The organism is Pantoea sp. X85 (assembly GCF_029623675.1).
Lineage (GTDB): Bacteria > Pseudomonadota > Gammaproteobacteria > Enterobacterales > Enterobacteriaceae > Pantoea > Pantoea leporis.
Map to the genome: position 1 here is coordinate 230687 of NZ_CP121109.1, position 57671 is coordinate 288357.

Annotated in this window: 43 protein-coding genes (2 of these 43 running past the window's edge); 17 read left to right on the forward strand and 26 right to left on the reverse strand. The window is 56.0% G+C overall.

Annotated elements, in window-relative coordinates:
• Window positions 1-2828, forward strand: the 3' portion of a protein-coding gene (locus tag P6287_RS20675; RefSeq protein ID WP_277975266.1) for an autotransporter outer membrane beta-barrel domain-containing protein. Its footprint begins 469 nt before the window's first position; 2828 of the gene's 3297 nt are visible here — the last part of the coding sequence; its start codon lies beyond the left edge, outside the window; it ends in the stop codon at window positions 2826-2828.
• 73 nt (window positions 2829-2901) lie between these two features.
• Here P6287_RS20675 and glgX read toward each other — a convergent pair whose 3' ends face one another.
• From glgX to P6287_RS20705, 6 genes are all read right to left on the reverse strand, one after another.
• Window positions 2902-4974, reverse strand: coding sequence for a glycogen debranching protein GlgX (gene glgX / locus P6287_RS20680; RefSeq protein WP_277975267.1), 2073 nt, complete (start codon window positions 4972-4974; stop codon window positions 2902-2904).
• Window positions 4975-5009: 35 nt separating this feature from the next.
• Window positions 5010-7496: a malto-oligosyltrehalose synthase gene (treY, locus tag P6287_RS20685; protein WP_277975268.1), complete on the reverse strand. Its 2487-nt coding sequence runs from the start codon at window positions 7494-7496 to the stop codon at window positions 5010-5012.
• Window positions 7493-9277 carry a malto-oligosyltrehalose trehalohydrolase gene (gene treZ, locus P6287_RS20690; protein WP_192412794.1) on the reverse strand — a complete coding sequence of 595 codons (1785 nt, stop codon included), beginning with the start codon at window positions 9275-9277 and terminating at the stop codon, window positions 7493-7495. Before treZ ends, treY begins: the two co-directional genes overlap by 4 nt.
• Before the next feature lie 743 nt (window positions 9278-10020).
• Window positions 10021-11460 (reverse strand): glycine betaine/L-proline transporter ProP, encoded by a 1440-nt coding sequence (gene proP, locus P6287_RS20695; RefSeq protein WP_101761326.1) that lies wholly within the window; start codon window positions 11458-11460, stop codon window positions 10021-10023.
• Between the two features lie 200 nt (window positions 11461-11660).
• Entirely contained in the window at window positions 11661-12551 is an 891-nt protein-coding gene (locus tag P6287_RS20700; protein ID WP_277975269.1) for an oxidoreductase, read from the reverse strand.
• 60 nt (window positions 12552-12611) lie between these two features.
• Window positions 12612-13361, reverse strand: a complete 750-nt coding sequence (locus P6287_RS20705; protein ID WP_277975338.1) for a DeoR/GlpR family DNA-binding transcription regulator — start codon at window positions 13359-13361, stop codon at window positions 12612-12614.
• 128 nt (window positions 13362-13489) lie between these two features.
• On the opposite strand from P6287_RS20705, the gene P6287_RS20710 reads away from it, so the two are divergent.
• The gene (locus P6287_RS20710) at window positions 13490-13849 is read left to right on the forward strand and encodes an NUDIX hydrolase (RefSeq protein ID WP_277975270.1); all 360 of its coding nucleotides are present in this window, start codon (window positions 13490-13492) and stop codon (window positions 13847-13849) included.
• Between the two features lie 47 nt (window positions 13850-13896).
• Here the strand turns inward: P6287_RS20710 and P6287_RS20715 are convergent, their stop codons facing one another.
• Genes P6287_RS20715 through P6287_RS20730 form a run of 4 tightly spaced genes read right to left on the reverse strand, consistent with a single transcriptional unit; the run spans window position 13897 to window position 18732 of the window.
• Entirely contained in the window at window positions 13897-14676 is a 780-nt protein-coding gene (locus P6287_RS20715; RefSeq protein ID WP_277975271.1) for an SDR family oxidoreductase, read from the reverse strand.
• 10 nt (window positions 14677-14686) lie between these two features.
• Window positions 14687-15766: a M24 family metallopeptidase gene (locus tag P6287_RS20720; protein WP_277975272.1), complete on the reverse strand. Its 1080-nt coding sequence runs from the start codon at window positions 15764-15766 to the stop codon at window positions 14687-14689.
• Window positions 15759-17402, reverse strand: coding sequence for a GMC family oxidoreductase N-terminal domain-containing protein (locus P6287_RS20725; protein WP_277975273.1), 1644 nt, complete (start codon window positions 17400-17402; stop codon window positions 15759-15761). Before P6287_RS20725 ends, P6287_RS20720 begins: the two co-directional genes overlap by 8 nt.
• Before the next feature lie 10 nt (window positions 17403-17412).
• A complete protein-coding gene (locus tag P6287_RS20730; protein ID WP_277975274.1) occupies window positions 17413-18732 on the reverse strand; it encodes an MFS transporter in 1320 nt (439 codons plus the stop codon).
• Between the two features lie 152 nt (window positions 18733-18884).
• Here P6287_RS20730 and P6287_RS20735 point away from each other — a divergent pair, with 152 nt between their 5' ends.
• Window positions 18885-20057 (forward strand): ROK family protein, encoded by a 1173-nt coding sequence (locus P6287_RS20735; protein WP_277975275.1) that lies wholly within the window; start codon window positions 18885-18887, stop codon window positions 20055-20057.
• Window positions 20058-20096: 39 nt separating this feature from the next.
• Here the strand turns inward: P6287_RS20735 and P6287_RS20740 are convergent, their stop codons facing one another.
• Window positions 20097-20843, reverse strand: coding sequence for an SDR family oxidoreductase (locus tag P6287_RS20740; RefSeq protein WP_110867182.1), 747 nt, complete (start codon window positions 20841-20843; stop codon window positions 20097-20099).
• Between the two features lie 147 nt (window positions 20844-20990).
• On the opposite strand from P6287_RS20740, the gene P6287_RS20745 reads away from it, so the two are divergent.
• On the forward strand, window positions 20991-21896 hold the full coding sequence (locus P6287_RS20745) for a LysR family transcriptional regulator (RefSeq protein ID WP_277975276.1): 906 nt from the start codon (window positions 20991-20993) through the stop codon (window positions 21894-21896).
• 35 nt (window positions 21897-21931) lie between these two features.
• Here P6287_RS20745 and P6287_RS20750 read toward each other — a convergent pair whose 3' ends face one another.
• The 4 genes from P6287_RS20750 to P6287_RS20765 all read right to left on the reverse strand — a co-directional run bounded on the left by P6287_RS20750 (window position 21932) and on the right by P6287_RS20765 (window position 26625).
• Window positions 21932-22828: an SDR family oxidoreductase gene (locus P6287_RS20750; RefSeq protein ID WP_101761337.1), complete on the reverse strand. Its 897-nt coding sequence runs from the start codon at window positions 22826-22828 to the stop codon at window positions 21932-21934.
• A gap of 248 nt (window positions 22829-23076) precedes the next feature.
• Window positions 23077-23229 (reverse strand): KGG domain-containing protein, encoded by a 153-nt coding sequence (locus P6287_RS20755; RefSeq protein ID WP_101761338.1) that lies wholly within the window; start codon window positions 23227-23229, stop codon window positions 23077-23079.
• Window positions 23230-23345: 116 nt separating this feature from the next.
• A complete protein-coding gene (locus tag P6287_RS20760; protein WP_277975339.1) occupies window positions 23346-24455 on the reverse strand; it encodes an ABC transporter substrate-binding protein in 1110 nt (369 codons plus the stop codon).
• A 40-nt stretch (window positions 24456-24495) separates the two neighbouring features.
• Window positions 24496-26625, reverse strand: a complete 2130-nt coding sequence (locus P6287_RS20765; RefSeq protein WP_277975277.1) for a TonB-dependent siderophore receptor — start codon at window positions 26623-26625, stop codon at window positions 24496-24498.
• Between the two features lie 196 nt (window positions 26626-26821).
• Here P6287_RS20765 and P6287_RS20770 point away from each other — a divergent pair, with 196 nt between their 5' ends.
• Window positions 26822-27709: a MurR/RpiR family transcriptional regulator gene (locus tag P6287_RS20770; protein ID WP_277975278.1), complete on the forward strand. Its 888-nt coding sequence runs from the start codon at window positions 26822-26824 to the stop codon at window positions 27707-27709.
• Between the two features lie 2 nt (window positions 27710-27711).
• On the opposite strand, the gene P6287_RS20775 is transcribed toward P6287_RS20770, so the two are convergent.
• On the reverse strand, window positions 27712-28629 hold the full coding sequence (locus P6287_RS20775) for a DMT family transporter (protein WP_277975279.1): 918 nt from the start codon (window positions 28627-28629) through the stop codon (window positions 27712-27714).
• A 169-nt stretch (window positions 28630-28798) separates the two neighbouring features.
• Between P6287_RS20775 and P6287_RS20780 the strand changes: the two genes are divergently transcribed.
• Window positions 28799-29713 carry an alpha/beta hydrolase gene (locus P6287_RS20780; protein ID WP_277975280.1) on the forward strand — a complete coding sequence of 305 codons (915 nt, stop codon included), beginning with the start codon at window positions 28799-28801 and terminating at the stop codon, window positions 29711-29713.
• Between the two features lie 39 nt (window positions 29714-29752).
• Here the strand turns inward: P6287_RS20780 and P6287_RS20785 are convergent, their stop codons facing one another.
• Complete coding sequence (locus P6287_RS20785) at window positions 29753-31924, reverse strand: TonB-dependent siderophore receptor (RefSeq protein ID WP_277975340.1); 2172 nt, start codon at window positions 31922-31924, stop codon at window positions 29753-29755.
• A gap of 659 nt (window positions 31925-32583) precedes the next feature.
• On the opposite strand from P6287_RS20785, the gene P6287_RS20790 reads away from it, so the two are divergent.
• From P6287_RS20790 to P6287_RS20805, 4 genes are read left to right on the forward strand one after another with little or no spacing between them, the layout of a single operon-like run.
• Entirely contained in the window at window positions 32584-33480 is an 897-nt protein-coding gene (locus P6287_RS20790; protein WP_277975281.1) for an ABC transporter substrate-binding protein, read from the forward strand.
• Window positions 33477-34400: an amino acid ABC transporter permease gene (locus P6287_RS20795; RefSeq protein ID WP_101761346.1), complete on the forward strand. Its 924-nt coding sequence runs from the start codon at window positions 33477-33479 to the stop codon at window positions 34398-34400. The genes P6287_RS20790 and P6287_RS20795 overlap by 4 nt, the downstream gene beginning before the upstream one ends.
• Window positions 34393-35154 (forward strand): amino acid ABC transporter ATP-binding protein, encoded by a 762-nt coding sequence (locus tag P6287_RS20800; protein ID WP_101761347.1) that lies wholly within the window; start codon window positions 34393-34395, stop codon window positions 35152-35154. The genes P6287_RS20795 and P6287_RS20800 overlap by 8 nt, the downstream gene beginning before the upstream one ends.
• Window positions 35155-35188: 34 nt before the next feature.
• Window positions 35189-37474, forward strand: a complete 2286-nt coding sequence (locus P6287_RS20805) for a molybdopterin-dependent oxidoreductase (RefSeq protein ID WP_277975282.1) — start codon at window positions 35189-35191, stop codon at window positions 37472-37474.
• A 419-nt stretch (window positions 37475-37893) separates the two neighbouring features.
• Here P6287_RS20805 and P6287_RS20810 read toward each other — a convergent pair whose 3' ends face one another.
• Complete coding sequence (locus P6287_RS20810) at window positions 37894-41604, reverse strand: FAD-dependent oxidoreductase (protein WP_277975283.1); 3711 nt, start codon at window positions 41602-41604, stop codon at window positions 37894-37896.
• Window positions 41605-41933: 329 nt separating this feature from the next.
• Here P6287_RS20810 and P6287_RS20815 point away from each other — a divergent pair, with 329 nt between their 5' ends.
• The gene (locus P6287_RS20815) at window positions 41934-42056 is read left to right on the forward strand and encodes a hypothetical protein (RefSeq protein WP_255421536.1); all 123 of its coding nucleotides are present in this window, start codon (window positions 41934-41936) and stop codon (window positions 42054-42056) included.
• Window positions 42057-42170: 114 nt separating this feature from the next.
• Window positions 42171-42395 carry a hypothetical protein gene (locus P6287_RS20820; RefSeq protein ID WP_007890034.1) on the forward strand — a complete coding sequence of 75 codons (225 nt, stop codon included), beginning with the start codon at window positions 42171-42173 and terminating at the stop codon, window positions 42393-42395.
• Here the strand turns inward: P6287_RS20820 and P6287_RS20825 are convergent.
• Genes P6287_RS20825 through P6287_RS20835 form a run of 3 tightly spaced genes read right to left on the reverse strand, consistent with a single transcriptional unit; the run spans window position 42392 to window position 45389 of the window.
• Complete coding sequence (locus P6287_RS20825) at window positions 42392-43705, reverse strand: MmgE/PrpD family protein (protein ID WP_277975284.1); 1314 nt, start codon at window positions 43703-43705, stop codon at window positions 42392-42394. The genes P6287_RS20820 and P6287_RS20825 overlap by 4 nt on opposite strands.
• On the reverse strand, window positions 43705-44847 hold the full coding sequence (locus P6287_RS20830) for an amidohydrolase (RefSeq protein WP_210080228.1): 1143 nt from the start codon (window positions 44845-44847) through the stop codon (window positions 43705-43707). The genes P6287_RS20825 and P6287_RS20830 overlap by 1 nt, the downstream gene beginning before the upstream one ends.
• Window positions 44844-45389, reverse strand: coding sequence for a GNAT family N-acetyltransferase (locus tag P6287_RS20835; protein WP_101761773.1), 546 nt, complete (start codon window positions 45387-45389; stop codon window positions 44844-44846). Before P6287_RS20835 ends, P6287_RS20830 begins: the two co-directional genes overlap by 4 nt.
• 334 nt (window positions 45390-45723) lie before the next feature.
• On the opposite strand from P6287_RS20835, the gene P6287_RS20840 reads away from it, so the two are divergent.
• From P6287_RS20840 to P6287_RS20850, 3 genes are read left to right on the forward strand one after another with little or no spacing between them, the layout of a single operon-like run.
• Window positions 45724-46794: an iron-containing alcohol dehydrogenase family protein gene (locus tag P6287_RS20840; RefSeq protein ID WP_277975285.1), complete on the forward strand. Its 1071-nt coding sequence runs from the start codon at window positions 45724-45726 to the stop codon at window positions 46792-46794.
• 33 nt (window positions 46795-46827) lie between these two features.
• Window positions 46828-48129 (forward strand): LLM class flavin-dependent oxidoreductase, encoded by a 1302-nt coding sequence (locus P6287_RS20845; protein WP_277975286.1) that lies wholly within the window; start codon window positions 46828-46830, stop codon window positions 48127-48129.
• A gap of 18 nt (window positions 48130-48147) precedes the next feature.
• Window positions 48148-49347: an aminotransferase class I/II-fold pyridoxal phosphate-dependent enzyme gene (locus P6287_RS20850; RefSeq protein ID WP_277975287.1), complete on the forward strand. Its 1200-nt coding sequence runs from the start codon at window positions 48148-48150 to the stop codon at window positions 49345-49347.
• 207 nt (window positions 49348-49554) lie between these two features.
• Here the strand turns inward: P6287_RS20850 and P6287_RS20855 are convergent, their stop codons facing one another.
• Window positions 49555-49956 (reverse strand): H-NS family nucleoid-associated regulatory protein, encoded by a 402-nt coding sequence (locus tag P6287_RS20855; RefSeq protein ID WP_101761355.1) that lies wholly within the window; start codon window positions 49954-49956, stop codon window positions 49555-49557.
• Window positions 49957-50484: 528 nt separating this feature from the next.
• Here P6287_RS20855 and fhuE point away from each other — a divergent pair.
• Entirely contained in the window at window positions 50485-52680 is a 2196-nt protein-coding gene (gene fhuE / locus P6287_RS20860) for a ferric-rhodotorulic acid/ferric-coprogen receptor FhuE (protein WP_277975288.1), read from the forward strand.
• A gap of 120 nt (window positions 52681-52800) precedes the next feature.
• Here fhuE and P6287_RS20865 read toward each other — a convergent pair whose 3' ends face one another.
• A complete protein-coding gene (locus P6287_RS20865) occupies window positions 52801-53949 on the reverse strand; it encodes an acyl-CoA dehydrogenase family protein (protein WP_277975289.1) in 1149 nt (382 codons plus the stop codon).
• A gap of 200 nt (window positions 53950-54149) precedes the next feature.
• On the opposite strand from P6287_RS20865, the gene P6287_RS20870 reads away from it, so the two are divergent.
• Window positions 54150-55208, forward strand: a complete 1059-nt coding sequence (locus P6287_RS20870) for an ABC transporter substrate-binding protein (RefSeq protein ID WP_277975290.1) — start codon at window positions 54150-54152, stop codon at window positions 55206-55208.
• A gap of 66 nt (window positions 55209-55274) precedes the next feature.
• Here the strand turns inward: P6287_RS20870 and P6287_RS20875 are convergent, their stop codons facing one another.
• The 3 genes from P6287_RS20875 to P6287_RS20885 all read right to left on the reverse strand — a co-directional run.
• Window positions 55275-56324 (reverse strand): pyridoxal-phosphate dependent enzyme, encoded by a 1050-nt coding sequence (locus tag P6287_RS20875; protein WP_277975291.1) that lies wholly within the window; start codon window positions 56322-56324, stop codon window positions 55275-55277.
• Between the two features lie 111 nt (window positions 56325-56435).
• On the reverse strand, window positions 56436-57443 hold the full coding sequence (locus P6287_RS20880; protein WP_277975292.1) for an ABC transporter permease subunit: 1008 nt from the start codon (window positions 57441-57443) through the stop codon (window positions 56436-56438).
• A 10-nt stretch (window positions 57444-57453) separates the two neighbouring features.
• Window positions 57454-57671, reverse strand: partial view of an ABC transporter substrate-binding protein gene (locus P6287_RS20885; protein WP_277975293.1) — the final stretch only. 856 nt of this gene lie beyond the right edge of the window; 218 of the gene's 1074 nt are visible here — the last part of the coding sequence; its start codon lies off the right edge, out of view; its stop codon occupies window positions 57454-57456.

Sequence of the window (57671 nt, forward strand, 5' to 3'; positions counted from 1 at the left end):
TCCATATCAACACCAGCGGCTCATCGAGCTACGGTGTACATGTTGTTGATGGCTCAGCCACGCTCAGCAATAGTTCAATTACATCATCGGCCTATGGTCTGGTTTCGCAAGGTTCTAATGGCAATATTAATCTTAGCGACACCATTGCCAGCACTTCAGGTGAACGCGGTCATTCTGCCTACGCATCAAGAGGCGGAAAAATCACCATCGATGGCAGCACACTCGCAACTTCCGGACATCTGGCATTAGGTGCCTATGCGACAGGAGCTGGAAGTCAAATAGATATTACTAACAGCAAAATAAGCACGACTGGGTCTTCTTCAGAAGCGGTAATGGCGCAGAACGGTGGCACGGTCAATTTAACCAACACAACCATTTTTACCGACCGAATTAACTCTTATGGATTACGTGCTAGCGGCAGCGGAGCGGTAGTGAATTATGATAACGGCACAATTACTACCTCCGGACCCACCACTTCCGTTCAGGCACTAAATGCGGGCAGTGAAGTAAACATTCGTAACGCGACGATAAATACCTCAGCTCTGGGTCTTGCAGCAACATCAGGCACAGTAACAGCGTTTAATACCGTTATTAATAATAATGGCCTTGAGGCGCCTGATACGATGGTGACCAACGATTTGACGAGCTTAGGAGCCGCAGTGGCAGCCCGTTATACTGGTGGATTAGCCAGCTTGAAGAATGTCCAGGTCAACAGTACACGTGGAAATTTACTCGGCGTTCGCGTTAGCGAAGGCGCCCTGGTTGAATTGGATAATGTTGAATTCAACCACGTTAGTAATGCTGATGGGTTGGCTGTTCTTAAGGGTGGAACGCTGAGGGGCGACCGTGTCAGCGTGAATATCGCGGGTCAGGATGGCGCAGCTTTGTCTTCGGGTATCTGGATGGGGATGCGTGATGGTGACAACCGCGTCGATTTAACCAATTCACAGATCACGCTCACCGGCGCGAACAGTGCGGGTATGCTGTTCCAGTCTGATGCGGTCAGCAACAACACCGTGTCGCTGAGCAACAGCGCGGTTACTGCGAGTGAAGGTAGTGCAATGGTGGTTTCCGGCACTGCCGATACCAAAGTCACCACTTCCGGCACCGCATTAACCGGCGCGACGCTGTTATCCGCAGGCATTGGCAATAGCGGCACGGTGAGCAATGTGACATTGACCGGTGATAACGGCTCAGTATTTAACGGTGATGTCATCATCGATCGCGCCAACACCGCGACTAACATCATCAACCTCGATAACAACTCCGTCTGGAGTGGTGCGACCAGCTCACTGGAAAATCTGAACCTGGCGAATGGCAGCCAGTGGAATGTTACGTCGAGCTCTGCGGTGGATAATCTGACGCTGAATAACGCCACGCTGAATATGACCGCGCCCGGCACCGGCTTTAGCCAGGTGACCTTGAGCAGCCTGAACAGCACCAACGGTACCATCGACTTCAAAACCCATCTGATGGATGACCACTCAGAGACCGATCATCTGCACATCACCGGTGATTACAACGGTAACAGCAACGTGGTGGTGCAGAACGCCGGCGGCATCGGCGCGCAAACCATCGATGGTATCGAGCTGATTCGCGTCGATGGCAACGTAAACGGTACGTTCACCCAGCAGGGCCGTATTGTGGCCGGTGCTTACGATTATCATCTGGTGCAGGATGCCAATAAATGGGTACTGGAGAGCAACAGCAACAACGTGGCACCGGGCAATCCAGGCAGCAATCCGGTTAATCCTGGCGATCCTGACAACGGCTCCGGCACGCCAGGCGATGATACCGGCACGCCAGGCAGTGGCTCAGGTAATGCGGGCGATGTGGGCAAGCCGGTTAAAGGCTTCCCGATTACGCGTCCGGAAGCGGGCAGTTATGCGGCTAACCTTGCTGCGGCGAATACCTTATTTACCACCTCGCTGGATGATCGTCTGGGTGAGACCCACTACATTGGCGCAGACGGTAAGAAACACGCCACCAGCTTGTGGTTGCGTAACGCAGGTGGACACACGCGCTTCAGCGATAGTTCCGGCCAGCTGAAATCCACCGGTAACCGTTATGTGATGCAGTTAGGCGGCGATATCGCCCAGTGGAGCAGTAATGGTGCGGACCGTTTCCATCTGGGTGTCATGGGCGGCTACGCTAATGCGCAAAGTAACACACACTCCAACGTGACGGGTTACACCGCAAAAGGTCAGGTGCACGGTTACAGCACGGGCGTTTACGCGACCTGGTTGCAGGACAACGCTGACAAGACCGGAGCTTATGTTGACAGCTGGATGCTCTACAACTGGTTTGATAACAGCGTGAAAGGTGATGGCATCGCGGAAGAGAGCTACAAATCGAAAGGCATCACCGCGTCAGTGGAAGCCGGTTACAGCTTCAAAGTCGCGGAGATGAGCGAGCGTTCCAGCGTCTATCTGCAGCCGAAGGCGCAGGCGACCTGGATGGGCGTGAAAGCGAAGGATCATCAAGAGCAAAACGGCACGCGTGTGGTGGGTGAAGGCGACAACAACCTGCAAACGCGTCTGGGTGTTCGCGCTTACATCAAAGGCCACAATGCCATTGATGATGGTAAAAACCGCACCTTCGAGCCGTTTATCGAAGCCAACTGGGTGCACAACACCGAAACCTTTGGCAGCAGCATGAATGGCATCAGCGTGCAGCAAGCCGGAGCGCGTAACCTCGGTGAAGTGAAAGTGGGTGTCGATGCGAAGCTGAATAAAACCGTTAATCTTTGGGGCAATATGGGTCAGCAGATGGGGGATAAGGGTTACAGCGATACCAGCGCGATGGTGGGCGTGAAAGTTAATTTCTGATAACACAAATCGCGCCGCTACGAATGCATGCATGCTTCTGTAGCGGCGCAGTTTATTGCGCAAATTTATATAATTACGGCCTGCGGAACAGCGCCATACTGCGGCCTTCCAGCTCGAAATCCTTCTCCTTGGTAATCACTAACCCTTTCTCAACGCTGTCAGACGTCGAAAGCTCCAGCACCCAGCCGCCTTCACCAAACTGTGGAATACTGAACGGCACATTGCCTTCATACGGATTAAACAGCATCAACACGTCATGCCAGATGCCTTCCTCCGGCTCTAAATCCGGGCGACCGAGATACACCCCGAGCGTGGTGCCATCATCCCATTGATCATCCTGCTGGAAGCCGCCACCGGCGTTAAACCATTTGATTTCCATACCATCGCGCCAGCTTTCACGCCGCAGCAGCGGTTGTTGAGCGCGTAACGCCAGAATATGCCGGGTAAAGTCACGCAGCGCATCAGCAGAAGGCGGCAGGTTTTCCCAATGCAGCCAGGAAATCTCGCTGTCCTGGCAGTAGCCGTTATTGTTGCCGAGTTGACTGCGACCAAACTCATCACCCGCCAGCAACATCGGCGTGCCGTGCGAGAACAGCAGCGTGGCGAGGAAGTTGCGTTTCTGCCGCTCACGTACCGCGTTGATGCCTTCATCGTCCGTCGGGCCTTCCGCACCGTAATTGTACGAACGGTTCTCGTTATGGCCGTCATTATTATCTTCACCGTTGGCTTCGTTGTGTTTCTCGTTGTACGAAACCAAATCGTTGAGCGTGAAGCCATCATGCGCGGTAAGGAAGTTAATGCTGGACCAGGGACGGCGACCGCGCTGGTCGTAGAGATCGCCAGAACCGAGCAGGCGCGCGGCGAAGTCATTAGTGACCATGTCACCTTTCCAGTACTCACGCACCGTATCGCGATACTTATCGTTCCACTCCGCCCAGCCTGGCGGGAAGCCGCCAACCTGATAACCGCCCGGCCCGATATCCCACGGCTCACCGATCAGTTTCAGTTTGGACAACACCGGATCCTGCATGATGGCATCGAAGAAGCCACTACGCTGGTCAAAGCCTTCCGGTTCACGGCCCAGCACGGTGCCGAGATCGAAACGGAAGCCATCAACATGCATGGATTCGGCCCAATAACGCAGCGAATCCAGAATCATCTGCAGCACGCGCGGATGCGACGTATTCACGGTATTACCGGTGCCGGTGTCATTGATGTAGTAGCGATGCTGATCCGGCAGCGTGCGGTAATAAGAGTAGTTATCAATGCCTTTAAACGACAACGTGGGGCCGAGTTCATTGCCTTCGGCGGTGTGGTTGTAAACCACGTCGAGGATCACTTCGAGGCCAGCATCGTGGAAGGCGCGTACCATATCGCGGAAGCCCTGAATCCCGCGCGGACCAAAGTAGCGCGTGGCCGGGGCGAAGAACGCCAGCGTGTTGTAGCCCCAGAAGTTTTTCAGACCGCGATCCAGCAGATGCTGATCGTCCGGGAAACCGTGCACCGGCAGCAGCTCCACGGTGGTTACGCCCAGGCTTTTGATGTAATCGATCGAAGCCTGATTGCTTAAACCGTCGTAAGTGCCGCGCATCTCTTCGGGCACCGCCGGATTAAGCTGGCTAAAACCTTTAACGTGGGCTTCATAAATGACCGTTTTTGACCACGGAATATTCGGTCGATTAGCATCCTGCCAGTCAAATTCATTGGGATCGATGACCACACATTTGGGCGTAAACGGTGCGCTGTCGCGGGTATCGAAACTCAAATCCTTACCTTCATGCAGCAGATCATACGCGAAATGCGACTCGTCCCACTGCAATTCGCCCGCCAGTTCGCGTGCGTAAGGGTCGAGCAACAGTTTGTTAGGGTTAAAGCGATGGCCATTTTCCGGCTCGTACGGGCCGTGTACGCGATAGCCATAGAGCGCGCCGGGCTGCAAGCCGGGAATGTAGCCGTGCCACACTTCATGGGTGTATTCCGGTAAATCGAAGCGGGCGATTTCGTTTTCGCCGCTCTCATCGTACAAACACAGCTCGACTCGCTCAGCGCAGGCCGAAAACAGCGCAAAGTTCACGCCCTGGCCATCATAGTTAGCGCCAAGCACTTGTCCCGAACCTGCTGTAATTTCTAGAGGCTTACTTGTCATCCATTATTCTCCACACAGATTAATCGGGTAATGCATCAGCTGCTCAGCAGCACTAACGGCGCACTTGAGGCCGCCTCATCCAGCGCGATGTAATCGCCAATCGTCACGGTTTCGCCACTCCATAAGTTGCGATAGTGACGATGGGCGAGTGACTCGGGCAGTACCACTTCGGTTTGCGTCCACTGCGCGTTGTCAAAACTCAGGCGCGGCAGAATGACCAGCAGCGCGTGGTTACTGTCCTGACGCGCAAAGGCGATGACTTTCTCCTGATGTTCACCGCTGACGTCCAACGGCTGATAATCGCCCACACGGAACAGCTGCGGATAATCGCGACGCAGATGCAGAAGGCGTGCAATCACCTGTTGTTTCAGTTTGCCGCTCAGCCAGTTTTGCGCGTCGTTGAAGTCGGGCGAAGAAGACTCTTCCAGTTGCTGCTCCAGCAGCGCGAAGTCCGGCGTGCGGCGGTTGTCGGGATCGACCAGGCTGAAATCCAGCGCTTCGCTACCCTGATAGATATCCGGTACGCCCGGCGCGGTGAGTTTAATTACCGTTTGCGTCAGGCTGTTGATTAATCCGGCCTGAATAAACGGTTGCAACGCGTGGCTGAAATCGCTGAGGAACAACTGATTGGCCGGTGAAAGCAGATGACGCGCGTAATCCAGCACCGCTTTTTCGTAGGCTTCGTTGCTCTCTGCCCAGTCGGTACGCAGTTTGGCTTCGCGTAACGCTTTTTCGACAAAAGGAATAAAGCGCTCTTCGAGCTGGCTGGCATCCTGCGGTTGCAAGGTGGTCGGCCACACGCCAGCTAACGCCTGATACAGCATCCATTCCACTGCCGGTTCCGGTGCGGCGCCATCGTCCAGTTCCACTACCTGCGCCTGATTAATCTGCCGCCAGCGCGCTACGTGTTCCGCCCACAGCGCGGGTGCTTCGCTTAGCGTATACAGCCGCGCACGCGCATCTTCACCACGTTTGGTGTCGTGGGTTGAGGTGGAAGAGATGCCATCGGGCTGCTGTTGCAGCCGCGTTTGCATCTCGCTGTGGAAATGCGCCAGCGAGAAGGCGTGCGGCAGCGGTTCTGCTCCCACTTCATTGATGGCTAACGCGACGTGATTGCGGAAGAACAGCGTGTCTTCCACCGATTTCGCCATCAGCGGTCCGGTCAGCTGCTGGAAGCGCATGCGGAATTCGTGCGCGTCTTTTTCGCTCTCTTCAGAAACCGCGCCCAGCAGCATCGCCTGCAGCAAACTCAACACCGTTGGCGACGCGCTGTTTTTCACCGTTTCCAGCACCTGTTGCAGCAGCTCTTCGCCCTCAAGCGGCATGCCGTCCTGCTGGCCGTAGGTGCGATACACCGGGAAGGCGATGAGGATTTCGCGCAGTGCGACGTGCAGTTCCGCTTCGCCAAGGTTGCGATGTTCGGAACCGGCAATCTGCGTCGCCAGCTTAAGCAGACGCGCAAACTCACCGGCGAAATTGCGGTCAACCATCAATTCACGCGCCACGCGCAGTCCGCCTTCAACGTCGTTGCGTTGTCCGGTGGTGGCTTCATAGGCGAGATGCAGCGTGTCGATCTGCGAATCATCCACCAGCGCGTGCGACAGCGCGGCAATAAATTCGTAGCCGGTGGTGCCGGAAATCGGCCAATCGTCAGGGATCTTTTCCCCTTCGGCGAGGATCTTTTCTACCGTGATATAGCAATCCGGGCCGGTGGCCTGGCGCAGCTGGCGCAAATAGCCTTGTGGATCGGCAAGGCCATCAACGTGATCGACGCGCAGGCCGCTGACCGCGCCCGAGCGCACCAGTTCAAGAATCAGCCGGTGGGAATCGGCAAACACCGCTTCATCTTCAACGCGCACGCCGACCAGACCGGTGATCTCAAAGAAGCGGCGATAAGAGAGCTCGCTGCGTGCATCGCGCCAGCTCATCAAACGCCACGGCTGCTGCTCATGCAGTTCAGCAATCGCTTTGGCTTCAGTCATCGCCAGCACCTCGTCGGCGCGATCCTGCCAGCTGGCGGGCGTCAGCGGGTAAAAGCTGTCGTAATACGCCAACGCGGGATGGCCAGTTTGCGGATGCGCTTTAATGCTCAGCTCACCGTTTTCCAGCACGTTCTCGAAGCTGTCGCCGAGAAACGGCAGCGTCAGGCGGCGCGTCCAGTCGATATCAAAATGATTGGCATAGCGGCTGCTCTCGCCATACTCGATCACATCACGCCACCAGGCATTCTCCAGCGAGGCCGCCATATGGTTTGGCACGATGTCGAGAATCAAGCCAATCTCCGCGTCCTGCAACGCCTCAACCAGACGATTAAAGCCGTCGCGGCCGCCAATCGCCGGTTCGATCTCATTGGCATCGATGACGTCGTAACCGTGGGTGGATTCGGCGGTGGCGCTAAATATCGGCGACGCGTAAAGATGGCTGATGCCAAGGCGTTGCAGATAGGGCACCAGCGCCGCGGCGCGATCAAACGTCATGCCGTTGCGAAACTGAATGCGATACGTCGCGGTTGGAATACTCATCTTGTTGCTCCCTGATCCAAACGCACCACGATGGCGTTTTGTGATAATGCTTCAGTTTCTTGCGGCCAGGCGAAAATCGTGCGACCTGGCGTGGCGGGTAAAGGTTGCGTCTGCTTGCCGATATTCAGCGCCAGCGACAGTTCGCCTTGTGGGAAATGCCAGCTGACGGCCACAAAGCCTTCAGCGGTGGCGAGCACCTTGCCGCTGTTGCCGCCCGCATCGGCCAGCAGCGGCACGATATATTGCTGACGCAGCGCCAGCAGCTCGCGCGTGAGCGCCAGCCAGCTCTGGCCTTCAGGCGTTTGTAACTTATCCCAGTCAAGTTTTGAGCGGGCAAAGGTCTGCTCGGCGTTGGGATCCGGCACCTCTTCGTCATGCCCGGCGTGCCCGGTGAACTCCTTCGCGCGCCCTTCACGCACCGCTTTGGCTAGATCGCCGTGGAAATCGGTGAAGAACAGGAAAGGATTCGTTTCCCCATACTCTTCGCCCATAAATAGCAGCGGAATATGCGGCGACAGCAGCAGCGTCGCCAGCAGCACTTTGGTGCGATCGCTGCCCGCCAGGCTGAGCAAACGATCGCCCTGCGCGCGGTTACCCACCTGATCATGGTTCTGGATGAAATCAACAAACGCCACCGGCGGCTGGCTGGCGCTCGGCACGCCGCGCCGCTGCCCACTCTGCGGTGAAAGTTCGCCCTGATAAGCAAAGCCTTCAGTCAGCACTCGCGCCACCAGCTTCTCCGGCACGTCGGCGAAATCTTCGTAATAGGCATGAGTTTCACCGGTTGCAAACACGTGCACCGCGTTGTGGAAATCATCGTTCCACTCACCGGTAAACAGCGGCGCGTTGCCCTGTTTGTCACGCGGATGCAGGAAGATAACGTTGCGGCAATCTTCGGTGGTGAGATGAATAGGGCGCTCGGGTATTTCCTGACGGATGCGTTCGGCAATCTCAATCAGCGCATGCTTACTGGAGCTGTCTTCAATCTGGTCAATGGCATCAAAACGCAGGCCATCAAGATTAAATTCCTGCAGCCAGTAGAGCGGTGCTTCGACAATGTAGCGCCGCACAGCATCGACATCATATGCAATGCCTGCGCCCCACGGCGTCATGCGTTCCTGGTGGAAAAACGCCGGCGCCAGCAGCGGCAGGTAGTTGCCTTCCGGGCCAAAGTGGTTTAGCACGATATCCAGCACCACCGACAAACCGTGCGCGTGCGCGGCATCGATAAAGGCTTTGAAATCATCCGGCGATCCGTAAGCCGCATGCGGAGCGTAGAGCAGCACGCCGTCGTAGCCCCAACCGCGATTGCCACCAAACTGCGACACCGGCAGCACTTCCAGCTGCGTGATGCCTAATTCGGCCAGCCACGGCAATTTAGCTATCGCCGCCTGGAAGGTGCCTTCGGGCGTGAAGGTACCGATGTGCATTTCATACACCACCGTTTCATGCCATGGACGACCTTGCCATTCGGTGTGCTGCCAGCGATAGCTTTGCGGATCGACCACCAGTGAAGGGCCGTTAACATCAGCCTTTTGCGCACGCGCGGCGGGATCCGGCACCACCGTGCCATCGTCCAGCACAAAGTTATACTCTGCACCGGGCGCCACGCCGCTGACTTGCAGCTCAAACCAACCGTCGCCTGCGTCGAGCATGGCGGTGTCGTTATCGGCAAGTCTTAAGGTGATGTGCTGCTGCCCTGGTGCCCAAACACGAAAACGGACGCTGTCATCAGCAAGAATTTCAGCGCCCCAGGATTTTTCAAATGATCTGAATTCCATTCAATTGCCTCGTTTAGCCCACGCAGGGGCAATGGACGACATCAAGCGATTCGCTACTGGCTGAAAACGATAAATAATTTGGGATGAAAGTTAGGTCGGACAACAAATCATAGTCGATATTTTGGCGTTTTCTGGCGCGCGCGAGAGGATTTCAGGTGGGTTTAAGAAATTATCGAATAAGCGGGGGATTTTTACGCTTCGGTTAGATGAGGTCGCCAAAAAGGCGTGATGTTTGTCAGATGTGCAGCGCGCTGGCATCGCAGGGGTTCCGCCCGCTAAGCATCTGGTAGTTTCAGAATGCTGGAAGCAGGCGGCCGGGCTAAGGTCCGAAGGCGCGGACCTTAGCAATCCGCGCCTGCGCCGTCCTCGCTATTCCCTCGCTTATCGCTCCGTCCTGACGGACCGCGCGGATTCGCCTTCCTGGCTCATGCCGCGCTTTCGCCGACGTCCTGTCGGCTCATCCTGGCCGTCACTCTGCGCTCGGCGCTGCGGATGGCGCGCAACAGCGCCGTCTGTGATGGCAGTGCCCGAACGTGTTTTTCGTAGGGTGCGCATTGATGCGCACCAGGTCACCATGAATGGCGACCCTACGGGGTTTGTAGCGATGGTGAGTCAGGTTAATGCATAGTTGCTGCAACGTGGATGTTGAGGCGACATCCGCGCTGCAGCAGTCGTGCGTATTCTTAACTCAAAATCGCTTTAAATCCCGCAGGACTGCGGCCCTTGTTAATGCCGACTCGAACCTAAGCCGGTTTATGCTTGACCTTGCGTTTACGCAATTTATCGATCAAACGATGCGCTTCCGCTTCTGTTGCCACCGCAGGCGATGAACCTTTCAGCGGTTTGCGGGCCGTTTCACTCAAGGTTAAAACCGTCAGCAAACCAATAATCCCGGCACCGATCATGTAATACGCCGGCATCAGATTATTGTGCGTGGTATCCACCAGCCAGGCGGTAATCAGCGGCGTGGTGCCACCAAATAGCGAAACCGATAAGTTAAAACCAATTGCCAGCGCGCTATAACGAATATCGGTGACAAACAGCGCCGGTAACGTTGCCGGCATGGTGCCGCTGAAACAAGTATGCAATAAGCCCAGAATCGCCAGTCCGGCAAACACCAAAAGCATATTGCCGGAACCAATCAACATATAGCTCGGAATCGCCAGCACGATTAAGCCCAACGCGCCTAAACCAATCACCGGACGGCGACCAATGCGGTCGGTGAGATAACCCCACATTAACGTCAGCGGCATCATGATAAACATAATCACCATCACCAACATCAGGCCGGATAATTCACTCATTCCCAGCACGCCGGTTAAATAGCTCGGCATATAGGCGGTCAGCATATAATTGGAGACGTTGAACAACAGCACCAGACCAATACATTTCAGCAGCGGTTTACGCTGATCGCGCAGCATCTGCCACACGCTCAGGCGCGGCTTGTTGTGCTCCATCTCTTCGCGCTTATCCATGTGATCTTTAAACGCGGGCGTCTCTTCCAGCTTTAAGCGGATATACAAACCGAACAGACCCAACGGCGCGGCGAGGAAGAACGGCACACGCCAGCCCCAATCCATCATGGTTTGATGCGGTAAGAAAGCGATCATTGCTGTCACCAGGCTGGCGCCCAGCAGATAGCCACCCAGCGTACCGAACTCAAGGAAGCTACCCATAAAGCCGCGACGTTTGTCGGTGGAGTATTCCGCGATAAAGGTCGCGGCACCGCCATATTCACCGCCGGTGGAGAACCCTTGCAGCAAGCGCGCCAACAGCAGCAGAATCGGCGCAGCGATACCAATGCTGGCATAGCTCGGAATCAGACCGATACAGAACGTACCGATCGACATCATGATCATGGTTAACGCCAATACCTTCTGACGTCCAATGCGGTCGCCGAGTGGACCAAACACCATGCCGCCAATCGGGCGCACTAAAAACGCCGCGGCGAAAGTACCGAACGAAGCGATCAGCTGCGCGGCAGCGCTGGCATCGGCGAAGAAGACCTGGCCAATGATCACGGCGAGATAGCTGTAAACGCCGAAGTCAAACCACTCCATCGCATTACCCAATGCGGCGGCACCGACCGCGCGTTTCAGCAATTTGTTGTCGATAACGGTGATGTCATCAACGGTTAAGCCACTGGCTGTGGCTGAGTGTGTTGTATCCGTTCCTGTGCTCATAAATTCCCCAGTTGAGAAAATGGCGCGATCTTATAGCTTTCGCAGCCGTAATTTCATAAATGGAAAAGAAAGCTATAAGAGGCAGAAGAAGCGCAAACCCTAGTAAAGATTTTAACATCTCGCAAGTTGGCAGGATAAAACACGGGTAGATGGGACGGTTGAGGGAGGTCGCCATGGATGGCGACCGTGAATGTAGATAATCAGCCCGGCCCCTCACTACCGGCCGCCAGCAGCGGCACAATCACATCGCTGATTGGCGTGGGAATACCGCGCGCCCGACCATAACGCTGCACGACGCCGTTGCGGATATCCCACTCCAGCGGACGGTCGGCCTGGCGGTCGGCAAGGATCGAGGTGCCTAAATCAGTCGGTGCGCGGTGGAAGCGTTCTACAATCTCCTGCGGCACCTCATCTTTTAACGCGGCACCTTCAGCGCGTGCTACCGTCAGGCACTCCTGCAAATAGGCCAGCGCCAGCGCACTGATGTCGTCGCGCTGGAACATGCCCGCACGACGATTCGACAGCACCATCAAACCGGCAACCGCGTTTTGCAGCAGTTTGCGCCAGGCAATGGTCAGGAAATCGGCGGAGAGATCGACCGCGCAGCGCGTGTCGCGCAGTGCCGCAACCACCAACTCAGCGTGCGGCGTTTCCGGCAGTGTCAGGCGCGGCTTTTCGCGCAGCCACACCGAGGCGTCCGGTTCGCGCTGGGCCGGGAACCACACCACCGACGGCAGCACGATCGCGCCATTGACATAGGGCGCGAGTTGGCTTTTCTGCTCCACGCCATTCTGCAGCGCGCACACCACGGTATTTTCATCACACAGCGCCGCCAGCCATGGCGCGGTATCCTCAACCTGGGTGGTTTTCACCGCCACAAACACCAGATCGAACGGTTGCGCGATCTCGGCGGGATTGGTGAGCACCGGGCCGGGAACAATAATTTTGCCGCTGTCGTGACGCAACTCCAGCTGCGGATGTGCGGTACGCCCGCAAATCGTGGGCGTGCGTCCAGCTTCATGCAGCGCTGCCGCGATGGTAGTGCCAATCGCGCCCGGTCCAATAAGGGCGATGGTGGGATTCTCAGACATCTTATTAAGCTCCTGATTATCTAGTGGCAGAACGTTTCTTCAGCAGCGAAGAATAGCCGTTTACAGCACAGTTATGTGCTTTTTCCGCAGCAGTTGGCACATTTCGTCATCGGGTTGAGCATCAACGATCAAGGTGCTGGCCAGTGATAATTCGCCGATGGCAAACGCCGAAGCGGAATTCAGCTTCTCATTCGACACCATTACCACCGTTTCCGCCGCGCGTGCGGAAAGCGCACGTTTCACCCCGGCCTCTTCGTAGTTGCCAGTGGTTAATCCCGCCGTTTTGTGCACCCCGGTCACGCCCATGAAGAACAGATCGGCATTAATCCGCGCAATGCCTTCCAGCACCGCCGCACCCACCGCCACCACCGAATGGCGATAGAGCAGGCCGCCAATCATGATCACGTCAACCTGCGGATAATCCACCAGCGCCACGGCGATGCCTGGGCTGTGCGTCACCACGGTAAATGCCAGGTCCGGCGGCAGCAATTTCACCATCTCGGCGGTGGTAGTGCCGCCATCGATAATCACGACCTGGCCGGGCTGGATTAGCTGGACCGCTTTCTGCGCGATAAGGCGTTTAGAGCTAATCTGCACGCTTTTGCGTGTTTCAAACGGTGCGATAGCGGCAGAAACCGGCAGCGCACCGCCGTGTACACGTTGCAATAATCCTTCGGCGGCTAACTCACGCAGATCGCGGCGGATTGAGTCTTCCGACACCGCGAAACGCTGGCTGAGCTCGCTCGACATCACCTGTTTTTCTTCGGCCAGAATGGCGAGGATGTGCTGTTTACGTTGGCTGGAGAGCATCATTTTCTCATTCATGTTTTTGCTTGTATCTGCACGATTATGCATGTTAGCGTAGATTTTGTCATCAAGAATCGGGCAAACGTGCAAAAAAACGCGAGCCTTAAACATCGAACCTCTGGAGAAGCCCAATGTTAATTCTTATCGCAGGACCGGTACGCAGCGGCACCAATGGCAATGAAGTGTTAATTCATGAAAACATTAAGAAATTAGACCAGATTGCCCTGCAGGTCTACCAGCGCGGACATACGCCGGTGATTGGTGAGTGGCTGGCGTTGCCGCTGGCGAGCGCCGCAGGTTCGCAGACAATTGGCGATGAAATCAGTGAATCTTTTCTCTATCCGGTGGCGCATCGTTTGATTCACTGTTGCGATGCTATTTTACGCATTCCGGGCGCGTCGCAGGGGGCTGATAACGATGTGCGGATTGGCAAGGAGCGGGGGATGGCGATCTTTACCCAACTGGATGAGATTCCGGTGATTGAGAGTTAGATTAAGCGTGGTCGCCATGAATGGCGACCCGATAAAAATATCATTTATTACTCGTGATAGATCTGGCTGCGTCCGCCATCAACCAGGATATCGGTGGCATTGATGAAGCGCGCTTCGTCCGAGGCGAGAAATAGCGCGGTATATGCCACTTCCTGCGGTTCACCAATTCGTTTGCACGGTAGCAAAGCGGCCTGCCGTTCACGCTCGGCTTGCGGATCGGGACAGCTTGCCAGCCAGGCTTCAGCGGCGGGCGTCATGATCAAACCCGGAGAAATGCTATTAATGCGAATGCCCTGGCTGGCGTACTCCACGCCCAGCGAACGCGTGAGGCCAATCAAACCGTGCTTGGCAACCGGATAGGGAAACGCGCCGGGAATGATTTTGTGCCCATGTACCGACGCGACGTTAACGATATTGCCGTACTGGCGCGCCAGCATGCCCGGCAGCACGCTGCGGATCAGGTTGTAGGGTCCTTTCAGATTGACCTCCATACAGCGCTGCCAGTCGTCATCTTCCAGTGCCAGCGGATCGCGAAACACATTCACGCCCGCGCAGTTGATCAGAATATCAATCGGGCCCAGCGCTTGCTGCGCTTCGCTCACCCCCCGCTGCACCTCCTCGGGTTGCGTGACATCTGCGCTATAGGCAATACAGTGTTGGCCACTTTGCTGCTGCAACTCTGCCGCCAGCGCTTCGGTGGTTTCACCGTCAAGATCGAACAGCGCCACGCGAGCACCTTGTTGCGCAAACAGTGTAGCGATTGCGCTGCCTATGCCGCTGCCAGCACCGGTGATAATCGCGGTTTTATTAGCTAATCGTGATGACATAATCGCCTCCTTATGAAGATGCCGGTAATGCCAGCCAGTCTGGGAAGTACAACGTGCGCTCGCCGTGCTGCACAGTAATCATTGGCCATTCGCCACTGCGCGTTAAGGCTTCGCAGCCCTCAGCGGTAAGTAAAAAGGTATCTTCGCTTTTTACGCCGCTGAGCGTGGGATTCCACGCCACGGCAATATCAGAGTGAATATCGCCGCGCGTATCTGGCGTTAGGATCACGTCGCGGCAACCATAACCCGCCGGGCCGCCCTGATGATGATCGCGCCACGCATCGCCATGTCCGTGCCGCTGATAGGCATCTTTAATTGCCTGAAATAGCGTTGACCAGCTTTGGCCCGGCTGCGTTGCACAGAGAATATCGGCGTGGATCTGGCACAAGGTGTTGAGGTGCTGGCGTAACGCGGGACCAGGTTCGCCGATATGCACTAACCGCGTCAGGCTCACGTGCAGCCCGTGGCGCTCGGCGCCGAGCGTGATCAGCATGTGTTGTTGCAGCCTTTTCTGCGTGGGCACCGGATGTTTGAACGCGCTAATACGCTCATCGGCCGCCACTAAGGTGCACATCGGACGAATACCGCGTGCCAGACAGGCTGCCACAATCTCGGCCTCCACTTGCCATTCCGTCACGCCCGCTTGTAGCTGGCGCGCCACACCTTCAACAATCTGCGCGGCTTCGCGCCCCAACGCTCTAAATCGCTGCTGTTCGCTGCTGTTCAGGCCCTGTCGCAGTGCGACCATCGCTTGTTGAATATCAGACATGCCGTTTTGCGGCGTATCGCTGCCGAATTTGCCCTCAGGCAACAGGGTATTTAACGATTGAAACCACGGATAGCTCAGCGTTTCACAGGCAAACGGCAGCGATTCTTCGGCGAGGATACGCGGCATCTCATTTTCAGGGGCGAGCAGTAGAACCTTGTCCTGCGTGATGAGCAAGCTGGCCACGCCGACTTCGGCGCGTTCCACCACGTAAAAACTGGCACCTTCGGTCAGCCAGGCGATGTTATCGCGCCGGGTAAGCAGCACACCATCGAGTTGCCAGGAGGCAAGTACGCGCTGCAGGCGGGATAATTTTTCACTCATAAGCGTGCTCCTTTTTCTCGCTCTGCTGCCTCTGCAACATCAGTTCAGCGGCGCGATGGGCCACTGCCATCACAATGGCATTGGTGTTGCCGCTGATAATGTTGGGCATCATTGAGGCATCGACCACGCGCAGGCGGTTAACGCCGCGCACGCGCAGGTCGTCGTGTAACACCGCCAGCGGATCGTTATCGTGGCCCATGCGGCAAGTGCCGACCGGGTGATAGCCGGTTTTCACCATGCGTTTGCAGTGTTCGACGATAGTTTCATCTGAAGTAATCTCTGCACCGGGGAAGATCTCTTGCTGCACCATCGCGCCGATGGGCGTCGCGGTGATGACCTTACGCGCAAAACGGAAACCGGCGATGGTGCGCGCCAAATCGTCGGGATGACCAAAGATTTGCGTATCGATAATCGGCAAGCTGCTGGCGCTGCTATCGCGCAGCGTGACCTCGCCGGTCGCTTTGGGGCGCAGCAGCAGCGAATTGACGGTAACGCCATGGCCGGGATCGGCGCCCATCACGTCGCGGTCGAGATACACCGTGGGCACGCAAAACATCTGAATCGTTGGCGTGGCCCTGAAATCGAGCGGATCAAAGAAGGCGCAGGTTTCCACGCCGGTGGTGGTGACCGGACCGGTTTTGAACAACATATATTGCAAGCCGGCTTTGACCATCGGCCAGCCACGATCCTGGCCGTAATAGCCAAACGCACCGTTGGTGCTGGCCACCACCGGCACTTCATAGTGATCCTGCAAATTCTTGCCGACACCCGGCAAATGCTGACGCAGCGTGATGCCATGCTGTTTTAGCTGGGCTTGTGGACCGATGCCGGAGAGCATCAGCAGCTTCGGCGTTTGATAGGCACCGGCAGCCAGAATCACCTCTTTACGCGCGCAGGCACGTTGCGGATGGCCATCCTGTGTGTAGCGTACGCCGCTGGCATTTGCGCCCTCGAACAAAATCTCCTCTACCTGCGCGCCGGTGACGAGGGTCAAGCGCGCGTCATGGCGCAGCGGCGTAATAAAGGCATCCACCACGCTGCAGCGCTGGCGCGTCTGACCGTTAATGGTGTGCTGCATAAAGCCTACGCCAAACGGATTGCCGGTATTGAAATCCGGCGTGTAAGGAATGCCCAATCCCTGCAGAGTTTTCACATAAGCGCGGCTCAGAGGGCTGAAGTGGCCGAGATGCGACACTTTCATTGGCCCGCCGACGCCGTGATGGGGCGCACCGAGATGATCGTTATCCTCGATGGCGGTAAAGTGCGGCAGCAGCGCATCCCACGACCAGTCGATGCCCTGATTGCCGAGTGCGCTGTTCCAGTCGGCGTAATCCTGGCGATGGCCGCGCATATACACCATCGCATTGACCGTCGAACCGCCGCCTAACACTTTCGCCTGCGGCACAATCACGCCGCGTCCGTTGAGCTGTGGCTGCGGCTCGGTCTGGTGCATGGTGAGGAATTTGTCGCTGGCGAGAAACTTCATGTAACCTGCGGGCATCTTTAGCACCGGGTGATACTCATCGCGCCCGGCTTCCAGCAGCAGCACGCGCGCGTTGCCTTCCGTGACTAACCTGGCGGCGACGATACAACCGGCGCTGCCGCCGCCCACCACAATGTAATCAAACTCTTTCATGGCTCTCTCTTTACTCTGAAGCGACAGAATCTAAACGGCGCAGGCGCTGCGCCTCGGGATTATGCTGCTCGCCGGGATCAAGCGGGCTGAGCAGGAAGCACCAGGAAACAATGGCGCTGATCAGGTACAAAGCGGCGTAACCCCACACTACGCCCGAGGTGCCAAACAGCGCGTTGAAGGCACCGTACAGCGCAGGGCCAAAGAACGTGGAAAGCCCGGCAGCAAAGCAGTAAATCGCCATCGCGTTGCCTTTATCTTTTGGCTGGCACAGGGAAGAGAACAGCGCGGCAGCGGGAACATAGCCGCACAAGGTGATGCCATATAAACACGCGCAGATGACGCTGAGGACAAAGCTACCGTGGCTCCACTGCGGCACAAAATACATCAGCAGCATTGAGATGCCGGAGCCGAGTCCACCAAATACCGTCAGCACCTTGCGCCAGCCGATGCGATCGCTGAGCTTGCCGACAATCGGGTTAAAACTCATGCCGACTAAGCCCATGATGGTGATCAGGCTGAGATATTCGGTTTGCGTAAATCCGATCTGCTCGGTGAAAAAGCCCGGCAGGAAAATAAAGAAGCCGAAGTAAGGCGTGGTGTTGATAATGCGTACCACAGCAGCGGCGGCGATGCGCGGTTCACGCCACAAAATATCGATGCCGCCCATCAGCGTGCGCGCAACGCTCTGCTGACGGTGTTGCTCATCGAGCAACGACTGATAGCCGCTGCGTTCTTTCAGCGCGATCACCATGACCAGCAACCCCAACACAACCAGCCCAAGCGACAGCCAGAACGTGGCATATTCACCAATCAACTGTATTGAGAAGATCGCCACCAGCGATCCCAGCGTGGGCAAGCCGCCGGTAAACGCCAGCCAGAACCAACCGGTTGCTGAACCGCGCATATCGGCGGGTGCGGCGGCCTGAATCCACACCAGAAACGCATAGGCAAACATGGGGTAGGCGACGCCGCGCAAACCGTACGTTAACGCCAGCAAGGCCACGCTATGGGAAGGCAAGGCGATGGCGAGGAACAGTACTTCAAACACAATCCAGATCATACCGCCTGCCAGCATCACTTTGCGCGGGCCAATGAGTGTGGAGAGCGAACCGGCCAGCCAAGAACCGAGCGTAACGGTGACGCCGTAGAAGGCGATCACCGCCGCCGCGATATTGAGTGAGAAACCATTTTCATGCAGGTAAGGCGCGAGATAGTTCGACTCCACGCCATCGCCAATCATAAACAGCAATACAGCGACGTAGCCCCAGGCCAGCGCGGGTGGAATACCGAGGCGGATCAGCCACGGATGGTTTGCAGGTGATGTTGTCATGTTCAATGTCTCTTGAGAGGTGAGGATATTTTTTTGTTATTGGGATGAGCACGAACTTTAAGGCAACGGTAGTGAAGAGGATGGCGAAACCATCACAAAAGACAGTAAACTCTGTTTAGTAAACGGGGCGGATGGGGTGTAATGGAGACAAAATGAAGCCGGTTGGTTTGAACAATTTGCAGGTGCGAAAACATAATAAGGCGCTGTTTATGTCGCTGATGTGGCGGCATAAGCAACTCAGTAAATCTCAATTGGCACTCCTCAGCGGCTTAACCATTCCGGCTACCAGCAAAATTTTGCAGGCGCTGCTGGATGAAGGAAAACTGCAACACTCTGAGGCGCTGATGAGCGCACGCGGTAACAGCAACGGCAGTTTTCAGCTGCCATCCAACGGAGCCTGGACGCTGTGTTTATGCGTCAAGCCGAGCAGCATTGAACGGCAACTGGCCGATGCGCAACTGGTAGCGCAGGGAGAATTTGAGCAAGTCGCCATCAAAGCGGAAACGCCGGAAGCATTGCTCAGTGAGATTGAGGCGGTGTGGCGGAAAACCTGCAAACAGTGGCCGAAGCGACGCATTAATCTGGCGCTGGCAGTGCATGGTCAGGTCGATCCGGTCACCGGTGTGTCACAGCATATGCCTCAGGCCGCGTGGAAAACGCCGTTGCAGTTGAAATTTCTGCTGGAGGAGAAGCTCGGCGTGGAAGTGCGTGTAGATAACGATTGCGTGATGCTGGCGCTGGCTGAGAAGTGGTTAAATCGCAATGCGCTCAGCGAATTCTGCGTCATCAATGTGGATTACGGTATCGGCTCATCATTTGTGATCAACGGTGAGATTTTTCGCGGCAATTTGTACGGCAGCGGCCAAATCGGCCACACCATCATTGAGCCGAACGGTCAGCGCTGCAGTTGCGGCCGTCAGGGTTGTCTGGAAACGGTGGCCTCACTCAGCACCTTAAAACAGGCGGCTCATCAGCGCGATCCCGAAGCGCCGCAGCCCAGCAGCACGCAGTTATTGCAAGCGTGGCAAGCGGGCGAACCCTGGATTGTAGCGTGGGCACAGCGCGCCGCCGAAGCGATTGGTATGAGCTTATATAATTTTCTCAACACGCTGAATATTAATCAGATTTGGTTATATGGTCGCAGCTGTACCTTTGGTGAAAGTTGGTTGCAGACCATTGTGCGGCAGATCGATTTCAATCCGTTCGATCCGCGTGATGCGTTGAAAAGCAAAGGCACCAATGTGCATTTTGGTCAGTTGGATCGGGCGCGGCAGGTGCTGGGGATTGGTTATTTGTATGTGGAGGCCGAACCGAGTGCGGCTTGAGAGCGTGGTCGCCATAAATGGCGACCTACAAAATAGCTTTCAGACCTGCGCCATACCGCCATCGACGAACAGCTCAGCGGCGTTAATAAAGCTGGACGCATCGGACGCTAAAAACGCCACCACTTTGCCAATTTCGTCAGGTTCGCCAAGACGACCTAACGGCACCTGCGCCGCCAGCGCATCAAACAATCCTTGCTGCTGATCTTCCGGCACCAAACCACCCAAACCTGGCGTGCGCACCGGGCCGGGACTCACAACGTTAACGCGAATACCGCGATCTTTCACATCCAGCGCCCATGAGCGGGCAAAGTTGCGCACCGCGGCTTTACTGGCGCTGTATACGCTGAATCCGGCAGTACCCTGAACCGATGTGGTGGACGAGGTGAGGATCACCGAGGCATTGTCACTCAGTAGTGGCAACGCCTTCTGCACGGTAAACAGCACGCCGCGCACGTTGGTGCCAAAGATACGGTCAAAATGCTCTTCGGTGATGGCGCCAAGCGGCAGCATGTCGCCGCCACCGGCGTTGGCGAACAGGATATCGAGGCGGCCCGCTTGTTTGGCGATTTCTGCGTAAACGTTGTCGAGGTCGCTTAGCACCGCAGCATCAGCGCGAATACCGCTGGCGCTGGCACCGATGCTGGCGACTGCCGCATCAAGCTCCGCCTGACGACGACCGGTGATAAACACGCGTGCGCCTTGTGTCGCCAACTCCTGCGCGGATGCCAGACCAATGCCAGTTGTGCCGCCGGTTACCAATGCGATTTTGCCGTTGAGTGCGTTCATGTTTGCTTCTCCAATGGGTGATGAGGTTTTGATGACTGCGTTGCAGTGCATGAGAAGCAATCTATCTTCACGGCGTTTGCTGATAAATGGTGTAAAATCGAAATGACTATTTCTATGTGTGGATAATTAAAGGCGGCGGAAAACAGCATGGATCAGTTAATGGCGATAAAGGCCTTTGCGCGCGTCGTCGAAGCGGGCAACTTTACGCGAGCGGCAGATTCTCTTGATATGCCGAATGCCACGCTGAGCAAACTGGTGCAGGAACTGGAAGCGCATCTCGACGTTCGCTTGCTGCAACGCACCACGCGGCGCGTCACGGTGACGCCAGAAGGGCGCGATTACTATGAAAAAGCGCTGCGCATCGTGCGCGATTTGGAAGATATCGATCACTCGTTTAATGCGGAAAGCGCCAAACCTGGCGGCTATCTGCGTATTGATATTGGCGGCTCAACCGCGCGCGATGTGTTGATTCCGGCGCTGCCCGATTTCATTGCCCGCTATCCGGACATTCGTATCGATCTTGGCGTTGCGGATCGCGCGGTGGATTTGATCAGCGGTAACGTCGATTGCGTGATACGCGGCGGTCCGCTTAGCGATTCGTCGCTGGTGGCGCGTCATTTGGGGGATGCGGAGATGATTACCTGCGCCGCGCCGGGCTATCTGAAAACCTATGGCGTACCGGCTTATCCGCAGGAGCTGAAAAATGGGCATCGCATGGTGAGCTATTTGTCACCGCAGAGCGGCAGGGCGTTTCCGTTTCGTTTTACCCAGGGCGAAGAGCGGCTTGAGATTAAGAGTGAGCATCGGATTGGCGTCAATGAAAGTAACGCGCATTTGGCGGCAGCGGTTGCGGGTTTAGGGATTATTCAGACCTTCCGCTATGCAGCGGCAGCAGATTTACAGGCAGGGAAATTGGTTGAGATTCTGGCGGCGTGGCGGCCGGGGAATTATCCGTTTCATGTGGTTTATCCACAGAATCGTCATCTTACGCAGCGATTACGGGTATTTATCGGATGGCTGAGGGACGTATTTCCTGGGCGATTGAACGGGTAGAGCGGGGTCGCCACGAATAGCGACCCCAAAGATGATTACAGCGTGCCGGTGCCGCCATCAGAGCACCACACCTGGCCGGAGGTGAAGCTGTTTTTCACATCGGCAAACGTGACGTACAGCGGGGCGATTTCAGCAGGTTGTCCCGGACGACCCAGCGGTGCGGATTCACCGAACTTCTCCACTTTCTCCTGCGGTTGTCCGCCGCTCACCTGCAGCGCGGTCCAGTATGGGCCAGGCGCAACCGCGTTGACGCGAATCTGCTTTTCACCCAGCTGTTTCGCAAGCGCTTTGGTAAACGCGACAATCGACGCTTTGGTCTGCGCATAATCCAGCAGGATCGCGCTTGGCTGATACGCCTGCACCGACGAGGTGTTGATGATGGACGACCCAGCTGGCAGATATTTCAGCGCCGCTTTGGTGATCCAGAACATCGCATAAACGTTGGTTTTAAAGGTGGCGTCAAAGTCTTCAGTAGAGAGTGTCAGGATGGATTCATTAAACTGCTGACGTCCGGCGTTATTCACCAGAATATCCAATCCGCCAAGCTGCTCAGCAGCCTGATCCACCAGCTTCTGACAGAACTCTTCCGAACGAATATCACCCGGAATCGCCACCGCTTTGCGGCCTTCGGCTTCAATCAGTTTTACCACTTCTGCCGCATCAGCCTCTTCTTCCGGCAGGAAGTTGATGGCGACATCAGCACCTTCGCGGGCATAAGCAATTGCCACGGCGCGGCCAATACCGGAATCACCACCGGTGATCAGCGCTTTACGACCGGTCAATTTACCGGTACCACGATAGCTGGTTTCACCATGATCGGGACGGGGATCCATTTTGCTCGCCAAACCCGGCATCGGTTGCGTCTGCTTTTTAAATGGCGGAACCGGATACGTTTCAGTAATAAGGGTTTTATTTGTGGTTTGCGATGTCATATATATCTCCTTGTCGCATGAGGTGAATAAACTAAGCCTGGCATAAATGTGATGTTTGTCACGTTAGAAAGTGAGCAATCAGATTTATTAAGACGAAACGGTAAACGAAAGGGGGTTAAAAAGTGCAGCAGTAACGTGAGGTAATTAACAATATTTATCGAGGTGCGACTGCAGAAGGGGATAATGCTTAGGGCGTCCGTGCCCTGGCGGATTTCCAAGGTGCTATGTGCTATTTAAAACATGGTTGGCTACTTCTTGCCGCCTTTCTTACCTGCTTCTGATGCTTTAGCGGGGTCATCTTTGAAACTACCACCGCTTTTTTCTCCGCCTTTTTTACCGGCTTCTGATGCTTTCTTTTTATCGTCAGCAAAATTACCGGAACCGCCTCTATGCTCAGCCATAAAACATCCTCTCGTGAGTTGTTGTTGCATGGCGGAAATAAGGGCTTCAACGCCATGCCCGTGCTGCAATTTAAGATTAGCGAGGTTCGGATTAATCACAAGCGGAGCGGAAGTGATTATTTATTGCTCGCTGGCGGGATGTTAATAAAATAAGTGCCGCTATAAGGAATCGGTAAGAAATCACGAAAAATCTGCTGCAGGGTCTTTTCGGGTTCCAGGTCCGCAAACAGCTGTGGATAGAGTGTTTTAGCCATAAATTCTGTCGCCGCAATGTGCCACGGACTGAGGTAGAAATTCATCCAGATCACCGCCGAGTGACCATTTTTCAATGCTGATAATTCGCGTAAACCGTTTTGCTGCGCGGTGAGCTGTCTGAAACTGCTGAGCACGGTTTCGGGTGCCACGTCTGGCCCTAATTTCAGTAAGCCCTGCGAGGCGTTATCGCCAAAGCCGGTAGCAAAATAGTACTGCGGCTGAGCGGCAATCACGCTCTCTTCACTCAGGCGACCAAACACGCCGTGCTGGGTTTTGTTGGCGATATTGTCGCCGCCCGCTGCGTTGAGTAATTCGCCGAGGCTGCCGTTGATCGCCGTCACGCAACATTCGTTACGGCGTCCAAGATGCAGTTGCAGCAGCACCGACGGTTTCGCGCCCTGATAGCTGGCTAAGCGATCATGAATCACCTGCATATGCTGCTGGTAGAAACGATTAAACGCTTCTGCCCGCGCCTGCTGATTCAGCACTTCGCCAAATATCTCCACGCTACGGCGGGTGTTTTTCAGCAGATGCACGCGCAGATCGATCTTCACCACCGGAATGTGCGCCGCTTTCAGCATGGTGACAAGGCGCAGGTCGGCATCATCGTAGCGTGCCAGACTCGGCAAAATCACCACGTCCGGTTTCAGCGCCAGAATCTGCTCGGGATTGATGGCGTTCGGCCCGCCAGCACCCAGCGACGGGATTTTCAGCATCTGGGGAAAGTGACGGGCAAAACTGTTCCAGGTTTGGCTGTCGTACTTCTTCAGATCCTGCGGCCACGCCACAATGTGCTGAAACGGATCGCCAGGCTCCAGTAACGCCAGCGTATACAGCATGCGGCTTTCACCCAGCACGATACGCTGCGGACGATCGGGGATCTCAACGCGATTGCCGTCGATATCGGTGATGGTTTTTGCTGAGGCCACGCTGCTGAGCACCAGCAGAAAACAGGCCAGCACCACCAACATCGGGCCGGACAAGCCTGGCGCACGTCGTACAACTATCGAATCAGAATTCAACGCTGGCCTCGAGCATCAGGTTGCGGGTTTCTCCTTCACGCACGCGCAGATTGCCGCCGCTGGAGGGGTAATAATGTTTGTTGAACAGGTTATTCAGATTGAGCTTCAGCTGGGTTTTCTCGCCAAACAACTGGTTGTTCCAGGCGACAAAGCTGTCCGCTACCACATAATCGGGCAGGGTAAAGCTGTTTTCCGGATCGCCGGCGCGCGTTCCCACATAGCGCGCACCGCCGCCTACGCGGAAATCGCCCGGAATGCCGGAGATCGCCAGATTATGGCTCAGATAGAGCGCGCCTGCGTGGCGCGGCGCATTCTGCAGGCGATTGCCGTTATTAGCCGCGTTAACACCGTCATCCACGATCTCGGCTTTGTCATAGCTGTAGTTGGCGCTGAGATCCCAGCCCGGCAGCACTTCGCCATTTAACTCAAATTCCGCGCCGCTGGAGCGCGCTATATTGATGGCGCGCGTGGTGCCGTTAATGCTTAGCGACATATCGCGCTCGTTGATGCGATACAGCGCGACGCTGGCAAACAGCTTCGGTGAAATCTGCCACTTGCTGCCGACTTCCCATGTGGTGCCCTGTTCCGATTTACCGACGTTGCCATCATCATCAACATCGGTCGATGGAGTGAAGGATTTACTCACGCTGGTGTAGAGCGAAACGTCCGGCGTCACTTTGTAGATCAAACCGGCCTGCGGCAGGAATTTGTTGCCTTCGCTGTCCAGCGTTTGCACCACCGGATCAAAACCTTTCGAGGCGCGTTGCTCGTAATGCTGATAGCGTCCGCCCAGCACTGCAATCCAGTTTTCCGTCAGGCTGATGCTGTCTTTGGCATAGATTGAACGGCTGTGCGTGCGGTTGAGGTTATTGGCATTGGCGCTGTTTTCGGTGCTGCTGTTGGTAACAGGCGACAGAATATCGTACTGCGGATCGGTGAAGTTGAAACCGGTGTTGGCTTTGCCCTGATACTGATGCGCGCGATAGGTTTGGATCATCTCGTAATCGGTGCCCAGCACCAGATCGTGCGTCATCCCAAACACTTGCTGTGAGCCGATCACGTCCCACGTAACGTATTTGGTTTTATGGTTAAAACCGCGATTGGCATCGGCACGACGTGTCACCACGCCAGTGTTGGCATTGACCGCCGTGACGCGCACTTCATTATTATCGTATTGACGCTGGTTCCAGCCGAGCGTGACGCGCGTGCTCCAGTCATCATTAAACTGCCAGTCATAATGGGCGTTGAGGGTTTTGTTGTGGCCCCATGCATGGTTGGCTTTGTCATCCAGACGATCTTTGTAGCCCATATCCAGCGGCTTACCGTTGATGAATGCGGTGCCACGATCGTAAGGAATGTCGTACTGATAATCTGAATAGCTAATCAGGAAGCTGGCTTGCTCACCAAACCACTGCAGCGAGGGCGCGATCAGCGTGTGCTTTTCGCTGCCGAAATTGCGCCAGTAATCCTGATTCTGTTTCTCCGCAATCAGGCGGAAGGCGAAGCCGTTGCCAAGCGGTCCGGTGACATCCACCGTGCCCGCGCCACCGCCTTCACTGGAGGTTCGGCCGCTGACTTTGCTGTGCCACTCATACTGCGGCTTTTTGCTTATCACATTGATTACGCCACCCGGATTCTGGATGCCGTACAGCAGCGATGCGGAGCCTTTCAACACTTCAACGCGCTCAGTGGTGGCATCAAAGTTCAAACCCTGGCTGCTGCGCACGCCATCGCGATAGATCGAACCATCCGAGTTGCTGCCAAAGCCGCGACGCACGAAGCCATCTTCGGTGCCGGCCAGCGTGTTGCCTTCCGTAACGCCGCTGACAAAACGCATCGCGTCGGCAAGGCTCGACGCCTGATAATCCTCCAGCTGCTGCTGCGTAACCACGCTGACCGACTGCGCCTGGTTAATGCGCGGCGTAGAGGTTTTACTGCCGATCGCGCTATTAGTGACATTGTAACCTTGTGCGCTATCTTCCTGCGCCGAAACGGTGAGCGTGTTGCTCTCCTCTGCGGCAAAACTGCTGGTGGAACCCCAAATGCTGACGCCGTAAATCGCAGCCAGAATGGCGGGATGGCGTTGAGATTTAAAAGCCGACGGCTTGTTGTTATTCATTCTTTATTAACCTAGTGCAATGCAATTGAGAATCATTCAACCATGTTGTAATGTAGTAGTAAATGGAAATGATTACGAAGCTGTTACATTTTTATTATTATAAATTCATTGGCTTACATCTTAATTCTAAGTAGTAAGTGGGTAATTCACTACAAACCTTCAGTAAAACTCTCACACTTTAAAGAGCAATCAGCAGATGAGTCGAAATAGCATTAAAAGTCGTGTGGATGTGCTGGGTGAACGATATCGGTTGCGCGCACCAACTTTATCATCCGGTCTGCAAGCGGTGGCGCGGTACATCCACGACCATCGCGAGGTGGTGTTGGATGCCACGGCGCTGGAAATTGCCAGGGCCACTAACACCTCGGATGCGACGGTGGTGCGCGCGGTGCAGGCATTAGGTTTTGCCGGTTTGCGCGATTTAAAAACCACGTTAAACGCCTGGTTTGGACCGGCGATGAACTCTGAAGAGAAGATGAGCGCCACCGTCAGCGAACTGTCGTGCGATATCAATTCCGGCATCGATTTTGTGTTGAGCGGCCATAAACATGCCTGCGATGCGCTGTCTGAACCGCACAATCGTGAAGCCGTCGCCAAAGCGGTAACGCACTTGATTGACGCGCGTCAGGTGGCGCTATTTGGCATTAATGCCTCCGGGATTTTGGCGGATTACAGCGCGCGTCTGTTCACGCGCATTGGTATTCCGGCGGTAACGCTCAATCGCTCTGGGATTGCGCTGGCGGAACAGCTGATTGGGCTGCAACGCGGCGATGTGCTGATTATGATGGCGCAGAAGTCGGCGCATCGTGAAGGCATGACCGCGCTGAAAGAGGCGAAGCGTCTCGGCATGCCGATGATTTTGCTCACTAATGCGCTTGATTCGGCTTTCGCTAAACAGGCGGATGTCATTATTAACGTGCCGCGCGGCGGCGAGAATGGTCGCATGCCGCTGCACGGAACGGTGTTGGTGTGTCTGGAGATGTTGATATTGTCGGTGGCTTCCGCGACCTCATCGCGTACGGTAAAAACCATGAAGCGTATTCAGGATCTCAATCGATCGCTGAAGCCATCCGGCAAAAAGTAACGCTATTTGCTGGCGCTGCTGTTTACAGCGGCGCGTTTGCCTAAGCCGTTGCTGGTCACCAGCCACACCGCGCAGACAATCAGCAGCGAACCGCCGATAAAGCCCTGATTGAGCTGCTCGCCCAACACTAACCAGCCCCATAAGATCCCAAACGGCGGAATCATAAAAGTGACGGTCAGCGTGCGCAGCGGGCCAATATCGGCCAGCAGGCGGAAATAAATAATGTAGGCCAGCGCGGTACAGATAAACCCAATCGCCAAAATAGAAGCCCATACTTCCGGGATTTGCCAGCTGCTGGCGGGCGTTTGCGGTGCACTAAAGGCAAAGACTGGCAGTAAAAACAGCGATGCACCCAATTGGCTGCCAAAAGCCACTTTGGTGGCATCCAGTCCGCCGCGTGCACCAATCCAGCGCTTGGTCAGGAAACCGGCAAATCCATAACAGGCGGTGGCGACCAGGCAAGCCAAAATCCCTCCGATTAAAGTGCTGCTCAGATGCGCTTCGCCGGTGGTGCTGATGACAATGATGCCGCTGAATCCGGCTATCATGCCGAGAACTTTGGTGCTCGTCAGTTTTTCATCGAAAAACGCCGCACCAATGATTACGCCCATCAACGGTGTGGTGGCGTTAAGAATTGCGGAATAGCCCGCCGGTAGCACGCGCGCCGCCAGACAATACATCAGGAACGGAATCGCTGAGTTGATAACGCCCAGCAGCATCGCCCAACCTAATTTGCCCTCAAAGCGACGTGGAATGCGCATCACCGCCATAATGATCAATAAACCCAACATGCCGCAAAACACGCGTAAAAACGCGGTGTTCACCGCGCCCAGCGCCGGTACCGCAATGCGCATAAACAGAAAACTGGCACCCCAAATCCCCGCTAAAAGCAGCAGCCGCAACAAATCCGATGTTCGCATAAGTTTCACAATTGTTAAGAAGGAGTCGCGCACAGAATAGCAAATAACCCGCTCCGTCGGGCCGCTATTAACGGCGACTGATTACCGCTTTGCAGAAATATTCCCAGGTAGCGCAATCATCAGGTAGTATTTAGGAATTGATCATTTCCTAAATGCGCGGAGAGCGAAAATGTCAGCATCAGTTATCAAGCACGCACAGGTCTGGACACAGCCATTCAACGCGTTAGACGGATTTTCCCATCATTACGCCACGGTAGACGGCGTGCGTTTGCACTACGTCAGCGGCGGCAATGCAAATGGAGAAACGTTGCTGCTTCTGGCGGGATTTCCGCAAAGCTGGTTCGCCTGGCGCCAGGTGATGGCGCTGCTGGGCGATCGCTATTTCATCATCGCGCCGGATTTACCCGGTCAAGGCGACTCAGATAAACCGCTCAGCGGCTACGACACCACATCGCTGGCGCAGAATGTACAGGGCTTGATGCAGCAATTGGGTCATGAAAGCTATTACCTCGCCGCGCACGACGTCGGCGCGTGGGTTGCCTGGCCGTATGCCACGCTGTTTAGCGATCAGGTGAAGAAATTGGCGCTGCTTGATGCCGGTATTCCTGGCGTGACGTTGCCAGAATCGCTGCCCGCGACGCCGGATAAAGCGTGGAAAACCTGGCACTTCGCATTCCATCTATTACCGGATTTGCCGGAGGCGCTGATAGAAGGGCGCGAAGCGATCTATCTCGAATGGTTCCTGAAACGCAAAGCGGCCAGTCCGATGGTGTTTGGCGATGAGGACATGGCGGAATATACCCGTTTGTTACAGCAGAAGGGCGCGATACGCGCCGGAATGGCGACTTATCGTGAAGTGACGGTTTCGGCGGCGCAAAACCGTGCGTTGCTGAAAGAACGCGGCAAATTAGCGTTGCCGTTACTGGCGATCAGCGCCGATCAGGGTTCGATTCCGGATATGGCCTTACCATTGCGTGAATTCGCTGCGGATGTGACAGGAATTAAGATCGCACACTGCGGTCACTTCATTCCGGATGAGCAACCGCAGGCGCTGGCAGAGGCGTTGGGTGAGTTTTTTAATTAAACGTCAGGTCGCCATGTCTGGCGACTAAAAACCGCTCAATCAAAACGACATCGTCACACCGGCATAATAGGCGCGGCCCGGTTCGTTATAGGTTGATGCACCCGAATTTTCGCGGTAAATGCGTTTATCAAACAGGTTATTGATACCGGCATTGGCGCGCAGGTTTTTGCTGATGTCGTAATTGACGTTCAAACCAAACACCGAATACGGGCTGATTTCCTGCGTCGTCATGCTCGAGGTATCGATATTGGTCTCAACATTTTGACGCGGTTTCTGGCGGCCATACTGCGTCCAGTTGATGTTGGCGCTGAGATCCTGCGTCGCCTGCCACTCCAGCTGCGAGTTGATGGTGAATTCCGGGATCACCGACAGCGGATTGCCGGTTTTCTTGCTCTCGGAGCGGAACATGTAGGTGGCGTTGGAGCGCCATTCCAGCGTATCGGCGATCAAAGGAATAGTCAGATTTCCTTCCAGTCCTTCCACAATCGCTTTGCCGCCGTTTTCCCAGCGCAGCACGTTGTAAACCGGGCGAGTGCTGGAATAAACCGGCTCGGTGCCGGACACAATCTTGTTCTTGTAGTCATTGCGGAACCAGGTGATGCCCGCAACGTAGCCCTGGTTGCTGAACTCCAGTCCAATCTCTTTGTTGACGCTGGTTTCTGCATCAAGATCGTTGTTCCCCAGCAGATAACATTGGCTGAGCCCAATCGGGCAGCCGTTGCCGCGCGTGGAGAGCAGATAACCCGGCGTTGATTGATACAGGTTTGGCGCTTTAAACACCCGTGCGATACCGGCCTTCAGGGTGAAATAGTCGCCCAGACCTTGTGAGAGGTTCAGGCTTGGGCTCCAGTTGGCGCCAAACTGATCGTGATAATCAAAGCGCAGGCCCGGAATCACTTCGGTGCTATCGGTGGCGGCAATGTTGTCTTCAAAGAACAGTGAACTGATGGTGGCGCTGTTCTTACTGCTGCGCTGCGATGGATCGCCAGAACTGCCTGGCAAATTCACGCCGCTCGCGCTGGCCGCAAGCATTGATGCTGGATCGTTCAGCTCGTCGCGGTTCCACTCCGCGCCCAGCGTCACGGTTTGATCGACCAGCAGCTGCAGCGGGAAGTTGATCTCTCCGCCCGCGCGATAGCTTTCCAGGCGGCTGGTGGCGTACGTATCGCTGTTGATCATTCCTTCAGTACGCCCGGCAGTGCCTTCCTGCAGGCGGGTGTTATTGGTTTTCTCGTAGTTGAAATTGAGCTTCGAGGTTCCCCAATCCCAGATACCGTTGTGCGCGATGCCGTAGCTCTGGCGATACATGCGGTTAGTTTCATCACCGTACAGCGACTCCACTAAACCGTCGGTGCTGGCGTTGCTGTTACTGTTCTGCGTGTCACCGGCATAAATATTGCCCTGACGGCTGTAGCCCCAGGAGAAGTCGATGATTTGCAGCGGCGTGATTTTCCACGACAGCACGGTATTGATGTCTTTGTTGCGCACGCCTTCACGGCCCGCCGCGTATGAACCGTTTTCTGCGGTGTTGATATCGAACGCATCGGCATCGGTGCGGTTGATGTTGCCGTACAGGCGCATGGTCAACGCATCACCGGCCAGCGGGCCGCTGAGATTGAAGTTAGCGCGTCGGGTATCGCCTTCTTTGCTATTTTCCGGCTGGCTGGTATAGAGCGACAGCGAGCCGTGCCAGTCGTTGGTGGGACGCTTGGTAATGATGTTCACCACGCCGCCCGCCGCGCCAGAACCGTATCGAGCAGCGGCCGGGCCTCGAATCACTTCAATGCGCTCAACCATTTCAACTGGCACCCAGTTGGTATCGCCGCGTGAATCACGCTCGCCGCGCCAGCTGTAGCGCACCGAGTTACGAGAGGAAACCGGCACGCCATCGATCATCACCAGGGTGTTTTCCGGGCCCATGCCACGGATATCGATTTGCCGGTTATTGCCGCGGCTGCCGCTGGCGCCGTTACCGGTAAGGTTTACGCCGGGCATTTTGCGAATGATGTCGGAGAGATCGTTAACAGGGGGATTTTTTTTGATGTCTTCAGCGGTGATGGTGGACACGCCCGGTTGCTGTTTCAGCTCCTGCTCGGCGGTGACGATCATTGATTCATCGTCAGCCAGCTTTTCGGTGGTTTCAGCTGCAAAGGCAGGCGACGTTAGCATTCCCGCTAAAAAAAGCGCAATTGGACGCTTTTTGCCACGCATGGTTACATTCACTTAAGTTTTCTCCCTGTAACGTTAACAATTGTAAGTAAATGCGCATGATAATGATAACGGTTCTCATTGTCTATTCAGTGAGACGGCAACATGCCTGACAATACAAACCTTTACAAAGGTTGTTCGGTTGCGGGGTATGAGTTGCGGAGAGGGGAATTTCTCATTTGCTTAGAAGAAACCGTTATGAGTAAGAAGAAATGTGTCGATGAATACTGGATAAGCAGGCTATTGATTCACTAGCATATTCTGAATTCTGCTGAGTGTTACGTGCCAAATCTCGGGCGGAAATCCCGCCTTGCAACCGTGCTAGCGGCTATTGCCATATTTCGGCAATAGATATGTTTTTTTCGCATTTGTGATTGTTATCTATCTTCCAGAGAATGCTAATCGGGACGTAAATACCCGTCATAATTTCAGCCGCAACTGCGTTGGCTCCGCGTGTTCACCCCAGTCACTTACTTAAGTAAGCTCCCGGGGATTCACACACTTGCCGCCTTGTTGCAGCTGGAATTATTTAGGGTATATGAGGATGACAATTCCACTCACCGCACGCCGTTCGCACGAGGTGAGTCAGGAGACAAAACCATCGCTACCTCAACGCCTTTTCCCTGTGGGGAAACTTTTTATAAATCAGGAGAAAGGTTCCAGTGAAATTCGCCAAAGGCATGACTCTTCTTGCGCTCGCGCTGAGTGCACACACCGCGTTCGCCGCCGATGAAAACGTCCCAACTGACAGCTCAATCCACGTGCAGGCCGATCCTGCGCTGAAAAGCCTGCTGCCTGCGGATGTGGTGAAACGTGGCTACATTGTTGCCGGAACCAACCCCAACACGCCGCCAACCACCTTCTATAAAGAAGACAACAAAACGCTGGCCGGCCGTGAAATCGATATCATGAATGCCGTGGGCGAGCGTCTGGGAATCCAGGTTCAGTGGCGGGACACCGGCGGTTTCGACAACATCATTCCAGGCCTGAAAACCGGTCGTTACGATGTGGCGCTCTCCAACATCAACGCCACGCCAGCGCGTGCCAAAATCATCGACTTCGTGGGTTACTACGATGCCAGCCGCCTCGGCATTATCTCGCGCAAAGATGCCAACATCGCGCCATTCAAAGAACTGGCCGATGTCTGTGGTAAAGAAGTGGGCGCCGGTTCCGGTACCACCCAGGTTACGCGTCTTGAAGACGCCAGCAAAGCCTGTGAAGCGGCGGGTAAAAAGCCAATCAAAGTCTCCGTCTTCCCGGATCGTCCAGCTGGCGTGCAGGCGGTGGTAAGCGGTCGCGTGCCAATGTTCCTTGGCCCGTATGAAGGTTTGCTGTGGCAGGTGAAAGTGATTAAACCGCTGACCATGAGCGGCGAAATCACCGTACACGATGCGCCAGTCTCCGTCGCTTTCCCGAAAGATTCCGCGCTGGAGCCCGCCGTACAGGCCGCGCTTAACTCGCTGATCAAAGATGGCAGCTACACCAAGATCCTCGACAACTGGGGCATCGGCTTTGGTGCTGTTAAACAAGCCAAACGCAATCAGGAAATCTTTCAATGAGTGACATTCACGACCACACCGGCGACTTGAAAATCGTCGGCAAACGTTACTACGGACGCTGGCTGAGTGCGCTGGTCGTGTTGTTGTGCGTGGTGGCGATGGCGAACTCGATGATTAACAATCCACGCTTCGAATGGAGCGTGATCGCGGAGAACTTTACCGGCGAATCGATCCTGCAAGGCGTATTAATGACGCTGCAGCTCACTGCGATCTCTGTGGTGCTGGGTTTTGCCTTCGGTACGGTGCTGGCGCTGATGCGCCTCTCCTCCAATCCGGTGCTGGTGGGCGTGAGCTGGTTCTACACCTGGTTCTTCCGTGGTGTACCGATGTTGGTGCAACTGTTCCTGTGGTACAACATCGCGGCGCTTTATCCCACCATCGCCCTATCGATTCCGGGCCTCGGCGAAGTCTGGAGCACGCAATCGAACGCGCTGGTGAGCCCATTTAGTGCGGCAGTGATCGCGCTGGTGATGCACCAATCTGCCTATGCCGCCGAAATTGTGCGTGCGGGTATCCAAAGCGTCGGCAACGGCCAGCTGGAAGCCGCGCGTGCGCTCGGCTATCGCCCTTCGCAGATTTTCCGTCACACCGTGCTGCCGCAGGCGATGCGCGCCATCATGCCGCCCGCCGGCAACGAAATCATTGGTCAGCTGAAAACCACGGCGGTGGTCTCAGTGATCTCGCTGCAGGACGTGCTGTTCTCGGCGCAGATTATTTACCAGCGCACCTATGAAGTGATTCCGCTGCTGCTGGTGGCTACCTTGTGGTATCTGCTGATGACTTCGGTGCTGTCGGTGGGTCAGTTCTATGTGGAACGCTATTTTGGCCGTGGCGTTTCGCGCCGGGAAAAACGCAGCCTGTTGAAATCGCTGCCGGGCTTCTCAGCGCCAAAAGCAGAAAGGAGCGTCAGCAATGGGTGAAGCGATCGCCTTACGTAAAGTCACTAAGCGCTTCTCTGGCGTCACCATTCTGGATGAAGTGAATCTGGATATTCCGGCCGGTTCAGTCACGGTGATCCTTGGGCCGTCGGGTTCGGGGAAATCCACGCTGCTGCGCTGCATAAACCACCTGGAAAAACTGGATGGCGGCACCATTCGCATCGGCGGCGAGATCATCGGCTATAAGCAGAAAGGCCAGGCGCTGTACGAGTTAAGCAGCGGTGAAGTTGCACGTCAGCGTGCCGAAATCGGCATGGTGTTCCAGCAATTCAACCTGTTCCCGCACCGTACCGTGTTGCAAAACATCGTCGATGCGCCGATGCGCGTCAAGAAGCAGAGTCGTCAGCAGGCGACCAGCAAAGCGCTGTCGCTGCTGAAGCAAGTGGGTTTGTCTGGCCGCGAAGATGAGTGGCCGCAGAATCTCTCCGGAGGACAGCAGCAACGTGTGGCGATTGCCCGCGCGCTGGCGATGGATCCCGGCGTAATGCTGTTTGATGAACCCACTTCAGCGCTCGATCCCGAACTGGTTGGCGAAGTGCTGCAGGTGATCAAACAGCTGGCGCACTCCGGCATTACCATGGTGGTGGTGACGCATGAGATTGGTTTTGCGCGCGAGGTTGCTGACAACATTGTGTTTATGGAAAGCGGCAAAATCGTGGCGGCGGGGCCAACCCAGCAAGTGCTCGACGACCCGGAAAACGGGCGCGTAAGAAACTTTATCGCAACGGTGCTTTAGGCACCGTTTTTCTTTTTTGATGCCAGGAACAGTGATGACGCAAAAACCGGTAATGCACAGCGCCCATTGGGGCGCTTTTCATGCCCAGCAACAGGGCGATCGGCTCACCATCGAACCGTTCAAGGGCGATCCCGATCCCAGCCCGCTGCTGCAAAATTTCCACACTGCGTTAAACCATCCGGCGCGCGTATCCCGTCCGATGGTGCGCCGTGGCTGGCTGGAGAACGGCCCGGGCGCGGACGATCGTCGTGGCAACGATGAGTACGTCGCGGTGAGCTGGGATGAAGCTTACGCGCTGGTCACGCGCGAACTGCAACGCGTCGGCGATAAGTACGGCCCGGAAGGCATCTTCGGCGGCTCTTACGGCTGGTCAAGCGCCGGCCGCTTCCATCACGCACAAAGTCAGGTGCATCGCTTCCTCAACACCACGCTCGGCGGCTACGTGCGTTCAGTCAACAGCTACAGTTCCGGCTCCGCGTCGGTGTTGCTGCCGCATATCGTCGGCGACATGAATGAAATTGCCCGTCGCGGCGTCAGTTGGGAAGAGATCGCCCAGCACAGCGACATCGTGTTGGCATTTGGCGGTTTGGCGCTGAAAAACTCGCAGGTCGCCAGCGGCGGTTTAAGCGAACACACCGAGCGCGGCTTTATGCAGCAAGCGGCTGAGCGCGGCACGCGTTTTATCTCGGTCAGTCCGCTGCAAAGCGATCTCCCTGAAGAAGCGCAGGGCGAATGGCTGGCGCTGCGACCGGGCACTGACGCGGCCTTCATCCTCGGCGTGTTATCGGTGTTGATCGCTGAACAGCTGACCGATGAGGCTTTCCTCGCGCGCTACACCGTGGGCTGGCCAGAAATGGCGGCCTACATTCGCGGCGAAGAGGATGGCACGCCGCGCGATGCGGCGTGGGCAGCAGAAATTTGCGGCGTGAGTGCTGCGTTCATCAGCGATTTTGCTCGCCAGCTGCACGGCAAACGCGTGCTGGTGACGGTGGCGCATGCCTTGCAGCGCGCAGAAAACGGCGAACAGCCGGTATGGCTGGGATTGGTGCTGGCGGCCGCACTTGGTCAGCCGGGCTTGCCGGGCGGCGGCTACACCTATGCGCTGGGTGCGCTGGGCCATTACGGTAAGCATCACAATCTGGTGAGTTTTCCGGCGCTACCGCAGGGTAAAAACGGTATCGATCGTCTGATTCCGGTGGCGCGTATCTCCGATATGCTGCTCAATCCCGGCAAGCCGTTTGATTACAATGGCCGCCGTTTAACCTATCCGCACATCCGTCTGGCATATTGGGCCGGCGGCAATCCGTTCCATCATCATCAGGATCTCGCGCGCTTGCGTCAGGCTTTTTGTCAGCTGGATACGCTGATCGTGCATGAGATCGCCTGGACCGCCAGCGCGCGCCATGCCGATATCGTTTTGCCCGCCACCATGACGCTGGAGCGCGAAGACATTGGCGGCGCACCCACCGATCGCCACTTGTTTGCCATGCAACCGGTGGCGCAACCGTTCGGTGAAGCCAAAGATGATTACGCGATTTTCACCGAGCTGGCGCGCCGTGTAGGCCGCGAAGAGGCCTTCACCGAAGGGCGCGATACGCGCGGCTGGTTGCAGCATCATTACGCCCAGCTGCAGCAAAAGCTGGCGGCGCATCAGGTTGAGATCCCCGACTTCGAGAAGTTTTGGCAACAAGGCGTGCTGGAGTTGCCGCAGCTGAAAGACGGCGGCCGTATGATCAACGCGTTCCGCGCCGACCCGGAAGCGTCGCCGTTGCCGACGCCGAGCGGGAAAATTGAAATTTTCTCTGCCACCATCGCCAGCTTTAACTACGAAAACTGTCCGGGACATCCGGTGTGGCGTGAACCGCAGCAGAAACCGAATCCCGATCATCCGTTTTGGTTGATCGCCAATCAGCCGGCGACGCGTTTGCACAGCCAGCTCGATTTTGGTGATTACAGCCTGAGTGGCAAACGCCATGGCCGCGAAGTGTGCAGTTTGCATCCGGCGGATGCGGCCGCGTCAGACATTAATGATGGCGATATTATCGAGCTTTACAACGCGCGCGGCCACGTGCTCGCCAGTGCGCGTTTGACCGAAACCATCATGCGCGGCGTGGTGCAGTTGCCCACCGGTGCCTGGTACGATCCGGTCGATCCCACCGCGCTGCGTCCGCTGTGCCGTCACGGTAATCCCAATGTGTTGACGCTGGATATCGGCACGTCTTCATTGGCACAAGGTTGCAGCGGGCAAATCACCGTGGTGCAGGTGCGGAAATATCGCGGCGAAGTGACGCCGGTACAGGCGTTTATTCCGCCGGGTTGATAATGATTTTCGGCGGGGAAATGCAAAAAGGTCGCCACGAATAGCGTAATGCTAGTCAGTTTAGCCAACGACGAGTGCGCAGGCCGGAGCTTCAGTGAGTGCTGCTAAACAGGGCTCATTTGCCAGAGGCGCTGGCGCGTCTGCAGCGGCAAAAGGGCTATCCGCAGCGCTGAGGCTTTTACGTTGGGCCAGGAGCCTCACGCAGGGATGCGTGAGGCAGTTCGGGGCGGCCAGGACGGCCGATCCTCGAACGATCCGTCGGCACAACGTGAAAGCCGAAGGTACCGCGTAAGCGGCGCGAGGACGGCCCGTGACGCAGCAGATGTGTCAGTGCCCGCACCAGATTAAAAGCAAAATGCTTGCTTAACTCCATTCATGGCGACCTTACGGTTTAGGCGGGATTTGGTGCGCACCTTTGGTTAAGCCGTGGTTTTCCGGTTATGGGTCAAATCTTTCACCGTTTCCGCTGCACGTTTACCGGCAAGGAACGCGTGGTCCGAGTTGTAATATTCCCACTCGCTGTAGCGCCCGGAAAGATGGATGCCTTGCGTCGCCAGCCAGCTACGAATCAGCGTGACGTTGGCGGTGCGTTGATGGTCGTACACCACATAAGCGTACGGCATATCCACTTCGCTGGCGGTAACGATCTCATCATCGGCATTGATGATGCCGACCCGAATACAATCCGCAATGCAGCGTTCAATCAACGCATCGCCTTCGCAAGGAAGCGGCTGATCGTCGCGATAGGTCATTTCGCAGGTCAGGCCAAAACCGCCTTCTGGATTGCAGTGCGGGCTGGCGTTGCCCTGTAAAAAGATGCGGTGGAACAGCGTGTTGCCGGGATAGTAAATCCAGTGTTTGTCGCTGATATTGGCGCGGCCAATGCCCAGATTGACGCAGCGCACCGAGATATGACGCAGTTGCTTCGCCGCTTTCTGCACCGCTTCTGGTGCAAAGCTGCCCATCAATCGCACCAGTTCTGGCAGCGGCAAGGTGCTGATCATCTGGTCATAATGAAACTGTCGACCATCACTTAACAGCACGCGCCGTTGCAACGGCTGAATTTCGCTGACGCCCGCTTCCATCTCCAGCGTGCAGTCCAGATGTGGCAGAAATCCTTCCATTAGCGCCTGAAAACCGCCGCGCAGCGGATAGCCAAAGCGCGCATTGGGGCCGACCGGCTTATCCAGCGGCGCCAGCGCGCCGGAGATGATCTGCTCCAAATCCGGCAGCGGCACGCGTCCGCCGAGCCATGAGGTTTCCATATTCACCAGCGGGGTTTTCCACAGTTTCTGGTTATACGGCAGGGCGAAATGGCGGGCGATGCCTTTGCCCCAGGTACGGAAAATAAAGCTTTCGAAATCTTCGCTCTCCGGCTGACAAACCAGGCTTTCACCATCCGGGATGGCGCCATCGGCGCAGCAATCACGCCGCGCCTCGGTGGCCACCGCCTGTAAAGCGGGAGGCGACGCATAGCGCGCTTCAATCGCGCCTAACACACACTCGCCAATCACTTCGGCAGGCAAACCATGCAGCGCCGACTGAAACGGATAGCGGGTGTAAACATCATGGCTGTAAACCCAGGCTTCACGCGTTTGCCAGTGCTGATTGTCGCCCAGCAGGATATCGTACAGGCGCAACACGTAAGGATCGTTGGAGAACATAATGTGGCCGGCGTGATCGAAGGTGAATCCCTGATCCTCGACCGAACGGCACCAGCCGCCCACGGTGGCATTTTTCTCCAGCACCACTGCGCCCGCGCCGTAGTGATACCCGGCGCTCAACCCCGTTGGCCCGGCCCCCAAAATCAAGCACGCAACGGTATTGTGCGCCAGCGCGGGCGGAGGGGCGGCGGCTATTTCGGGATGGGAAATCTGACGTTGGGTCAGCGCCACGATATGCGCCTGCATCTCATCGGCAGTGCGATCCCACGAGGTTTCCGCTACGCGTGCCGCCATGTTTTTCGCTAGCTGATAGCGGGTTTCCACCGGCATGCTGAGCGCCGCTTCACAGGCCCGAGTAAAGCTCTGATGTGAGTCGGCGATGCTCACCACGTCGGCATAGTGTCGCGCCACATCGGCAATCGCGGTGCTGACAATCGGCAGCTGCGCTGCCATGTACTCCAGCACTTTGGTAGGACTGATAAAGCGCGTCGAAGCATTGAGCGCGAACGGCATCAGGCAAAGATCCCAGCCGGCGAGAAAGTGCGGCAAGGCGGCGTACGGTTGCTGGCCGAACCAGTGCAGATTGCTGCGCTGGGGCAGGCTGGCGGCATCAATTTTCACCACCGGACCGACCATCACGATCTGCCAGTCGGGATGCGCATCGGCCAGCGCGGCAATCAGCGTCAAATCGAGGCGTTCATCAATTACGCCGTAATAGCCGAGGCGCGGTTTTGGCAGGTTTTCCTGCAGCGGATGACTGTTAGTGCGGTCCAGCGCCTGTTCGAAATGTCCCGCATCGACGCTGCTTGGGCAGCAGAAAACCTGCGGATGGCGATGTTTCTTCGCTTCATACAGGCTGGTGCCGCCGGTGAACACCAAATCGGCGCGGCTCAACAGCGCCGATTCACGCTGCTGAAGCTGGCGCGGCGCCTGGTTAAAGGCGGAGAGTTCATCCATGCAGTCATAGATAATCGCGCTCGGTGTAAAGCAGGCCAGCAGCGGTAGCGCCATCGGCGTATAAAACCACACCATCGGCGTTTCATCGTCAGCAAGCAGTTCAGCCAGCAGCGGTTGCAGTACGGCGATTTGGCTATCGTGAAAGCCAGGCGCGGCCACATCGGTATGCGGTTCGATCACCGTCACGTTTGGTGCGGGCTGATATTGGCGTAACGCGGCTTCACCGGGCTGATAAATCGGCTCTTCAATAAACACAATGCGGTGGAACTGGGCGAGGCGCGACAACAGATGCTGTGGACGTTGAAAGACAAATCCCCAACGTAAATGACTGAATACCACTAATACGGATTGTTTCATGACGCTTTCCTCTGGCCTGCTGGCCGCGGTGATCAGACCCTGAAAACGGGCTAATAATCGTTGTGATTGCTGTAATGACGCGGCATAAACCGGGTTCAGCAGACGCTTTTTGTGAGGATCGACATCCCACAATCCGCTGCGTGGCCAGTGTTCGAGATCTTCCCAAAGTGGGCGATCGATAATCGGATAAAGACAGATGCCGCGGATATCACAGCCATTCAGCTGTGCCTGCGCGACATCGGCGGCCACCTGGGCGATCCAGGCGGCGCGTCCGCTGCCGACGTGGCTGGTTTCCGCCAGCAAAATGGGGCGCTGGTAACGCTCAGTTAACTGGGCCAGCAGCGGATGCAGCGGCACGCGGCGCGCATCGCCCAGATGCCATTCCAGTCGGCAGCCGGACCCGGTGAGCCACTGATTGCCGTGGTAATAATTGGCGCCAACCACATCGAGATAGTGCGGTTTGCCGCCGAGTTCCGGCTCGCGCAAACCGACGATCATGTCCCACGCCTGATATTGCGAAGCGTTGATATCCCGGGTGCGCTGCCGACATGCATCGCTGTCTTCATCCGGCACCACGTGAATAATCGGGTCGCAGTGCAGGAAACGCGCACGCGGATCTGCAAGGCGAATGGCGGCGCAACCCGCCAGCGTGGCGCGAATCAATTGACGTTTAATCTCATCGGGATCGGTATGGGCATTGTTACCAAACAGGCCGACAGAAATCCCCCACGCCATAAACGAGATTTCATTCATCGGCGAATAAATGGGTACGTCTTCATAATATTCCGCGAGAAAGCCCGCCATGCGCTGACAAAAAGCGGCGAAGCGCGGCACAAATTCGCTGGAAAATAAGGTTAAGTCATCCGGCCAGCCGTAATGGCAAAAGGTCCAGTTAATTTGCACGCCAAAGGAGCGCGCCGAATTCATGCGTTTTTTTAAACTTTCGAGCGTGGTTTGCGGTTCCATTTCCGCCAGTCGCCAGCCAATACTTTCGCGGGCGGAGGTAATGCCAAACTGCTGCAGCGCGGCGTAATCGTTATGGTATTGCGATAAATGGTCGGTCAACGCATTCATTGAAAGCCGCTCGCCGAAGGGATTGATATGATCCGCTCCCTCATAACCGGCTTGCCAAAAGCTGGAAAATGGCGACATGGAGTTCCCCCGGAATAACATTCAGGAAATAGCAATAAATAAAAGAAGTTAATCGTGTTATAGGGGCGCCATTTAAGGCAACCAGGGAAATCGACTGTTGAACCTAATTCAAATTATAACCACGCTTTGGCTTAGCGCAAATGGCTGAGCTGAAAAGAAAATAAGCCCAGCGTGAGTTTTGCTTATTTAAGTGAAGCGGTGCAAAGAAATGAAGATATTATTGTTGCGCGTTTTCTTACGCTTAACTCACATAATGAAAAGAAGGGTGATGTTTAATTTATTTCATTACTACACTTTAATTAACCCAATTCGGGTTTACGGAGGTACGTATGTCAGAACGTCCAGATGATGATGTAATTCCACTGCCAGGTGATGATGAAACATTACCTGACGAAGATGATGATTTACCCCGCGATACTGAATTCCCTGAAGATCAGCAACCTAAAATCTGAAAATCGGTCGAGCCGCCGCTGGCGGCTCACTATTTAGAGTGCACTCTGCTGTAATTCCCCCATAATACCTCTCCAGGATTCATTTATTTTTTTAACACTTAAGGGAGAGATACGATGGTCAACGACTATTTCACACAGCCACCGATTGGCGTCACGGTTGAGCAGCATAAACGCACCGTTGCGGTTGCGGCGGCATTAGCGGTGGCAAAAGAGTCAGTTAGCGCCTCAACCTCTGCCAGCGGATCAAAGGCATCGTGGGATTTGCAGGCGGTTGCCAATGAGATCGCAAATCTGGCCGATGCCATTCAGGATGCGCTGGAGCCGGTCGAAACGCTTTAAACGAGCAGCTGGGTTAACTGCGCCAGATGCGCGCTGTTAGCCAACTCGCTGCTGTTCAGCAGTTGTTGCTGACGTAGCGGGGATTCCTGCTGCAGTGCCGCGCGCAGCTTGCCTGCGACATCTACCGCATCGGCCAGCGATTGCTGACGTGTGCGGTGATGCTGCAACTGCAAGCCATCGCGTAGCGTAATCGTCACCAGATGAAAACGCAGCGCCGGGTTAATCGCATCCGGTGGCGCACCTTCATCTGGCGTACGACGCACCTTTGCTGCCAGCGGCATCACCTCTTGATTCAACTCGCCTTCGGCAAAATCCTGCAAACGCAAATCGCCATACATCAGCATCGCGGCGATCACATATTCCAGACTGAAACGCGCTTCGATGCCGTTGGTTGGCACGCGCACCGATGCCGCAATATCACCGCCCGGCGGAAACGCCACGCTAATTTCGCTAATGTTTTCCAGCAAACTTTCCAGTGATTTACCGCTCGCCAGCCATTGATTGCGCAAAATGCGCGTGGCTTCGGCGGCGCTGTGCGTACCGGCGCAGGTGGGGAAGGGTTTGAATTCCAGCCCAGGCGCGACGATGCGCCACGGCTGCGCCCAGTGCTCAATCAGTGTTTCCGGCTGCGCCTGGCCATTGCTGGTGGCGGAGATGAAGGCGTCAATCACGCCATCCTGCTTGCCATCAAAGCCTGCCAGCGTCAGCTGTGCGGCGCTCACCGCGCGTTCAGCTGCAAACCCGGCGTGCAGCGGCTTTACCGCCGAACCAAACTGCGCGCGTAAGCCGCTGGCCTGCGTGGTGGCGATGCCGAGCAGCGTCGCGGTGGCAGCCACATCTAACGCCAGCAAACGCGCCAGCGCGGCGGCAGCGGCAACTGTGCCAAGCGTCGCGGTATTGTGATGACCTAAAGCGTAATGCTGCTGGCTGACGGCGAGACCTAAACGTCCGGCAACCTCCACGCCGACCGCATAGGCATCAAGAAACTGATCCAGCTCAGAGGGCTGCAACTGCTGCCAGGCAAAGAGCGCAGGCAGAATCACCACGCTGGGATGCCCGCGAAAATCCGCATGGAAATCATCGTAATCCAGCGCGTGGCTGGCATACCCGAGCAGCAGCGCGTTGGATCGCGCGCTGCCGTCGCCATATACGCTGCGCAGCGCCGGTAATCCGCTGTCTGGCACCTGACCTTGCAGCACCGGCCAGCTGACGGCGAGGAAATCACGCACCCCTTCGCGTGCCGCATTACGTGCGGCGGCGTCCGGTTGGCTGTGAACAATGCGCTCAGCCAGCGCGGCAGTGAGGCTCATCAGCTCACGCTCTTCAGCGCTGCGACCGCCAGATTGGCGAGATAGCGCGACGTCGGCAGCAGCACATCATCATTGATGCGAAACGCCGGATGGTGCAGCGCGTAAGGCTCGCCGGTGCCAATCATCATAAACGCGCCCGGCAGCTGTTGCTGATAGAACGCGAAGTCTTCGCCGATTGGGCTGGCTTCCACCACGCGCGCCTCAAAGCCGCTGGCGCTGGCCTGCTGCAAGGCAAAATCCGCCCAATGCGCATCATTTACCACCGATGGCGGACCCGCGTGCCAGTTGAATTTCACCTCGGCGGCGAAAGCGGCGCCGATACCTTGCACGATTTCACGGAAGCGCTGCTCCAGACGTTCGCGCGTTTCCTGCGAGAAGGAGCGCACCGTGCCTTCCAGCCAGGCGCTATCAGGAATCACGTTCCAGGTGCTGCCGCTGTGAATCTGGGTAATCGAGACCACCGCGTTATCGCCGGATGGCGCATTGCGGCTAATCAGCGTTTGTGCGGCCGAGACAATTTGCGCGGCAATCACAATCGGATCGTTACCCTGATGCGGTTTGGCGGCGTGGCTACCCATGCCGGTGATGCTGATATCAAAGCGATCGACCGCGGCGGTGAGCGGACCGGCTTTGCTGCCAATCACGCCTGGCGGCAGCGACGGATCGTTGTGGATGCCGAAGATTGCCACCGCGTCATCCAGCGCGCCGGTCGCGATCACATCGGGCGCGCCCTGGCCGGTCTCTTCAGCGGCCTGGAACAGAATACGCACGCGACCTGGCAGCGTATCTTCCTGCTGTTTGAGCAGAATCGCTGCCCCCAGCGCCGCCGAACTGTGAAAGTCGTGGCCGCAGGCGTGCATCACGCCGGGACGTTCAGATCGGAAGCTCACATCTGACTGCTCTTCAATCGGCAGCGCGTCAATATCGGAGCGTAACACCATCAATGGGCCACTTTCCGCCCCAATTTCCGCCACTAAACCGGTTTTGAGCGGTAGATCCAGCACGCGAATCTGGTGTTGCTCTAATTGCTGACGAATTCGTGCGGTGGTTTCAAACTCTTGATTGGAGAGCTCGGGAAAACGGTGCAGTTCATGGCGGAAAGCGATCAGCTGTTCGCCTAAGGTGTCGAGAGATTGGCTCATGCTTTTACTCCTTGTTGTGCCGCCTGGCGCGTTAACCACGCATCGTGGGCGCTTTCATCCAGTACTTTCTTCATATATTGCGTGATGTGGCCTTTGCCGAGATCGGTGGTGTGCATCAGCTGGAAACCGCGCTTTTTGTACATCTCGATCAGCCACGGATGGCTGGTGGCGGTGCCGAGCGACACCGCAGGCGCGCGTAACTGGCCCAGCAAGATCTCCTGCTCGAGACGATCCTGCACCTGACGACCAAATTGCTGGCCGGGATAATCGGGATGCGCGCCAAACCAGCCGATATGCGGCAGGCCAAACGGGCCGGGCAGCGGTCCCCACGGATAGCGTACGGTAACGGATGAGACCATCACATCATCAGCATACAGGGCATAAACACCGTGGCTCTGCAGATGACGCAGTGTCTTGGCAAGGTCGGCGGTGGCGGCATCAAATTTAATGCCGAGCGCCAGCGTGGGTGCATACGCGGCATGCATCAGCGCCTGATAGGTTTCCACCTCGTCTTCTCTAACCTGACGAAATTCAAGTGACATAGACATTCCCGGGAAAAAACCGCCATCAGGCGGAGAATCAAAAAACAGGCACCTTCCATAGCGGCGCGATTCATCGCGCAATAAATTGCGCCTCTACGCAAGGTACTCGTCTGTTATAAGGGTTCAGATTACCAGCAAAGCCATTCCCCGCTATATGTGAAAAATAACTAAGCTAATGCGAATTTGTGAAAATGAAATCGCCCCTTTTGCATTGCTTAAATCGTTATTTACCGTAGTATGCAGAAAATACATAGCGCTATAACTATTCTGTATTAACCCTCTGAATTATCTTAATTTAATCCGTTATAGCCTTATTCTTAATCAGGGTGACGCCGTGTTAGCGATCAAATCTCCGCGTGCATATGCACATGAATCCGGTTTGCGTGCGCGCGCCGGTGAATTTATCAAACCTTACGCTTCCCATATTCGCGTCTTTACTTCCCCCCGCGCCTGGCAGGCCGTTAATCCGGAATTAACCCAGAGCCTTGAAGCCAATGATATTCGCTGGGAAATAGAGTATCTGACCGGTGAATGCACCGATGCCGCGATTGAAACCCTGAAGCACAATGTCGAGCGGCAGGGCGCTGAACTGCTGTTTGCGATCGGCGGCGGGCGCGTGCTGGATGCGGCAAAAGCGGTGGGTAGCCAGCTGCCCAATCTCAAGGTGATCAACTTCGCCACGGTTGCCGCGACTTGCGCTGCCTGGTCGCCGGTGGCGATTGTTTACAACGAGCAGGGCGGCCATGTGCGCAGCCAGCCGCTGGGCAAAATGCCGGATTTAGTACTGGTCGATAGCGAGATTATCGCGCGCAGCGACGTGCGTTACCTGAAGGCCGGCATCGTTGATGCGCTGGCAAAATATTATGAGTTCTATCCGTATCAGCGTAACAATCCCAACGATCTGGCGCTGGATCTCAAAGTGATGACCGCCAAACGCGCGCTGGATCTTTATCGCGAGCTGGGCCCGGCGGCGGTAGCCGCTAACCAGCAACAGCAGGTCACGTCGGAGCTGGTGAAAATCATCGATGCCAATATCGTGTTGGCCGGATTAGCCAACAGCGTGCGCGATGTGCTGCCGACGCCAGGTTTTGCTCACGCCATTCACAATCGTCTGACGCATCAGCCGGAATTGCATCAATGGCTGCACGGTGAAAAAGTGGGTTACAGCCTGCTGGTGCAATCGCTGATTGAGCATAACGGCGTGCCGGATGCCGATCTGCTGACGCTGCTGCGTGCGTACGACATGCCGCTGACCTTAGCGCCGTTAACCGGCGACCGCGCGGCGACGATTCGCACCATCGCAGAACAGATTAAATTCCCGGCGGCCAGCGCCGAACGTCTGCCATTCCGCATCTCTGCCGATGCGCTGGAACAGGCGCTGCTGGCGACCGAGAACACGTTTTAAATCGCACCACTTTTTATTGACCAGGACAAATTAATGGCTAACTCACAACAACCACGCCGCATCCGTTTAGGCCTTTTCGTGCAGCCGGTAGGACAACACGTCAGCGGCTGGCGTCTGACGGAAAAGCTCGGCGATCCAACTGACATCGACTGGCTGATCACCATCGCCAAAAAAGCCGAAGCCGGTAAATTCGATCTGTTCTTCGTAGGCGATGCGCTGGCCACCAGCATGTATCGTCTGCCCTCGACCATGGCGCGCCTTGAGCCGCTGACCATGCTGTCGGCGCTGGCGGTGAATACCAAACGCATCGGTCTGGCGGCAACGGCGTCCACCACCTTTAGCGATCCGTTCACCATGGCGCGCAGCTTCTCTTCGCTGGATCACATCAGCCGTGGTCGCGCGGCATGGAACGTGGTGACCTCGTTCTCTACCGATGTAGCGCGTAACTTTAGCCGCAACGATATGCCAAACCATGCCGAGCGTTATGCGCGTGCGCGCGAATTCCTCGAAGTGGCCGACAAGCTGTGGGCCGGTTGGGAAGAGGGCGCGGTGCAGCCGAACAAAGAGACCGGTGCGTACTTTGTTGATGAAAAAATCCAGCCGATTAACCATGAAGGCGAGCACTTCCAGGTGCAGGGTCCGCTGAATATCACCCGTTCGCCGCAGGGGCGTCCGGTGATCATCGAAGCCGGTTCCTCCGCCGATGGTCAGAAACTGGCGGCGGAAACCGCGGAAGTGATCTTCACGGCGGCTGCCAGCCTCGAAGAAGCGCAAACCTTCTACCGTTCGCAGAAAGATCAGGTCATTGCCGCTGGTCGTAATCCGGATCATGTGGTGATTATGCCGGGCGTGATGCCGATTGTGGGCCGCACGCGTGAAGAGGCCAAAGCACTGTGGAAAGAGCTCAACACGCTGGTGGACATCGAAAACGGTCTGCGTCAGCTGTCGCTGCGTTTCAGCATGGATCTCAGCCAGTTCCCGCTGGATGGTCCGGTGCCAGAAGTGCCGCTGGGCGAGGGCAACCAGAGCCGCGTTAAACTGATGACCGATATGGCGAAACGCGAAAATCTGACGCTGCGCGAGCTGGCGGCGGTGGCTGCTGGTTCACGCGGACATCGCGTGATTGTCGGTACCGCCGAAGATATCGCTGACGATTTCGAGCTGTGGATGAACGAGGGCGGCGCGGATGGTTTCAATATCATGCCGGCGATCATGTCCGAGCAGCTGGATCTGTTTGTTGAGCTGGTGATCCCTGAACTGCGCCGTCGCGGCCTGTTCCGTGACGATTACGAGTTCCCCACGCTGCGTGAAAACCTCGGTTTGCCGGTGGTCTAACCCATTCAGGAGCTCAACATGGTCACCTTATCAAAGCGTGTGCAGTCCGTGTCGCTCTCTGCCAATGCGGCGGCGCGTCAACTGACGCGCCAGCTGAAAGAGCAGGGCGTGGATATTCTCGATCTCACCACCGGTGAGCCAGATTTTGATACGCCCGCGCATATTCGCCAGGCGGCGGTGGCGGCAATGGAAGCCGGTGAAACGCGCTACACGCCGACCAACGGCACCACGCCGCTGCGCAAAGCGGTGCTGGCTAAGCTGAAAAATGAAAATCAGCTCGATTATGAGCTGGCGCAAATTTGCATCGCCAACGGTGCCAAACAGATTATCTTCAACGCCTTTGCCGCCACGCTGAATGGAGGCGATGAGGTGATTGTGCCTGTGCCTTATTGGCCGACGTTCCCGGATAGCGTGCGTTTTAACGGCGGTGAGGCGGTGCTGCTGGCTTGTCCGCTGGAGCAGGAATACAAGTTGCAGCCGCAACAGCTGGCGCAGGCGATCACCGCCAAAACCCGCTGGCTGGTGCTGAACAATCCCGGCAATCCTTCTGGTATGGTGTACAGCGCAGATGAGCTGACCGCGCTGGCGACGGTGCTGCGCGATCATCCTGATGTGCTGATCATGCTGGATGAACTCTACGAACATATTCTGTTTGATGGCCGTGAACATATTAGCCTGCTGCACGTTGCGCCGGATTTAGCCGACCGTATTCTGCTGGTGGGCGGCGTGTCGAAAACCTACGCCATGACCGGCTGGCGCATCGGTTTCGGTGCCGGGCCTAAAGCGTTGATCGACGCGATGGTGGTGGTGCAGTCGCAAAACAGCTCCGGTGCCAGCGCGATCAGTCAGGCTGCAGCGGTGGCGGCGTATAACGGTGGACTCGACTTTTTGCCGCCGCAACGCACGGCTTATCAGGATCGCCGCGATGCGATTATGGCGCTGTTAAAGCCGGTGCAGGAAATTGACGTGCTTAATCCTGATGGCGCGTTCTTTATTTTCTGTCGCTGCGCCGGTTTATTAGGTAAAACGCGTCCCGATGGTCAGCAGATCGAAAGCGAGCAGGATGTGATGAATTATCTGCTGGAGAGCGGAGTCTCTGGCGTGGCGGGCAGCGCGTACGGATTATCACCTTATTTCCGTTTGTCGATTGCCACCGACATTGAAACGGTGCGTGAAGCGGGTCGCAGAATTGCGCAGGCCTGTGCGGTTCTGAAATAAGCTTACTGGTAAAGACGTCAGATATTTCCGGGGGATTATCTGACATAACGGTAAGTATGATGCGCAATCCAGTATCGCTTGCCAGGATTATGTCTACGACGTTTTAAAAGCGTATATCAAATAGATTAACGCGCAGAAGTAATAACAAAAAAACGCAGCACTTGTGCTGCGTTTTTACTGTTCATACGCTGTACAGCAAGTCACCGATTAAATCAGGAAATCATCCATTGAACCGCCAGCTTCCAGTGCGGCTTTAATCGGTGACGGCGTACGGCCCTGGCCGGTCCACAATTTCTCGTTCCCCTGTTCGTCGATGAATTTATACTTCGCGGGGCGCGGAGCACGTTTCGACTTGGGTTTGCTTTCCTGGGTAGTTAATTGCGCCAGGTCACTAATATCAATGCCATCTTTCAACAACATCTCTTTATACAGCGCCAGCTTTTCTTCTTTTTCGCGCTGAGCTGCAGTTTCTGCTTCCGCTTCTTCACGGCGCTCTGCGACGACCACGGCGAATTTTTCCAGCATCTCTTCTAATGCTGCGACGTCAATATTACGCGCCTCGGCACGCAGCGTACGAAGATTGTTCAATGCTTTAAGTGCATCGCTCATGTATTAATCCTTATTACTTATTTAACTGGTGTAAAGGGAAGCATTCTACGAGATTTTTTGCCAAAGTAAAATAATCAAACGTGGGCAGAATTGTCTGTAAAATATCCGGGTGATCAGAGATTCTTTTATATTCCATGACGCTTTATCGAGCTATTTGGCTTATTCACGTGACGCGGGAGAGTTAGGGGAATAATAGTGGGTGATTTATTATGCGTGTGTATGCGGTGCGTGTGAAGGTCGCCATAAATGGTTACCGTACACATAAGAATCTGTTCAATTTCACATAGTTGCCGAAAGCCCCGCCATGAACCTTCCTGAAAATAACGTAAGTCAACTATTACTCGTTGAAGAATAAGGCTTTTCACCAAGTGTAAAAGTGTCAGTAAACTGGTAACAATTTCTTGCATTGGAAATCTTAATGCGTATATTTCTCATTTGCTTTCTTAACGGCTTCCTTACTGTCGTTCCTCTTTCCGACGTCAGCAGCGGTGCCGCAAAAAAATAACGATAAGTTGATTGAGGAATCGTATGTCTTTCAGTGATTTGCGCGTCAAGAAACCCGGCAGTGCGCCTCAGCGTGCGTTACGTCTCTCTTTACTGGCTGTGATGGTTGCGTCAGGTATCGCGCAGGCAGCAGAGACCACCAACACCGAACAGACGCTGAACGTGGATGCCAGCGCCAACGCCGATCAGCAACAGCAGGCGGCACAGGATTACAGCGTACCGGTGACGCGTGCCGGTACCAAAATGGCGCTCACCGCGCGCGATATTCCGCAATCGGTTTCAATCGTCAGCAAGCAGCGTATGCAAGACCAACAGCTGCAATCGCTGAACGATGTGCTGAAGAACACCACCGGTATCCACGGCGTCTCTTCCGATATGGACCGCACCAACTACTATTCGCGCGGTTTCCTGATCGACAACTATATGGTCGACGGTATTCCAACCGCCTTCGCCTCACGCTGGAACCTTGGCGATGCGCAGAGCGACATGGCGCTGTATGAGCGCGTCGAAGTGGTGCGCGGTGCCACCGGCTTGCTGACTGGCCCAGGCAATCCTTCCGCCTCCATCAACATGGTGCGCAAGCACGCCGATAGCAAAGAGTTCACCGGTGATGTTTCCGCCAGCTACGGCAGCTGGAACAAGCAGCGTTACGTTGCCGATCTCTCTGCACCGCTGTCGCCTGAAGGGAACGTGCGTGGTCGACTAGTAGCGGGCTATGAAGATAAAAACAGCTTTATCGAACGCTACGGTGCAGACAAAAAGTTCGTTTATGGCGTGGTTGACGCTGATCTGACCGACTCCACCAAATTGTCGGTTGGTTACGAATTTACCCAGGTAAACACCGATTCGCCAATGTGGAGCGGTTCCCCGCGCTGGTATACCGACGGTTCTCAGATCAAAGCGCGTCGTGGTTACAACACCGCGCCAGACTGGGCTTACAACAACAAAGAAAAAAAAAAGGTCTTTGTTAACCTGCAGCAAAACTTCGATAACGGCTGGAACATCACGCTTAACGGCACGCATAACGAAATGTTCCTCGACAGCAAACAGCTGTATATCGATGGCTTCTTTGATAAAACCACCGGCGTGGGCTCTTCTTCTTACGCGGGATATCCGGTTATCGGCGGCACCGGCTACAACACCGGCAAACGTAAAGTGGATGCGGTGGATGCCTTCGCCAGCGGCCCATACGAATTGTTGGGACGTCAGCATGAGCTGATGATTGGCGTTAACTACAGTCGTCAGGACAACAAGTACTACAGCTCGTGGGAGAACATCTCATCAGCAGAGCTGGGTAACTTCAATAACTACAACGGCGATTTCCCGGAATCTAACTGGGATCCGCGCGAACCGGCTTCAGATACACAGCTGGTACGTCAGAAATCTGCTTATCTGGCAACACGCATCTCGCTGGCCGATCCGCTGCATGTGATTCTGGGCGCGCGTTATACCAACTGGAATCGTCAGACGCTGAGCGAAGAGATGGAGAAGAACAACATCACGCCGTACGGTGGTGTGATTTGGGACTTCTACGACAACTGGTCGGCATATGCCAGCTACACCTCGGTATTCCAGCCACAGGATTATCAGGATGCCTCGGGCGGATTCCTGGCGCCGGTGATTGGCAAGAACTACGAAGCGGGCGTGAAATCAGACTGGTTTAACAGCCGCCTGACTACCTCGATCTCCGTATTCCGCACTGAACTGGATAACGTTGGCGAAGCGACCGGACAAACCAACCCGGAAACGGGCAATGCCATCTATGTGGGTAAAAGTGGCGTAGTGAGCCGTGGCGTGGAGTTTGAAGTCAACGGTGCGGTAACCGATAACTGGCAGATGACCTTCGGCGGTACCAGTTATGTGGCGGAAGATCGCGAAGGCGAGAATTACAATTCTCAGCTGCCACGCACCTCATTCAACCTCTTCACCAGCTATCGCTTGCCGATGCTGGATCAGTTGACCTTGGGTGGTGGCGTGACCTGGCAGTCGAAAACCTACGGCGACATTGGCGGTCCAGACGGCGAAGGCACCTGGCGCGCACGTCAGGGCAGCTACTCGGTGGTGGATCTGTTCGCACGCTACGACGTCACCAAAAACGTCTCGCTGCAGGCGAACATCAACAACCTGTTCGACAAAGAGTACGACACCAACGTCAGCAACGGCGGTATCGTGTACGGCGATCCGCGTAATTTCTCCGTCTCGGCGACGTATCGTTTTTAATCAAAATTTAGGGTGCGTGTCATGCGCACCCAATAATAAACCCGTCAAATCACCTTAAGCAGGCCTTTTATAGCAACTCGTATTTCTTCTGATTACCCTCCAGACCAATAAATTCCAGCGTCATGATGTACTCCTCTCAGCATAAAGGGCGGATTTGCCCACGGAAGTGAAAATGGCGTCGTCCTGCGGCGTATGTATGCGACCGCACAACACATTTCTCAGGTGACGTTGTAACGGATGGTGGCGCGTCAGCGCGTGGTTGCCGATGCTTTCCACCATCAGCTGCACGCTGCGAATGGCGTTTTCGGTTACCACCTGTTTGATTTGTGCGGCATGTCCGCTGGCGACGTGGCCGTGGGCAGCGCTGCTTAGCATAGTTTGACTGGTAAACAGCAGCGTATCGATGCGGCCAACCAGCTCCTGGAAGCGCGGCAATGATGCCAGCGGTGCGCCAAGATTGGCCGGCACGCGCTGCTGCAAAAAGGCGATAAACCAGTCGCGCGCGCTATGCGCAATGGCGTCGTACAGCGAACCGAGCAGCACCGCCATCCAAACTGATTCTTCTTCGTTGAGGCCCGCTCGCTGCGTGCTCCACGGCGCGACGTTGACCGCGTGATCGAGCGGGATCAGCACCTCGTCCAGCACCACGCGATGGCTACAGGTGCCGCGCATGCCGAGGTGATCCCACTCATCAATGATGTGGATGCCGGGCGCGTTGGCTGGCACCAGATAGCCGCCGACCAGCGGATCGGCATCGTCGCTGCTGGCCCACACCAGAAACCAGCTCAGCCCATAGCTGCCGGTGGAGTAAATCTTCTCGCCGCTGATGCGCCAGCCTTCAGCGGTGCGGCGTGCGCGGGTGGCGGGCAATCCGCCGCGCGCGGGCGTGCCTAATTCGGGTTCGACGCGCAGCGCGTTAATCAGCGCACCGTCGCGAATCACGCTCTCCGCCACCCTGCGGCGCACCGCGTCTGGCCAGTTTGAGCTGTCGTCGAGGCGACGCGTGTTGAGATACTGCATGATGAGAATCAGCGCTGCAGAAGGTTCGCCGCGCGCCACGGCCTGGATAATCGCCTGGCTTGCCAGCAGATCGCCGCCGCTGCCGCCCAATGTTGTCGGTAATACAAAGTGCAGCAAGCCATGCTGCCGCAACACGCTAAAAGCCGCTTTGGGAAATTCGCCGCTGCGATCAACTTCTTCAGCGTCTTTTTCTAAGGCCTGAATAATCACCGGCAATATTTCAGCCAGAAAGGGCGGGTTATTTGCCATGCGTTATTAATCCCCTTATTAAATCAGGCTTAATTATTTCCTGTTCTGCCACCGCTGTAAAAGCAATAAACCGGCTATATACATGCGGAATCGGCATAATTCTGCCGCCGGTGGAAGTGTTAATTTGCAATGGCTGTTTCTGTGCGAGCCATTAATTAGGGTCAACACCTTCACCTGCATTTATTTTTGGGAGTCATTTAATGCCAAATAGTTATTTAGTTTCCCGTCGGCATTTTCTGGGATATTCCGCCGCCGCGGCGATGGCGGCAACATTACCGGGCCGCGTGTTTGCCGATGATCATATGGCGGGCATGCAGATGCCCGGCGATTTACTGCAAGATGGCCCCGGAAAATGGGCGCTGGCGAAGCCAACGCATGTGCGTCTGGTGGTCAATCTCAACGCCATCTGCCTTGCGCCGGTAGTGGTGGCCGATCAGCATAACTTCTTTAAAGCGCACAACCTGGAAGTGGAGTTCGTTAACTTCGGCAACTCCACCGAACTGCTGCTGGAATCCATCGCCACCGGCAAAGCCGAAGCTGCCATCGGCATGGCGCTGCGCTGGCTGAAAGCGCTGGAGCAGGGCTTTGACGTCAAACTCACCGCCGACACGCACGGCGGCTGTATGCGCCTGCTGGCGCGCGATGGCGGGCCGACCACGCTGGAGCAGCTGAAAGGCAAAACCATTGGCGTCACCGACATGGCGGGCGCGGATAAAAACTTCTTCTCGCTGATGCTGAAAAAGCACGGCGTCGATCCCAATACCGATGTCGACTGGCGCGTGTTCCCGCAGGATTTGCTGCCGATGGTGCTGGAGAAGGGCGAGATTCAGGCCGCCAGCGGTTCCGATCCGGTGATGTGGCGCTTAACCCAGAAGCCGGGCTACCGCGAGATTGGCACCAACTTAATGGACGAGTACGCCAGACTGAGTTGCTGTGTGGTGGGCACGCGCGGCAGTTTGATTCGCGAACAGCCGGAAGTGGCGGCGGCGATCACCCACGCGATTCTGCAGGCGCATGCTTATGCGGCCAAACACCCGGAAGCAATTGGCAGCGAGTTTAACGGCCAGGCACTCAACACCACGCCGCAGGAGATCGCCAGCGTGCTGAAAACCCATACGCACGGACACTATTCGGTGGGGAACGCGTTTGTGAATGAGATCGACGTGTATGCGCGTGATTTAAAGGCGATCAACGTGTTACGACCGGAAACCGATCCGCTGTTGTTTGCTAAGGGGATTACCAGCAACGTGCTGGTTTGAATTGAAATCGCGCCGCTACGAATACATGCAGGACTCTGTAGCGGTGCGATTTATCGCGCATTATTTTCAGGCGATTTTCCTGGAGGTTTGCACGGCGCTCGCCAGCTTCAGCGATTCCGCTGGTACCTGATGCGCGAACAGCTGGGTGGTTAAATAACTGCTGCCGCCATCGGCCAGCAACACCACAATGCGTTTGCCGCGATTCTCCGGTCGCGCTGCAACCTGTTGGGCCGCCCACAACACCGCCCCGGAGGAATCCCCCACCAGCACACCTTCGCTCAGCGCCAGCTGCCGCGCCGCTGTGTACGCCTGCCAGGTTTCCACCGCGATTACTTCATCGTAAACGCGGTGATCGAGATTGGCAGGAATACGCTCAGGCGTCTGGTTGCTGAACGCATGCACGCCGGTAATTTCCAGTGGATCCGGACGCAGTTCGCTCGGCTGTGAACCCACGCCCGGCTCCACGGCGATAACCTGTAATCCCGGATGCTGCTGTTTGAGATAGCGTCCGGTGCCGGAGAGCGTGCCGCCGGTGCCGACGGCGGCGATAAAAATATCCAGCTCGCCGCCGCTATCGCGCCAGATCTCCGGCCCGGTGGTGCGCTCATGGATCGCCGGATTGGCCGGATTATCCAGCTGCAGCAGGAAGTGCACTTCCGGTTCCGCCGCAGTGACCTGCTCGGCCAGCCATTTGGTGGCGGCGACGAAATCGCCGTTGCTGGCATCGTAAAACGCTTTAAAGCCTTCAATGGTACTGAACGGCACCACTTCGGCACCGTACGCCTGAATAATCTGGCTGCGTTCGATGCTAACGAAATCATTGATATAGACGCGGAACTTGTAGCCTTTCGCCGCCGCAATCGCCGCTAACCCAATGCCGGTGTTGCCGCTGGTGGTTTCAACCAGCGTATCGCCGGGCTGAATAATGCCGTTGCGTTCGGCGGCTTCAATCATGCTGAGGGCGATGCGATCTTTCACGCTGTGATTGGGATTAAACAGTTCGAGTTTGGCGACCAAATCGGCCTGAATATCGTGTTGCTGCGCGTAGCGAGACAGGCGCAGCAGCGGCGTGTTGCCAATCAGTTCAGTGATAGAAGCAGAAATTTTTGCAGCCATAATCGACCTCATAAATAGATGAGATGAGCCTGAATGATTGCGCGATAAATCGCGCCGCTACGGATGGGTGCACATACCGGATCGGCGCAATTCATTACGCAATGTATGTCGTTACCATTTCACCGCGCTGCGCTGCCATGACAACAGGCGATCGCGCACCAGGAACAGCAGGGAGATCAGCGAAGAGAACAGCAGCGCCATCACAATCAGCGCGGCGTACATATTGGCGTAAGCCGCCCAGCCTTGCGCCCACTGCAGATACCAGCCGAGCCCGGACTTCACGCCCATCATCTCCGCCGCCACCAGCACCGAGAACGACGCGCCCAAACCCATAAACAGGCCGACAAACAAGTGCGGCAGCGCTGCCGGCACCGCCACGCGCAACACGAGGAACAGCGAATTGGCACCGAGCGTGCGCGCCACATCGTAATAACGCGTATCAACGCTGGAAACGCCCGACCAGGTTAGCACCGTCACCGGGAACCAGGTCGCCAGCGCAATCAGAAATACCGCCGCCGAGAAGCTTGACGGGAAGAAGTAGAGCGACAGCGGCAGCAGCGCGGTAGAAGGCACCGGGCCAAGGAAGCGCAGGATCGGATGCACCCAATAACCCAAGCCGCGCGACCAGCCAATCGCTACGCCGGTAATAAAGCCAACCACGCTGCCGTAGATAAAGCCGAAGGCCAGCAGACGCAGCGAATTGAGCACGCTATCCAGCAGGCGCGGCCAATCGGTGGCGTAGGCTTCGACCAGCGCACGCGGCGGGGCGAAAAACGGCGCGGGCAGCAGCGCCAGTTTGCCAGTAACGGTTTCCCACAGGCCAATCAGCAGCGCCAGTACCATCAGCCACGGACCGCTGCGTTTGAGCGGCGCAAGTAGTGTCAGCCGTGGGAACAGACCCGAGGCAATCGCCAGCCCGGTGAGAAGCAGCGCGATGGCGGCAAACAGCTCGTGCGTTTCATTGACAAAGCGCGGGGCGGCAAAACCCTGCGGCTTATCCGGCACCGCCACCATCAGCGCGACCAGCGCCCACCACAGCAGAAGCGCACCCCAAACAGCCGGTTGAAGGCGGCGCGGCACATCACGGTTGCGGGCAATCGTCAGGGTTTCACTGGCCATTCTCGTCTCCTTAGCTCGACATGTTGCTCATGTGCGCCATATTGCTGGCGTGCTGATGGGCGGATTCCGCCGGCAGCAGCTCTGGCACATAGTGTTCGGCGAAGCGCTGCGCATCGGTATCCGGGCGGATCACGTTGATTTTTTTTAGCTCATCGATATAAACCGCCACCTCTTTGCGCAGCTGCACGCCGGTGGAGTGATGACTATGAGTGTGCTCTTTCAGCATCG

Excerpts from the sequence above, each read along its gene's own strand:
- P6287_RS20775 (WP_277975279.1), bottom strand. The coding sequence starts at position 28,629 with ATGCGAACATCGGATTTGTTGCGGCTGCTGCTTTTAGCGGGGATTTGG.
- P6287_RS20770 (WP_277975278.1), top strand. The coding sequence starts at position 26,822 with ATGAGTCGAAATAGCATTAAAAGTCGTGTGGATGTGCTGGGTGAACGA.
- P6287_RS20820 (WP_007890034.1), top strand. The coding sequence starts at position 42,171 with ATGGTCAACGACTATTTCACACAGCCACCGATTGGCGTCACGGTTGAG.
- P6287_RS20800 (WP_101761347.1), top strand. The coding sequence starts at position 34,393 with ATGGGTGAAGCGATCGCCTTACGTAAAGTCACTAAGCGCTTCTCTGGC.
- P6287_RS20850 (WP_277975287.1), top strand. The coding sequence starts at position 48,148 with ATGGTCACCTTATCAAAGCGTGTGCAGTCCGTGTCGCTCTCTGCCAAT.
- P6287_RS20815 (WP_255421536.1), top strand. The coding sequence starts at position 41,934 with ATGTCAGAACGTCCAGATGATGATGTAATTCCACTGCCAGGTGATGAT.
- fhuE (WP_277975288.1), top strand. The coding sequence starts at position 50,485 with ATGTCTTTCAGTGATTTGCGCGTCAAGAAACCCGGCAGTGCGCCTCAG.
- P6287_RS20870 (WP_277975290.1), top strand. The coding sequence starts at position 54,150 with ATGCCAAATAGTTATTTAGTTTCCCGTCGGCATTTTCTGGGATATTCC.
- P6287_RS20710 (WP_277975270.1), top strand. The coding sequence starts at position 13,490 with ATGTTAATTCTTATCGCAGGACCGGTACGCAGCGGCACCAATGGCAAT.
- P6287_RS20865 (WP_277975289.1), bottom strand. The coding sequence starts at position 53,949 with ATGGCAAATAACCCGCCCTTTCTGGCTGAAATATTGCCGGTGATTATT.
- P6287_RS20735 (WP_277975275.1), top strand. The coding sequence starts at position 18,885 with ATGAAGCCGGTTGGTTTGAACAATTTGCAGGTGCGAAAACATAATAAG.
- P6287_RS20755 (WP_101761338.1), bottom strand. The coding sequence starts at position 23,229 with ATGGCTGAGCATAGAGGCGGTTCCGGTAATTTTGCTGACGATAAAAAG.
- P6287_RS20750 (WP_101761337.1), bottom strand. The coding sequence starts at position 22,828 with ATGACATCGCAAACCACAAATAAAACCCTTATTACTGAAACGTATCCG.
- P6287_RS20875 (WP_277975291.1), bottom strand. The coding sequence starts at position 56,324 with ATGGCTGCAAAAATTTCTGCTTCTATCACTGAACTGATTGGCAACACG.
- treY (WP_277975268.1), bottom strand. The coding sequence starts at position 7,496 with ATGAGTATTCCAACCGCGACGTATCGCATTCAGTTTCGCAACGGCATG.
- P6287_RS20720 (WP_277975272.1), bottom strand. The coding sequence starts at position 15,766 with ATGAGTGAAAAATTATCCCGCCTGCAGCGCGTACTTGCCTCCTGGCAA.
- P6287_RS20785 (WP_277975340.1), bottom strand. The coding sequence starts at position 31,924 with ATGCGTGGCAAAAAGCGTCCAATTGCGCTTTTTTTAGCGGGAATGCTA.
- P6287_RS20855 (WP_101761355.1), bottom strand. The coding sequence starts at position 49,956 with ATGAGCGATGCACTTAAAGCATTGAACAATCTTCGTACGCTGCGTGCC.
- P6287_RS20825 (WP_277975284.1), bottom strand. The coding sequence starts at position 43,705 with ATGAGCCTCACTGCCGCGCTGGCTGAGCGCATTGTTCACAGCCAACCG.
- glgX (WP_277975267.1), bottom strand. The coding sequence starts at position 4,974 with ATGACAAGTAAGCCTCTAGAAATTACAGCAGGTTCGGGACAAGTGCTT.
- P6287_RS20780 (WP_277975280.1), top strand. The coding sequence starts at position 28,799 with ATGTCAGCATCAGTTATCAAGCACGCACAGGTCTGGACACAGCCATTC.
- P6287_RS20705 (WP_277975338.1), bottom strand. The coding sequence starts at position 13,361 with ATGCTCTCCAGCCAACGTAAACAGCACATCCTCGCCATTCTGGCCGAA.
- P6287_RS20880 (WP_277975292.1), bottom strand. The coding sequence starts at position 57,443 with ATGGCCAGTGAAACCCTGACGATTGCCCGCAACCGTGATGTGCCGCGC.
- P6287_RS20715 (WP_277975271.1), bottom strand. The coding sequence starts at position 14,676 with ATGTCATCACGATTAGCTAATAAAACCGCGATTATCACCGGTGCTGGC.
- P6287_RS20835 (WP_101761773.1), bottom strand. The coding sequence starts at position 45,389 with ATGTCACTTGAATTTCGTCAGGTTAGAGAAGACGAGGTGGAAACCTAT.
- proP (WP_101761326.1), bottom strand. The coding sequence starts at position 11,460 with ATGAGCACAGGAACGGATACAACACACTCAGCCACAGCCAGTGGCTTA.
- P6287_RS20740 (WP_110867182.1), bottom strand. The coding sequence starts at position 20,843 with ATGAACGCACTCAACGGCAAAATCGCATTGGTAACCGGCGGCACAACT.
- P6287_RS20810 (WP_277975283.1), bottom strand. The coding sequence starts at position 41,604 with ATGTCGCCATTTTCCAGCTTTTGGCAAGCCGGTTATGAGGGAGCGGAT.
- P6287_RS20730 (WP_277975274.1), bottom strand. The coding sequence starts at position 18,732 with ATGACAACATCACCTGCAAACCATCCGTGGCTGATCCGCCTCGGTATT.
- P6287_RS20760 (WP_277975339.1), bottom strand. The coding sequence starts at position 24,455 with ATGTTGGTGGTGCTGGCCTGTTTTCTGCTGGTGCTCAGCAGCGTGGCC.
- P6287_RS20745 (WP_277975276.1), top strand. The coding sequence starts at position 20,991 with ATGGATCAGTTAATGGCGATAAAGGCCTTTGCGCGCGTCGTCGAAGCG.
- P6287_RS20830 (WP_210080228.1), bottom strand. The coding sequence starts at position 44,847 with ATGAGCCAATCTCTCGACACCTTAGGCGAACAGCTGATCGCTTTCCGC.
- P6287_RS20845 (WP_277975286.1), top strand. The coding sequence starts at position 46,828 with ATGGCTAACTCACAACAACCACGCCGCATCCGTTTAGGCCTTTTCGTG.
- P6287_RS20725 (WP_277975273.1), bottom strand. The coding sequence starts at position 17,402 with ATGAAAGAGTTTGATTACATTGTGGTGGGCGGCGGCAGCGCCGGTTGT.
- P6287_RS20765 (WP_277975277.1), bottom strand. The coding sequence starts at position 26,625 with ATGAATAACAACAAGCCGTCGGCTTTTAAATCTCAACGCCATCCCGCC.
- P6287_RS20805 (WP_277975282.1), top strand. The coding sequence starts at position 35,189 with ATGACGCAAAAACCGGTAATGCACAGCGCCCATTGGGGCGCTTTTCAT.
- P6287_RS20795 (WP_101761346.1), top strand. The coding sequence starts at position 33,477 with ATGAGTGACATTCACGACCACACCGGCGACTTGAAAATCGTCGGCAAA.
- P6287_RS20700 (WP_277975269.1), bottom strand. The coding sequence starts at position 12,551 with ATGTCTGAGAATCCCACCATCGCCCTTATTGGACCGGGCGCGATTGGC.
- treZ (WP_192412794.1), bottom strand. The coding sequence starts at position 9,277 with ATGGAATTCAGATCATTTGAAAAATCCTGGGGCGCTGAAATTCTTGCT.